At 67.6% G+C, this 56964-nt stretch carries 56 protein-coding genes and 2 pseudogenes; 37 read left to right on the top strand and 21 right to left on the bottom strand.

Annotated elements, in window-relative coordinates; genetic code table 11:
• Positions 1-855, bottom strand: an 855-nt coding sequence (gene mptB, locus QMK34_RS02870) for a polyprenol phosphomannose-dependent alpha 1,6 mannosyltransferase MptB (RefSeq protein WP_326411097.1), incomplete at its 3' end; no start/stop codon positions are given.
• A gap of 166 nt (positions 856-1021) precedes the next feature.
• On the opposite strand from mptB, the gene QMK34_RS02875 reads away from it, so the two are divergent.
• The 3 genes from QMK34_RS02875 to QMK34_RS02885 all read left to right on the top strand — a co-directional run bounded on the left by QMK34_RS02875 (position 1022) and on the right by QMK34_RS02885 (position 4493).
• Entirely contained in the window at positions 1022-2185 is a 1164-nt protein-coding gene (locus QMK34_RS02875; RefSeq protein WP_326411098.1) for a WXG100 family type VII secretion target, read from the top strand.
• 33 nt (positions 2186-2218) lie between these two features.
• The gene (locus QMK34_RS02880) at positions 2219-2710 is read left to right on the top strand and encodes a hypothetical protein (protein ID WP_326411100.1); all 492 of its coding nucleotides are present in this window, start codon (positions 2219-2221) and stop codon (positions 2708-2710) included.
• Positions 2711-2852: 142 nt separating this feature from the next.
• A complete protein-coding gene (locus tag QMK34_RS02885; RefSeq protein ID WP_326411102.1) occupies positions 2853-4493 on the top strand; it encodes a DUF885 domain-containing protein in 1641 nt (546 codons plus the stop codon).
• Positions 4494-4496: 3 nt separating this feature from the next.
• Here QMK34_RS02885 and QMK34_RS02890 read toward each other — a convergent pair whose 3' ends face one another.
• The 6 genes from QMK34_RS02890 to QMK34_RS02915 all read right to left on the bottom strand — a co-directional run bounded on the left by QMK34_RS02890 (position 4497) and on the right by QMK34_RS02915 (position 14619).
• Complete coding sequence (locus QMK34_RS02890) at positions 4497-5801, bottom strand: MDR family MFS transporter (RefSeq protein ID WP_326411104.1); 1305 nt, start codon at positions 5799-5801, stop codon at positions 4497-4499.
• The gene (locus tag QMK34_RS02895; RefSeq protein WP_326411106.1) at positions 5798-7078 is read right to left on the bottom strand and encodes an ATP-grasp domain-containing protein; all 1281 of its coding nucleotides are present in this window, start codon (positions 7076-7078) and stop codon (positions 5798-5800) included. The genes QMK34_RS02890 and QMK34_RS02895 overlap by 4 nt, the downstream gene beginning before the upstream one ends.
• Before the next feature lie 38 nt (positions 7079-7116).
• Positions 7117-8922 carry an amino acid adenylation domain-containing protein gene (locus QMK34_RS02900; RefSeq protein WP_326411108.1) on the bottom strand — a complete coding sequence of 602 codons (1806 nt, stop codon included), beginning with the start codon at positions 8920-8922 and terminating at the stop codon, positions 7117-7119.
• Between the two features lie 45 nt (positions 8923-8967).
• A complete protein-coding gene (locus QMK34_RS02905) occupies positions 8968-12807 on the bottom strand; it encodes an amino acid adenylation domain-containing protein (RefSeq protein ID WP_326411111.1) in 3840 nt (1279 codons plus the stop codon).
• Positions 12808-12877: 70 nt separating this feature from the next.
• Positions 12878-13147: a phosphopantetheine-binding protein gene (locus tag QMK34_RS02910; RefSeq protein ID WP_326411113.1), complete on the bottom strand. Its 270-nt coding sequence runs from the start codon at positions 13145-13147 to the stop codon at positions 12878-12880.
• The gene (locus QMK34_RS02915) at positions 13144-14619 is read right to left on the bottom strand and encodes an NAD(P)/FAD-dependent oxidoreductase (protein ID WP_326411115.1); all 1476 of its coding nucleotides are present in this window, start codon (positions 14617-14619) and stop codon (positions 13144-13146) included. The genes QMK34_RS02910 and QMK34_RS02915 overlap by 4 nt, the downstream gene beginning before the upstream one ends.
• A gap of 620 nt (positions 14620-15239) precedes the next feature.
• On the opposite strand from QMK34_RS02915, the gene QMK34_RS02920 reads away from it, so the two are divergent.
• Positions 15240-15602: a hypothetical protein gene (locus QMK34_RS02920; protein ID WP_326411116.1), complete on the top strand. Its 363-nt coding sequence runs from the start codon at positions 15240-15242 to the stop codon at positions 15600-15602.
• A 210-nt stretch (positions 15603-15812) separates the two neighbouring features.
• Here QMK34_RS02920 and QMK34_RS02925 read toward each other — a convergent pair whose 3' ends face one another.
• Complete coding sequence (locus QMK34_RS02925) at positions 15813-16250, bottom strand: beta/gamma crystallin domain-containing protein (protein WP_326411119.1); 438 nt, start codon at positions 16248-16250, stop codon at positions 15813-15815.
• Positions 16251-16484: 234 nt separating this feature from the next.
• On the opposite strand from QMK34_RS02925, the gene QMK34_RS02930 reads away from it, so the two are divergent.
• Positions 16485-17123 carry a S1 family peptidase gene (locus tag QMK34_RS02930; RefSeq protein WP_326411121.1) on the top strand — a complete coding sequence of 213 codons (639 nt, stop codon included), beginning with the start codon at positions 16485-16487 and terminating at the stop codon, positions 17121-17123.
• An 18-nt stretch (positions 17124-17141) separates the two neighbouring features.
• Here the strand turns inward: QMK34_RS02930 and QMK34_RS02935 are convergent, their stop codons facing one another.
• Positions 17142-17711, bottom strand: a complete 570-nt coding sequence (locus tag QMK34_RS02935; protein ID WP_326411123.1) for a hypothetical protein — start codon at positions 17709-17711, stop codon at positions 17142-17144.
• Between the two features lie 386 nt (positions 17712-18097).
• Between QMK34_RS02935 and QMK34_RS47665 the strand changes: the two genes are divergently transcribed.
• The gene (locus QMK34_RS47665) at positions 18098-18259 is read left to right on the top strand and encodes a hypothetical protein (RefSeq protein ID WP_442785090.1); all 162 of its coding nucleotides are present in this window, start codon (positions 18098-18100) and stop codon (positions 18257-18259) included.
• Between the two features lie 25 nt (positions 18260-18284).
• On the opposite strand, the gene QMK34_RS02945 is transcribed toward QMK34_RS47665, so the two are convergent.
• Positions 18285-18788 carry a nitroreductase/quinone reductase family protein gene (locus tag QMK34_RS02945; protein ID WP_326411410.1) on the bottom strand — a complete coding sequence of 168 codons (504 nt, stop codon included), beginning with the start codon at positions 18786-18788 and terminating at the stop codon, positions 18285-18287.
• A gap of 11 nt (positions 18789-18799) precedes the next feature.
• On the opposite strand from QMK34_RS02945, the gene QMK34_RS02950 reads away from it, so the two are divergent.
• The 5 genes and pseudogenes from QMK34_RS02950 to QMK34_RS02965 all read left to right on the top strand — a co-directional run.
• Positions 18800-19567 carry a hypothetical protein gene (locus QMK34_RS02950; RefSeq protein ID WP_326411125.1) on the top strand — a complete coding sequence of 256 codons (768 nt, stop codon included), beginning with the start codon at positions 18800-18802 and terminating at the stop codon, positions 19565-19567.
• On the top strand, positions 19567-22491 hold the full coding sequence (locus QMK34_RS02955) for a hypothetical protein (protein ID WP_326411127.1): 2925 nt from the start codon (positions 19567-19569) through the stop codon (positions 22489-22491). Before QMK34_RS02950 ends, QMK34_RS02955 begins: the two co-directional genes overlap by 1 nt.
• A gap of 211 nt (positions 22492-22702) precedes the next feature.
• Positions 22703-23293 carry a transposase family protein gene (locus tag QMK34_RS02960; protein WP_326411129.1) on the top strand — a complete coding sequence of 197 codons (591 nt, stop codon included), beginning with the start codon at positions 22703-22705 and terminating at the stop codon, positions 23291-23293.
• Positions 23281-23424 (top strand): annotated as a pseudogene (locus tag QMK34_RS47670) (integrase); the annotation flags it as partial. The gene QMK34_RS02960 and the pseudogene QMK34_RS47670, both read left to right, overlap by 13 nt.
• Before the next feature lie 128 nt (positions 23425-23552).
• Positions 23553-23792, top strand: a pseudogene (locus QMK34_RS02965) (tyrosine-type recombinase/integrase); the annotation flags it as partial.
• A gap of 63 nt (positions 23793-23855) precedes the next feature.
• On the opposite strand, the gene QMK34_RS02970 reads toward QMK34_RS02965, so the two are convergent.
• Positions 23856-24173, bottom strand: coding sequence for a transposase (locus QMK34_RS02970; RefSeq protein ID WP_326411131.1), 318 nt, complete (start codon positions 24171-24173; stop codon positions 23856-23858).
• Entirely contained in the window at positions 24073-24513 is a 441-nt protein-coding gene (locus QMK34_RS47675; RefSeq protein ID WP_442785091.1) for an HD domain-containing protein, read from the bottom strand. The genes QMK34_RS02970 and QMK34_RS47675 overlap by 101 nt, the downstream gene beginning before the upstream one ends.
• On the opposite strand from QMK34_RS47675, the gene QMK34_RS02975 reads away from it, so the two are divergent.
• Positions 24421-25080: a S1 family peptidase gene (locus QMK34_RS02975; RefSeq protein WP_326411413.1), complete on the top strand. Its 660-nt coding sequence runs from the start codon at positions 24421-24423 to the stop codon at positions 25078-25080. The genes QMK34_RS47675 and QMK34_RS02975 overlap by 93 nt on opposite strands.
• A 37-nt stretch (positions 25081-25117) precedes the next feature.
• Here the strand turns inward: QMK34_RS02975 and QMK34_RS02980 are convergent, their stop codons facing one another.
• The 3 genes from QMK34_RS02980 to QMK34_RS02990 all read right to left on the bottom strand — a co-directional run bounded on the left by QMK34_RS02980 (position 25118) and on the right by QMK34_RS02990 (position 27918).
• Positions 25118-25792 carry a response regulator transcription factor gene (locus QMK34_RS02980; protein ID WP_326411134.1) on the bottom strand — a complete coding sequence of 225 codons (675 nt, stop codon included), beginning with the start codon at positions 25790-25792 and terminating at the stop codon, positions 25118-25120.
• Positions 25793-25799: 7 nt separating this feature from the next.
• Positions 25800-26786 (bottom strand): sensor histidine kinase, encoded by a 987-nt coding sequence (locus QMK34_RS02985; protein ID WP_326411137.1) that lies wholly within the window; start codon positions 26784-26786, stop codon positions 25800-25802.
• 226 nt (positions 26787-27012) lie between these two features.
• Positions 27013-27918 (bottom strand): UbiA prenyltransferase family protein, encoded by a 906-nt coding sequence (locus QMK34_RS02990; protein ID WP_326411139.1) that lies wholly within the window; start codon positions 27916-27918, stop codon positions 27013-27015.
• A gap of 435 nt (positions 27919-28353) precedes the next feature.
• Here QMK34_RS02990 and QMK34_RS02995 point away from each other — a divergent pair, with 435 nt between their 5' ends.
• From QMK34_RS02995 to QMK34_RS03100, 22 genes are all read left to right on the top strand, one after another.
• Positions 28354-28638: a cupin domain-containing protein gene (locus tag QMK34_RS02995; RefSeq protein WP_326411141.1), complete on the top strand. Its 285-nt coding sequence runs from the start codon at positions 28354-28356 to the stop codon at positions 28636-28638.
• Entirely contained in the window at positions 28635-29903 is a 1269-nt protein-coding gene (locus QMK34_RS03000; protein ID WP_326411143.1) for a beta-ketoacyl-[acyl-carrier-protein] synthase family protein, read from the top strand. Before QMK34_RS02995 ends, QMK34_RS03000 begins: the two co-directional genes overlap by 4 nt.
• Entirely contained in the window at positions 29900-31138 is a 1239-nt protein-coding gene (locus QMK34_RS03005) for a beta-ketoacyl synthase N-terminal-like domain-containing protein (RefSeq protein WP_326411146.1), read from the top strand. The genes QMK34_RS03000 and QMK34_RS03005 overlap by 4 nt, the downstream gene beginning before the upstream one ends.
• A gap of 13 nt (positions 31139-31151) precedes the next feature.
• On the top strand, positions 31152-31436 hold the full coding sequence (locus tag QMK34_RS03010; protein ID WP_326411148.1) for an acyl carrier protein: 285 nt from the start codon (positions 31152-31154) through the stop codon (positions 31434-31436).
• A 1-nt stretch (position 31437) separates the two neighbouring features.
• The gene (locus QMK34_RS03015; RefSeq protein WP_326411150.1) at positions 31438-31953 is read left to right on the top strand and encodes a hypothetical protein; all 516 of its coding nucleotides are present in this window, start codon (positions 31438-31440) and stop codon (positions 31951-31953) included.
• Positions 31954-31956: 3 nt separating this feature from the next.
• Positions 31957-32913, top strand: coding sequence for an SRPBCC family protein (locus QMK34_RS03020; protein WP_326411152.1), 957 nt, complete (start codon positions 31957-31959; stop codon positions 32911-32913).
• A complete protein-coding gene (locus QMK34_RS03025) occupies positions 32910-33830 on the top strand; it encodes a DNA-3-methyladenine glycosylase family protein (protein ID WP_326411154.1) in 921 nt (306 codons plus the stop codon). The genes QMK34_RS03020 and QMK34_RS03025 overlap by 4 nt, the downstream gene beginning before the upstream one ends.
• On the top strand, positions 33827-34300 hold the full coding sequence (locus tag QMK34_RS03030) for a hypothetical protein (RefSeq protein ID WP_326411156.1): 474 nt from the start codon (positions 33827-33829) through the stop codon (positions 34298-34300). Before QMK34_RS03025 ends, QMK34_RS03030 begins: the two co-directional genes overlap by 4 nt.
• Positions 34297-35022 (top strand): SDR family NAD(P)-dependent oxidoreductase, encoded by a 726-nt coding sequence (locus QMK34_RS03035; RefSeq protein WP_326411158.1) that lies wholly within the window; start codon positions 34297-34299, stop codon positions 35020-35022. Before QMK34_RS03030 ends, QMK34_RS03035 begins: the two co-directional genes overlap by 4 nt.
• A gap of 8 nt (positions 35023-35030) precedes the next feature.
• Positions 35031-35759 carry an SDR family NAD(P)-dependent oxidoreductase gene (locus QMK34_RS03040; RefSeq protein WP_326411161.1) on the top strand — a complete coding sequence of 243 codons (729 nt, stop codon included), beginning with the start codon at positions 35031-35033 and terminating at the stop codon, positions 35757-35759.
• A gap of 1 nt (position 35760) precedes the next feature.
• Positions 35761-36060: an antibiotic biosynthesis monooxygenase family protein gene (locus QMK34_RS03045; protein WP_326411164.1), complete on the top strand. Its 300-nt coding sequence runs from the start codon at positions 35761-35763 to the stop codon at positions 36058-36060.
• The gene (locus QMK34_RS03050; RefSeq protein WP_326411166.1) at positions 36057-36365 is read left to right on the top strand and encodes an antibiotic biosynthesis monooxygenase family protein; all 309 of its coding nucleotides are present in this window, start codon (positions 36057-36059) and stop codon (positions 36363-36365) included. Before QMK34_RS03045 ends, QMK34_RS03050 begins: the two co-directional genes overlap by 4 nt.
• A gap of 2 nt (positions 36366-36367) precedes the next feature.
• On the top strand, positions 36368-37423 hold the full coding sequence (locus tag QMK34_RS03055; protein WP_326411169.1) for a methyltransferase: 1056 nt from the start codon (positions 36368-36370) through the stop codon (positions 37421-37423).
• A gap of 105 nt (positions 37424-37528) precedes the next feature.
• A complete protein-coding gene (locus QMK34_RS03060) occupies positions 37529-37909 on the top strand; it encodes a SchA/CurD-like domain-containing protein (RefSeq protein WP_326411171.1) in 381 nt (126 codons plus the stop codon).
• Positions 37902-38645, top strand: coding sequence for an SDR family NAD(P)-dependent oxidoreductase (locus QMK34_RS03065; RefSeq protein ID WP_326411173.1), 744 nt, complete (start codon positions 37902-37904; stop codon positions 38643-38645). Before QMK34_RS03060 ends, QMK34_RS03065 begins: the two co-directional genes overlap by 8 nt.
• On the top strand, positions 38642-39541 hold the full coding sequence (locus tag QMK34_RS03070; protein ID WP_326411175.1) for an NAD(P)-dependent oxidoreductase: 900 nt from the start codon (positions 38642-38644) through the stop codon (positions 39539-39541). Before QMK34_RS03065 ends, QMK34_RS03070 begins: the two co-directional genes overlap by 4 nt.
• Positions 39538-40494, top strand: a complete 957-nt coding sequence (locus tag QMK34_RS03075; protein ID WP_326411177.1) for an amidohydrolase family protein — start codon at positions 39538-39540, stop codon at positions 40492-40494. Before QMK34_RS03070 ends, QMK34_RS03075 begins: the two co-directional genes overlap by 4 nt.
• Before the next feature lie 28 nt (positions 40495-40522).
• Positions 40523-41680: an acyltransferase family protein gene (locus tag QMK34_RS03080; protein WP_326411179.1), complete on the top strand. Its 1158-nt coding sequence runs from the start codon at positions 40523-40525 to the stop codon at positions 41678-41680.
• A gap of 12 nt (positions 41681-41692) precedes the next feature.
• Entirely contained in the window at positions 41693-42013 is a 321-nt protein-coding gene (locus QMK34_RS03085; RefSeq protein ID WP_326411181.1) for a TcmI family type II polyketide cyclase, read from the top strand.
• Between the two features lie 150 nt (positions 42014-42163).
• The gene (locus QMK34_RS03090; protein WP_326411184.1) at positions 42164-42736 is read left to right on the top strand and encodes a hypothetical protein; all 573 of its coding nucleotides are present in this window, start codon (positions 42164-42166) and stop codon (positions 42734-42736) included.
• A gap of 82 nt (positions 42737-42818) precedes the next feature.
• Complete coding sequence (locus tag QMK34_RS03095; protein ID WP_326411187.1) at positions 42819-44882, top strand: MMPL family transporter; 2064 nt, start codon at positions 42819-42821, stop codon at positions 44880-44882.
• Between the two features lie 6 nt (positions 44883-44888).
• Entirely contained in the window at positions 44889-46367 is a 1479-nt protein-coding gene (locus QMK34_RS03100) for an MFS transporter (protein ID WP_326411190.1), read from the top strand.
• 143 nt (positions 46368-46510) lie between these two features.
• On the opposite strand, the gene QMK34_RS03105 is transcribed toward QMK34_RS03100, so the two are convergent.
• Positions 46511-47080, bottom strand: a complete 570-nt coding sequence (locus QMK34_RS03105) for a hypothetical protein (protein ID WP_326411193.1) — start codon at positions 47078-47080, stop codon at positions 46511-46513.
• Positions 47081-47209: 129 nt separating this feature from the next.
• Positions 47210-48157 carry a DNA-3-methyladenine glycosylase family protein gene (locus QMK34_RS03110; protein ID WP_326411196.1) on the bottom strand — a complete coding sequence of 316 codons (948 nt, stop codon included), beginning with the start codon at positions 48155-48157 and terminating at the stop codon, positions 47210-47212.
• Between the two features lie 85 nt (positions 48158-48242).
• On the opposite strand from QMK34_RS03110, the gene QMK34_RS03115 reads away from it, so the two are divergent.
• The 3 genes from QMK34_RS03115 (at position 48243) to tnpC (ending at position 51166) form a co-directional block, all read left to right on the top strand.
• Positions 48243-49226 carry a helix-turn-helix transcriptional regulator gene (locus tag QMK34_RS03115; protein WP_326411199.1) on the top strand — a complete coding sequence of 328 codons (984 nt, stop codon included), beginning with the start codon at positions 48243-48245 and terminating at the stop codon, positions 49224-49226.
• Positions 49227-49341: 115 nt separating this feature from the next.
• Positions 49342-50106, top strand: a complete 765-nt coding sequence (locus QMK34_RS03120) for a helix-turn-helix transcriptional regulator (protein WP_326411201.1) — start codon at positions 49342-49344, stop codon at positions 50104-50106.
• Positions 50107-50257: 151 nt separating this feature from the next.
• Complete coding sequence (tnpC, locus tag QMK34_RS03125) at positions 50258-51166, top strand: IS66 family transposase (RefSeq protein WP_442785093.1); 909 nt, start codon at positions 50258-50260, stop codon at positions 51164-51166.
• Positions 51167-51619: 453 nt separating this feature from the next.
• Here tnpC and QMK34_RS03130 read toward each other — a convergent pair whose 3' ends face one another.
• From QMK34_RS03130 to QMK34_RS03145, 4 genes are all read right to left on the bottom strand, one after another.
• Positions 51620-52444: a thiopeptide-type bacteriocin biosynthesis protein gene (locus QMK34_RS03130; RefSeq protein ID WP_326411205.1), complete on the bottom strand. Its 825-nt coding sequence runs from the start codon at positions 52442-52444 to the stop codon at positions 51620-51622.
• Between the two features lie 18 nt (positions 52445-52462).
• On the bottom strand, positions 52463-53332 hold the full coding sequence (locus QMK34_RS03135) for a lanthionine synthetase C family protein (RefSeq protein ID WP_326411207.1): 870 nt from the start codon (positions 53330-53332) through the stop codon (positions 52463-52465).
• A 357-nt stretch (positions 53333-53689) separates the two neighbouring features.
• A complete protein-coding gene (locus QMK34_RS03140) occupies positions 53690-56689 on the bottom strand; it encodes a lantibiotic dehydratase (RefSeq protein ID WP_326411209.1) in 3000 nt (999 codons plus the stop codon).
• Positions 56690-56777: 88 nt separating this feature from the next.
• A complete protein-coding gene (locus QMK34_RS03145) occupies positions 56778-56942 on the bottom strand; it encodes an FxLD family lanthipeptide (RefSeq protein WP_326411211.1) in 165 nt (54 codons plus the stop codon).
• Positions 56943-56964 lie beyond the last annotated feature (22 nt).

Raw genomic sequence — 56964 nt, forward strand, 5'->3', positions numbered from 1 at the left:
GGGCAGCCCGACCGCCACCGCGCCCCGCCCGGCCGGGCGCGCGCGGCGGACCCGGGCGACGCCGACGAAGCACCCCGCGGCGACCGCGACGATCTTGACGTTCGCCCCGACGCTCAGCACGACGACACCCGCCGCGACCAGCACCGGCCGCGCCGCCCCGGTCCGCGCCACACCGAGGTACACGAGCTCCAGCCCGGCGACCATCAGGCCCGCCATCAGCCCGTCGTTGTGCACCCCCGCGACCACGTGCCACAGCAACAGCGGGTTGAGCAGCCCCAGCCACAACGCGACGGACGGCGGCACGCCCACGCGCCGGGCCAGCCGCGGCAGCGCCCAGGCCAGCAGTACGACGCCGACGAGCTCCAGCGCCCGGTGCAGCAGCACGGTCGCGAGCAGGTTCTCCCCGGCCACCCGCGCGATCGTGCGGGACACCGCGACGAACGCCGGGCCATAGGGCGCGGGCGTGTCCTGCCAGTAGTGGCTGACCCGTAGCGTCACCGGCGAGTCGGCGCCCAGCGCCGCGGCGGGCCCGAGCAGATAGGCGTCGAGCCCCTTGGCCGCGATCACCCCCTGCGCGAGGTAGCTGTGCACGTCACCGCTGAACAGCGGCCGCGCGGCCAGCAGCGGAAGACACCAGGAGGCAGCGATCCCGTAAAGCCGTCTCACCGGGATCTCGGCGGCGTGGAGCCCGAGGCCCAGCCAGGCCAGCACCAGCGTGCCCATGCCGGTCACGCCCAGCGCCAGCACCGCCACGGCGGGCAGCGGGATCCCCGAGGTGACGAGCACCAGCACGGCGACCCCGGCGAACCCCGCCCACTGCAGCGCGGGGACCCGCGCGGCAGCCTTCACCGGCACTGACGAGACGCTCTGCATACGCCGATCCTGCCCGATCGCCCCCGAGTGCATCGCAGCAGCTCGCGGCGACCGGATTTCTGGCCGGAAGCTGTCACGGCCCTCCTCCGCCCGCCCGCGCGTCGGACGATCACCCGGCTTGCCAGGGTGGACGAGGGGAGAGGGTGGCATGGCCGTAGGAGAACCCCAAAGCCCGCTGTGGGCCGCGGTCAAGGCGATCTCGGACCCGTGGCCGCCGGACAACGAGGACACCGCCGTCGCGCTGGGCGGCGCCTGGACCAGGTCGTCCGCGGTGGTGCGCGGCGCGGGCCAGCAGATGACGGGTGTCGCGGGCACGGTCGGCGGGACGTGGCAGGACGGTGCGGGGCAGACCGCGAAGGGCTCGATCGACACCCAGGCCGCGCGGCTCGGGCAGTTCGATCAGCAGCTCGGCACGATGGCCCAGTCGGTGACCAAGTACGCGGACACCCTGCGGGACACCAAGAACTCGATCGTGGGGAACATTGCCGCCAACGAAGGGATCTACTCCTTCCTCGGCAGCCCGGTGATCCCGGGTGGCCCGCTGCTGCAGGCCGGGTTCGCCGCCGCTGTCGCCGCGAATCTGCGGAGCATGGTCCAGTCGAAAGCGGGCACGCTGCAGCACCTCACCGCGGACGGGCTGAAGACCACCGACCCCAACGTGACCGTCGGCAAGGACGGCAAGCTGTTCCAGGGGAAGGCCTCGGAGGCGCTGGGCGCGTTCAAGGGGACGAGCGACGACGGCCATCTCACGGTGGAGGGCAACGCGCTCAAGGCCGAGGGCACCGCGTGGGGCGCCGCGGGCGAGAAGGGTCCCAAGGCGGAGTCGGGGATCGGCACGGACCCGAAGCTCACCCCGGGCAGCGGCCCGTACGCGCAGCTCCAGGCGCAGGCCAGCGTCGGCTCGAACCTCGCACTCGGCTACAGCAACACGGCGGGCCCGCTGGGCTACGGGGCCAAGGGCGAGGTCAGCGCGATGGCGCGGGCCGAAGCCGGGCTCACGGTGAACTCCGAGGAGGTCGAGGGCAAAGCAGGCGCCTTCGTGGGCGGCCGCGCCGTCGCCCGTGGCAATCTTTCGTTCGCCGGGATCGGCGTCGGCGGGGCCGCCGAGGCGTGGGCTGGCCCCGGCGCCGAGGCGAGTTTCAAGCTCGGGATGGGCGAGGACCACAAATTCCACCTCGGCGCGTCGGCCGGTGCTTCGCCGGTCTTGGGCGCCAAACTGGGCTTCGAGGTCACGGTCGACCCGGCCGAGGTCGGCAAGTCCTTCGACGAGGCCAAGAACTGGGCTTCGGACCAGCTCGGCAAGATCTTCTAGCCCACGCACCCCGCCCAGCCTGAGGAGGCCGCGATGCCCACACAACTGCCCGTACCGGTGGAGTTCGCCCTGCCCGACGGCTGGCTGCCCGTCCCGCCGGACGTCCTCGGCGCCCCCGACGCCGCGTTCGTCGCCGTGCAGTGGGCGACCCACGGCTCCGGTTTCAGCGCCAACATCACCATCGACGGCCAGGTCCGCCCGGCCGCCGACTCGCTCACCGACCTGGCCGACGAGATGCTGGCCGACCTGCTCGCGGTGTCCCCCGACGCGGTGCTCGTCGACCGGGACCAGAACACCAGTCTCGACGTCCCCGCGCTCACCCAGAAGGTCCGGCTGAGCGCGGTGGTCAACGGCGTCGGCTACGAACTCGTCCAGGCACAGGTGTACCTCTCGATGGCGGACAGTGCGGGCGAATCCCTCCGCGCCGTCGTCCGCACGATGCTGACCGCGACCGAGGAACAGTTCCCCGCGCTGATCGGCGATTTCACCGAATTCCTCGGTACCCTCCGTTTGGAGCAGTACTGACGGCCGTTTCACCCAGCGGGAAAACAGTTTCCGATCCGGGCGCCTGCGCTCTGGTCTTTCGGCCGTATTGTGCATAGGCTCGGGCATTGTGGGCGATGCGAATTCTCCGGCAAGTGGCGTGCACGATATCTGCGACTCCTATGTGAATGACTACGCTCGATTACATCCGCTGGCCGCCACCGAATTCGGTATCGGCGGCCACGAAGACCAGCTTCCCGATTTCTCCCCGGAAGGTCACCAGGCCCGCGCCGAGCTCGCGCGTGGCGCGCTCGCCGCGATCACGGCGGCACGACCGGCCGACGAGAGCGAGCGCGTCGCCAAGGCGGTGTTCTCCGAGCGGATCGGCCTCGAGGTCGAGCTGCACGACGCGGGCTTGCCCGCGGCGTCACTGAACGTGATCGCCAGTCCGGTGCAGGACATCCGGCAGACCTTCGACCTGATGCCCACCGCGACAGCCGGGGACTGGGCGGTGATCGCCGCGCGGCTGGCCAAGGTGCCGCTGGCGCTCGCCGGGTACCGTGCCTCGCTTTCGGCGTCGGCGGACAAGGGCGTCGTGTCGGCGTCGCGCCAGGTTCGGCGGGCGATCGAACAGTGCCTGACCTGGTCCGGCTCGGGTGGTGGCAGTTCGTTCTTCGCCACGTTCGCCGAGCCCGCCGCCGCGGTGCCGGGGGTCGAAGGCGCGCTGCGCAACGATCTTGACGCCGGTGTGCGCGCGGCCACCGAGGCCTATGCCGAACTCGCCACGTTCCTCCGCGAGGAGCTCGCGCCGAAGGCCGGGGACGAGGACGCCGTCGGCGAGGACAGTTACAGCCTGTGGTCGCGGAGTTTCATCGGCGCGAAACTGGATCTCCGCGAGGCGTATGCCTGGGGCTGGGAGGAGTTCGTCCGCGTCGAGGCCGGGCTCGCGGAGGTCGCCGGGCGGATCAAGCCGGGCGCCGGTCCCGCCGAGGCGGCCGCCGCGCTGGACGCCGACGCCCGGTACCGCGTCGACGGGCGGCCCGCTTTCCAGGCGTGGATGCAGGAACTGTCCGACCGCGCGCTGGCCGAACTGCGCGGGAAACATTTCGATATTCCGGACGAGCTGATGCGGCTGGAATGCCTGATCGCCCCGCCGGGAGGCGGGGTGGGCGCCTATTACACCAACCCTGCCGACGATTTCAGCAGGCCGGGCCGGATGTGGTGGTCATTGCCGCCGGGCAAGGAGCAGTTCTCGACCTGGCGCGAGGTCAGTACCGTTTACCACGAGGGCGTACCGGGCCATCATCTGCAAATCGGCACGGCGGTCGCGACGACGGGGCTCAACCAATTCCAGCGGCTTCTGTGCTTCGTGCCCGCCCACGGTGAGGGCTGGGCGCTCTACGCCGAAGGCCTGATGCGTGAGTTCGGTTATCTCGACGACGGCGATCTGCTCGGGATGCTCAACAAGAGCCTGTTCCGCGCGGCGCGGGTGATCGTCGACATCGGCATGCACCTGAAGCTGGAGATCCCGGCGGGCAGCGGTTTTCACGAAGGTGAGCGGTGGACGCCGGAACTGGGCCTGGAATTCCTGCACACCAGGACGCTGGCCGAACCGGCCCACGTGGTGGACGAGGTCGACCGCTACCTCGGCTGGCCGGGACAGGCGCCCGCCTACAAGCTCGGCGAGCGCCTGTGGCTTTCCCTGCGAGACGAGGTCAAAGCCAAGCGCGGCAACGCTTTCGATCTCAAGGAGTTCCACATGCGCGCCCTGCGCAGTGGTCCCGCCGGCCTGGACACCATGCGCGACCTGCTCGCCGCGCTCTGAGCTTCAGCCGGACTGGGAGGTGCTGGTGCCGGGTGCCCGGTCCGCTTCGGTTTCGTGCTCCCCGGGCACCGCGACGGGCATGGCCGGAGAACGACGGCGCGGCAGGCAGAGCTGGGCGGAGAGCAGGCCCGCCACCCCGACGATCACCCACAGGGCCCAGGTGCTGCCCGCGTAGACCGCGCCGCCGATGAGCGGGCCGATACCCGTTCCCAGCGTGAAGACGGCGCCGTAGAGGCCCTGGTACCGGCCGACCATCGAGGGCGGGGAAAGGCTGCCCAGGTAGGCGTTGGCCACCGAGCTGTACATCATCTCGCCGAGTGTCCACATCAGAACGGTGGCGGACAGCCAGATCATGGTGGTCGCGAACCCGGTCAGTGCGAGCCCGATCCCGGTCAGCAGGTTGCCGATCGCCAGGACGTACTCCGGTTTTCGCCGCGAGACCGCACTGGTGATGGGCAGCTCGAACAGCAGCACGAGCACCCCGTTGAGGCCGATCAGCAGCCCGAAGTCGGCGGCCGTCAGTCCCACGGAGGTGACGTGCAGGGGCAGGCCGACGGTCGACTGGATGTAGACGAACTCGGCGACCAGCGTCATCAGCAAGAAGCGAAGGAGCCTGCGGTCGGTGAGAGCCTGCCGGTAGCTGGCCTTCGTCTTTGGCTCTGTATAGCCACTTTCCTCGTCCTGGACGGGTTCGGCGCTGGGGGCGTCCCGCAGCAGGACCGCCACGATCACGCCGAAGAGCAGGCAGGCGGCGGCGTTGCCAAGGAACAGTTCCGTGTACGAGTTGGTCGCCAGCAGCCCGCCGACGACCCCGCCCGCCGCGGCCCCGATGTTCATCGCGAACCGGAAGACCGCGAAGGCCGCCAGCCGTTGCTGGTTGGTGGTCACGGAATCCACCAGCAGCGCCGAGGCGGCCGGCCGGTAGAGCTGCGACGCCGTCCCGACCAGGCCGACCACGACGATGATCGTCGGCGGGGTGGTGAGCAGCGGGATGGTGGCCGTCAGCCCCGCGGTGGTCACCGCGGACAGCACGATCGTCCACCGCCTGCCGATCTGGTCGGCGAGATAGCCGCCCACCGCGTTCCCGAGCACGTTGCCGACCCCGGCCGCGCCGAGCACCAGCCCGGCGGCCAGCGGCGAGTAGTTCCGGCTGGTCAAGTACAGCACGATGAACACCGGCAGGAAGTTGCCCGCCCGGTTGACGAGGATGCCGAGGCTGACGATCCACACCCGCGGTGGAAGCCCGCGCAGGGTGTCCCGGAACCGCGGCTCGTCCGCGCCCGCCCTATTCGCTGCCGCCGTGCTCACTTGACGGGCTCGGTGCGGATGTTCAGCAACGCGGCCAGCCGTTCGCCGTGGGCGATCGCCTCGTCGGCGGTCTCGCCACGGGCGATGACGTGACCGACCCTGTCCTCGCTCCAGGTGAGCGGGGGAACCTCGTCCCCCGGCCCGACCGAGATCTCCAGATCGACGAACGCGGGGTCGGCCCGGACGGTCTCGACGCCGGTCACCTCGAGCACCCGCCCCGGCGGCGGGGTGAGGAACCTGATCGCCGCCCCGGCCACCGCCTCGGGCGACCGTGTGAGCGGCTCGAGCAGCCCGAGCCGCGAACCGAGCGCGTAGCGGTCCATGTCGACGCCGCAGGCGATCTCGGTCAGCTCGTTGATCCGGTCGCCACCGATGCGGTTGTGCGACTCGATGATCCGGGGACCGCGCGCGGTCAGTTTGAGTTCGGTGTGCCCGGGGCCGTGCTTGAGCCCGACAGCGTCGAGGAAGACCGTGACCAGTTCCTCGACCTCGCGCACCAGGGGAGCCGGGTGCCTGCTCGGCGTGGAGTGGCCGATCTCGACGAAACCGGGGCCGCCGCACACCTTGTCCGTCACCCCGATGAGCACGTGCCGTCCGTCGAAACTCAGCGTTTCCACGCTGATTTCCGGGCCGTCGAGGTATTCCTCCATCAGGAACCGCTCGAAGTCCCCTGCCAGGTCTTTCTTGGCGAACTGACCGCCGAGCGAGCGGAATCGTGCCGTGACCGATTCCAGTTCCGCCTCGTCGCGGATCGCGAAAACGCCGATGCTGCCCGCTTCGCAGATCGGTTTCACCACCACTGGCAGCCCGTGGGCCCGGACGAACTCCCGCAGATCCTCGCCGGTTTCGCCGACGGCCGCGGCGACGGGACTGATGCCCAGTGCGTTGAGATGCTGCCGCATCCGCCATTTGTCCAGCAGCAGTTCCACGGTCGCCACGGAATTGCCGCCGAGCCCGAGCAGGTGGTCGATTTCCGCAGCGGGCAGGAGCCCGAGTTCGTAAAGCGACACGACCGAGTGAAAGGGGTAGGCCTCGTGCAGCGACCGCACCAGCGGCAGCAGCCGCGCGATGTCGGCGTAGTCGACCAGCAGGGCCTGATCGACGTAGGGCCAATGGGTGCTGTCGTACTCGTCCGGGTGCTGGATGTAAACCACGTCCAGGCCGAGTTCGCGGGCCTTCCGGAGGTATTTGACCTTACCCCCGATCACCGCGATCCTCGGCCGGGCGGTGGCCTGGCCTTCGGTGCGGGGTTCGGCGCGCGTGGCATCACGGGACAACTTGGTGCCTCCTCAGGCGGGGTCATCAGGTGGGGTCATCAGACGGGGTAATAGCGGCTGGTTCGATCGGCGACCGGGGCACTGACGACCGGGGCACTGACGACCGGGGCAGTGACGACCGGGATAGCGGCGAGCGCGACGCGGTCGACCTTTCCGGGGCGGTTGAGCGGCAGTTCGTCCAGCCAGACGTAGAAACGGGGAACCATCTGCGCAGGCAGGCGAGCGCGAAGCCATTCCCTGACCACCTCGTCGGGCGATCGCTCGCCGACCAGGAACGCGACCATCGCGGCACCCCCCGGCACATCCTCGCGTAAAAGCACAGCCGCGTCGACCACTCCAGGACATCCGCGGAGACAATGTTCCACCTCGCCGCTCTCGACGCGGAACCCGTTTATCTTGATCTGGTCGTCGACGCGGCCGAGATAACCGAACTCCCCGTCCTCCCGCAGCATGACCCGATCACCGGTGGCGTACATGCGCTCGCCGGGATCCGGTGCGAACGGGTCGGGGAGGAAGACGACGGCGGTGCGTCCCGGCAGCCCGAGATACCCCCTGGCCAGGCCCTCTCCGGCGAGGTACAGCTGCCCTGGCTCGCCCGGCGGGACGGGATTCAGCTCCTCGTCGAGGAGGTAGGTCCTGACCCCGCGGATCGGCCGCCCGATCGGCACCCGCCGGGGCGTCGACGCGACACAGCGGTACCAGGTGGCGGCGACCGACGCCTCTGTCGGGCCGTAGCCGTTCTGCACGACCAGCGAGCCGGCGTCCGCGAGGCCGGGACCGTCGAGCTGGGAGCCGCCGGTGATGACCAGCCGCACACCGGCCGCCGCCAGCCGGGGCAGCAGCGACCGCCCGTACGGCCCGAGCACCGCGGCCGGAACCTCCAGCGCGGTGACGCCCAGCGCGCGGACGGCGGTCAGTATCCGGCCTGCCGGGAGCTCGCCGCTCTCGGCGATCGCGACGCTGCCGCCGTGGCACAACGGCATGAGGACGTCGTGCATCGTGCTGTCCACCGTCAGCGCGGTCGTCCACAGCATGACGTCGCCCGCCCTGATCAGGTCCAGGTCCGTCAGCGAGGCCACCATCAGGTTGAAGATCCCCTGGTGTGGCACGCCCACGACCTTGGGCCGTCCGGTCGATCCCGAGGTCGTGATCGCGTACGCCAGGTCGAGCGGATGCGGCGCTGGCAGCGCCGCGGGCTCGCCGGGGGCGTCGTGTTCGCCGGGATCGTTGATGACCTGCGCGTCCGGGAGCCAGTCCGCCGGGCTCGCGACGAGAACCTGGCTCGCGCCCGCGTCGGCGAGGATCTCCCGGTTGCGGCGGGGCGGATCCTCGGGGGAGAGGGGCAGGCAGGCCGCGCCGGACCGCAGCGTGGCGACGATGCCGGTCAAGGCCGCGACGCCCTTGGGCGCGAGCAGCCCGACGACGGTGCCGGGGCGGGCTCCCCGGCGTCGCAGCCGATGGGCCAGCCGGGCGGTCATGACGTCGAACTCGGCGTAGGTCCAGGATCGGTCCGAGGTCCGGACGGCCGTGGCTGCCGGGCGAAGGCGCACCTGACGCTCGAACAGTTCGCACACCGTCAGCGCCACCGTCAGCGCCACCGTCAGCGCCACCGTCAGCGCCACCATCAGCGCCACTGCCGGGTCCTGCCGCGGGCCCGCCTCGCGCAGGCTCAACGGCCGCAGGTCGGTCCAGACCCGGTCGATGTGGGCGAGGCAGTCCGCCTTCGTGCCCGTGGTTCCCTCGACGCGCCATCCCGGCGGTACGTCGCGGCCGGTGGGCCAGATCGAGTGCTGGTCCTCCTGGTTGATCACGACGTGGAACTCTCGGTGCTCATCGTCGAACATGCCGGGCCGATCCTCCTCGGTTGGTTTCCCGCGCGGGCAGGGGTTTCAGGGGCACCGGGCGTCCAGTACCCACGAAATGGCCCGCGGCAGCGCGGCCTCCCACGCGGCGTACGTGTGGCCGCCTTCTTCCTGCTCGCACCGCACGGTGCAGCCGTGGCCGTCCAGCTCCTTCGCTGTTCGCGTGTTCGCGTCCAGTAGGCTGACGCCGTCGTCGAGGACGATGTCCGCCTCCTCGACGCCCGCGGACAGGAAGAGCCTGGCAGGCGTTTCGGCGGCCACCGCCGGGGTGAGCACGTGGTCGGTCAGGGGGCCCGAAAGGCCGACAGCGCCGTCGAAACAGTCCGGGCGGCGCAGCGCGGCGCGGACCGCGGTGATCGCTCCCAGACTCGCCCCGACCGCGGTCGCGCGGCCGGGCCGCCACCGCTCGCCCAGCCAGTCGCGCAGCGCGGGGAGCAGTTCGTCGGCGAGCACGTCGACGAACCTGTCGTCGAGCAACTCCCGCCTGCGCGCGGGCAGATCGACCGGGCTCACGAACACGGCCGCGGTCACCGGGATGCGCCCGGCCGCGGTGAGCCGGTCCAGGATGGCCGGGAGCCGGAGGATGTCGGCGAACTCGGCGCCGTCGAGGACGACCAGTGTCCGCTCCGGCGGACCGGAACTCCCCGTGGACAGGAAGAAGTCCACCCGCCGATCGCCGGTGACCAGCTTGCTCTGCCACCGCTGCCGGTCAAGGCGGTCGTCACCGGCGTGCTCGCTGAGGCTTTCCCGCAGCACCGCGGCCGCGTAGGAGACAGGCGTCCGGTTCTCCATCATGAGCCGCAGGGGCACTTCCCGGCCGAGCAGCGCCCGCACGGCCGCGGTCGCCCGCGGGACCAGCAGGGAATGGCCGCCGTGCTCGAAGAAGTCTTCCGTGGCAGGCATTGTCTGGCCGAGCACTGCGGACCAGGCCTCGGCGACGCGTGCCGCCAGGCCCGTCGCCGGGGGCGTGCCGTGGTCCTGGCGTGGTGCTGCGGCGGTGACCGGCGGCAGCGCGGTCCTGTCCACCTTGTTGTTCCCCGTCAGGGTGAAACGCGGAACCTGGATGATGCGGCTGGGAACCAGGTACGCGGGCAGCGTCTCGCCGAGCTCACGCCGCAGCGCCGCGGGGTCGACGTGAGTCGTCGCCACGACGTAGGCGACCAGCCCGGGACCGGTGTCCAGCTCGGCCCGCACGACGACCGCCGAGGTGATGCCGGGCAGACGGAGCAGCACGTGCTCGATCTCGCTCGTCTCGATCCGGTAGCCGCGGATCTTCACCTGGTGATCCGCCCGCCCGAGGAAGTCGATCGCCCCGGTGGGCAGGTACCGGCCCACGTCCCCGGTGCGGTACATGCGGGTGCCGGGCGGTCCGTGCGGATCGGGGACGAACGACCCGGCGGTCAGTCCGGGGCGGCCGTGGTAGCCCCGGGCGAGACCGTCACCAGCCAGGTAGATCTCGCCCCGCATGCCGACGGCGGCCGGTCGCAGATCCCGGTCGAGGACATACACGCTGGTGTGGGGAACGGGGTGGCCGATGGGCACCCGTCCCGTCCACGAGCGGTCGTCGAACACGGTGGCCAGCACGGTGCTCTCGGTCGGCCCGTAGGAGGCCATGACCCGGCAGCCGGGCAGGCCGTCGACGGCCGCCGTGAAGCTCTTCGGGTTGACGACGTCACCGCCGACGACGAGCTGGCGCAGCCCGGAGAGAGCCTGGATTCCTTGCTCCACCAGGAGATCGAGCTGCGGGGAGACGAGCTTGAGCGTGGTCACGCCATGGTCGCGGACCACGGCGGCCATGCCGTCGAGCAGGGTCCCGGTGTCCGTGACGACCACGCAGCCGCCGTGCGCGAGTGGCGTCCACTCCAGCACGGCCACGTCGAAGGTCAACGGTCCGGCCTGCAGGAAGACGGAGCCGGGGCCGACGTCGAGATAGCGCGGGGCGCCCTCGACGAGCCTGCTCAGCGCCCGGTGGGAAACGGCGACCGCCTTGGGGGTCCCGGTCGAACCCGAGGTGGAGATCAGGTAGGCGAGGTTGCCCGCCCGCGCACGCGGCGGCAGGTTCCCGGTCCCGTGACCGGTCAGCTCGGGGGTGTCGCGGCTGAACTCCAACGTCGGCGCGGTGCCCGCGGGAAGCCTGTTCCGCAGCCCGGGGCTGACGATCGTGAGGCTCGCGCCGGTGTCGGACAACAACATCCGGAGCCGATCGGCCGGGAAGCCGGGGTCCAGCGGAAAATAGGCGGCCCCGCACTTCGCGATGGCCAGCAGCACCACGCATCGCTCGATCGTGTGGTCCAAGCAGACCGCGACCACTCGTTCGGGTCCCAGGCCGTAGCTCAGCAGATGCCGGGCCAGCTGGTTCGCGCGGCTGTTGAGTTCCTCGTAGGTGACCACGCCCTCCGCGCCTGCCACCGCCGGAGCCTGCGGGCGAGCCGCCGCTTGGGCCTCAACCCGTTGTGCCACCGTGATTTCCGGCGCGGACGTCGTGTCGTTGCGCCCGTGCAACCGGCGGCGTTCGGTCTCCTCAAGCAGGTCGAACTCGCGCACCGGCCGGTCGGGGGCTGTCAATCCCTGCTCCAGCAGCCGGAGATACCGCGACGCGAGCGCGGCGATCGGTGCCTCGTCGAACAACGCGGGCCGGTACAGGAACGTCGCGCGGAGCCGTCCGTCGACGACCTGGCTGGTCAGCGAGAGATCGAACCGGGCGGTCACCGGCAGCTCCGGACGCCACCACGTCGGCGCCCCGGCGGCCTCCGACAGGCCGGTCCGATCACCCGCGTGGTTGATGGCGATGTCGAAGACCGGGTGCCGCCATGCGTCCGAACCGGCCTTGAGCGTGCCCACGATCTGCTCGAAGGGTGCGTCCTGGTGTGCGTCCGCGGCCATCCAGGCGTCACGCGTACGGGTGATGATCTCCCGGAACGTCCGCTCCGGCGAGGACAGCTCCACCCGCAGGATCACCGTGTTCACGAAGAAGCCGATCAGGTCCTGCAGTTCCGGGCTGGGGCGATCGGAGATGATCGCGCCGATGACGACGTCGGACTGGCCGCTGAACGCGCTCAGCACCTCGACCAGTGCCGCCGTCACCACCATGACCGGACTCGCCCGCGCCCGCCAGGCGACGGCCGTCATCGCCGTGGTGGCCTCTTTCGACAGCTCGACGACGACGGTCTTCCCCGCCGCGCCGACCGCGGCGGGCCGGGGCCGGTCCAGGGGCAGTTCCAGCCGTTCGCCGGCGGACAGCGCCTTTTCCCAGTAGCCGAGATGCGGCCGGAGCACCTCGGCGGTCAGGAATCGGCGCTGCCACCGGGCGTAGTCGCCGTACTGGACCGCCAGCACGGGAAGCCGGGGAGCCCGGTTCTCGAGCGCGGCTTCGTACAGCTCGAACAGGTCTCTCGGGAGCACGTCCATCGACCAGCGGTCCGTGACGATGTGGTGCATCGCCACGAACAAGCCGTGTCCGCCGTCCAGCTCCACCAAGACCGCCCGCAGCAGCGGTGGCCTGGTGAGGTCGAACAGGGTGGACACGGCCTGGTCGACGGCTTCCTGCCAGCCGGTCCCCGCCAAGGAGATCGGGACCTCGACCTCGTCGAGGACCTCCTGGGCGGTGGTCCCGTCCGGCTGCAGGACGAACCTCGTCCGCAGGATCTCGTGGCGGGCCAGCAGCCCGGCGAACGCCGCGGACAGCGCCGCCGGGTCCAGGTCCGCGTCGAAGCGCCAGCCGCCACTGATGTGGTACCGGTCGTCCGCCGCGTCGAGTTGACGCAACCACCACAACCGCTCCTGCCCCGTTGACAAGGGAAAAACGCGTTCCGGCTGGGCGCGGGTCAGTGGAAAAGGGTTGGACGGACGCGGATCAGGTCTCGGCATGGCTACCTACGCAGAGTTCTGGCGCTTGGTGATTCGCCTCGAGTTGGCCGGCACTTCGTCAGCCGGTGGGTCAGTTCCGCGCCGAAACGCGAGCGCTTTCCACCGCGGCCACGATCGAGCTGAGGCTGCGGAAGGTGGACTCCTTGAGCAACGACTCCGGCAGCTCGACGTCGAGGGTGTCCTCGAGGTTCAGCATGAGCCCCAAGCAGGTCACCGACGTCATGCCCATGTCCCAGAGGCAGTCTTCCGGGCCGAGGTCGTGGCCGTGGACGGCGAGGTTGAGTTGCTGCTCGATGACCTTCCGGACGGCGTCTTCGATGGCGGTCTGGGAGGTGGTCATCGCCGGCCACCTTCGATTCCGGCGCTCACCGGCTGGGCCTGCGGGGCGGAAAGTCCCCGATGGCGGCGCAGATAGCGCGCGATGCGCCGCGCGCCGAGCAGGCTTCCCTGTACGTACCAGAGAATGTCCGGGCCGAGTGCGTAGTCGATGCCCAGTTTGTCGTAGGTCTGCACGGCCATGTTCCGGTAGTAGTCGGAGATCTGCGCCGTGGTCATCTGCGGAGCGGCCTGCGCCCCCGTTTCGAACCAGGCGGCGAGGTTGTGCTTGACGTACTCGTCGATGGACCACTCGATCGACCTGGTCACGATCGGCTTGCGCATCGGGGCGAACATCGGGTCGATGATCCCGGGCTTTCCCTGCAGCTCGTCCGCGACGTGCTCGGCGAGCAGCGGCGCGCAGTGGAACCCGTCGCGATAGGTGCCGGTCATCAGGTACAGGCCGGACACCGGCAGCCACCCGATCAGCGGGAAGCCGTCGAGGGTCACCGGACGGTTTCCGGCGAGCCACTGCTCGACCTCGTGACCGGCGACCCGCTCGTCGAGCTGCTGCATCGAGTACTGGGCGAGGAAACGGACATCGGCCATCCACGTGACGCCGGAGATCTGGTCCACCAGGCGGTTGGTGGCGCCGTAGTACTCGCGTCCGTCACCGGCGGGCACGACGTGCAGCCCGCAGGCGAAACCGCGGTTCGGGGTCCGGACCACGCTGGTGAACGGTTCACCCCCGGTGCGCTTGGCGACCATCGCGAACCCCAGGCCCGGGATGGTCGGCATCATGTCGAACTCGTTTTCGGCGTTGTCGTCGAACGCCGTCCGCGCCAGCGACTCGCTCCAGGCACCCGCGGCGACGACCACCTTGCCCGCCTCGATGAGGTGACCGTCGTCCAGCTCGACCCCGCTCACGACGTCGCCGCTGCTCACGATCCTGCGCACGGTCTGGTCGACCATGGTCATCCCGGCCGCGCGCACTCGCACGTCCAGTGCGGCCAGCACGCCCCTGGCGTCCACGGCCCCTTCGGTCGGCAGATGGACGGCCCGCAGCGCCCGGGATTCGAGCCTGGGCTTGTAGCCGGGGATGTCGTTCGGGTCGATCTCCGACCACGGCTTCTCGTACTCCTTGAGCGCGTCGATCATCGCGGCGAAGTTCACGTCGTCCAGATCCGCGCCGATGGAGTTGAGGATCACGTGCGACTCGGTGGCGACCTGCAGCGGACGGCCGGTGGGCGAGTCCTTTTCGAGCCGCTCCAGCACACCCGCCCAGCGGTCGTGCGCGGCGATCCCGAGCTCGAACCTGATGCGCGAGGCGTCGGTGCGGAGGGACTCCGTGGTCACCTCGCCGAAGCAGCCGAGCATCGCGCCGGCGGCCTGGCTGGCACCCGCTTCACGGGCACGGGGGCCGACCACGACCACGGTGCCCACCTGGCGCTCGATCAGCTCTTCTGCCAGGAACATGCCGAGCGCGCCATTGCCCACGATTACTATGTCGGCCTTGGTCGGTCTTTCGGTTCGAGAACTACTTTGTTCCGCCACAAGAATCCCCTAATAGAATAGAGTGTCAATGCGCGCCGGCGACTGCCAGGTAATGATCGGACGACGAAGTGCGCGAGCAGCTGCGCGCTGTCGTGACCCGTCCGGATCTTTGGTGCAATAAAGGTGAAGCTGCAAAAGGAATAGGGTTCACCGAGGGCGCGAACAGTTCCGGCACTGGTCTCGTTGAGCAGCCCATGCTCATCCCCAGTGTGGTCTTATGCAGGCCCTCCCCATTGCCGCACTCCACGCGCTATCGACGCTAGCTCACCTCGCGGGCATCTGCAAGCATCTCAACGGGGGTTAGCGCACTTGGTCTAGTGCTGATTATCAGGTGCCGCAACGATGTTCGAGTGGTCTGGGTGGATACGGCGCAGGTCCGGTCGCGGCACCTAAAAGATATGACGATTCAATGTCTTGGCAAGCCGCTTGTCGCTATTGTGGATCTTGTCCCAGGAGTACTTTATCGAAAAAGGCCAGGTAGGTCGCCGTGGCAAACTTTCTTGCTTGTTGTCAAGTAAAAAAGGAGGGTAGCTTGGTAGCAAGAGTGAAAGCTTGGAGGCGCGGTGTTGCAGATTCAGCTCGGACACGAACGTCCGGTGGATCCGGCGAACGACTGGCTCGAGCGCTCCCGTGTCGGGAGCTGGCCGGGAATGTCGGAGGAGCAGGCGTGGATCACCGGCCGCGGGGTCTGGGTGTTCAACACCGACCGGGCGCTGCGGCAGGACGAGGTCCAGATCGTCGATCCGTCGGGGACCGTACTGGCGGTCGCGCGGATCGACGGCATCACCAAATGCGGCGACCGGCACTACGCACTGGAGGGCAGCTTGCTCCTCGGCGACCCGCGCGTCGGCAACCCCACTCCGACACCCCATCCGTCACGCAATGCGGTGGCGTACTTCGACGACTCACCCCGGCTCCGGCGATAGCCTGCCGGAAGCCGGGTTCCCAGCTGGTGGAGAGCGGACACCAGGATGTGGACACCGGAGCCGAAGACTGAAGCCGCTGACGGGGTGCTCTCGGCAGGGTCGTCGTGCCTGTGCCCCGTCGCCGCCACCCGCGGCCAAGCGGGTGGCGACGCACCGGCATCTGCCCGCTACGTCCCGGTACTCACGGCCGGGGCCGGAGGTGAGCCAGGATCACCAGATCCGTACTTCGCACACCCGGACATCGGGCAGACTCCTGCCCCAGTTCCTGTCCAGCGTTTCCGTGTAGTACCGGCCGCCGTCCTCCCAATTGACCATCACTTTGTTGTTGCCCGACGAGAAACGGTAAACGCCACCGATATTCACCGCCGTCACACCGGCACTGGCGAAGCACTTGCTGTAGCCCAGCCCGCCGCCGACCGAGACGTCCAGCTTGAGGAAGTCGGTCCGGTTACCACAGGCGGGTGAGGTAATGGCGAAGGCCGAGGTCGCCGGAGACAGGACGACCAAGGCGAGCGCGGCCGTGGTGCCGAGGGTAAGTCTCTTGAGAAGCGTTCGCATGAGTGGGAATTCCCATCTTGGGTAGTGGCGGGGTGCGCGGGCCGCGACCTCCGCCGACGGGAATTTTCGCGCGTCGCGCTTCTCGTGCACTACCTCGAGGGCGTCAACCTGCCCATCGGGGTAACCGGAGTTGTCCTTTTGTCCCAAAGCAACCTCCGCGTACCGATGGACGTCACTTCCTAGGACAGCTCGAATCTGCTTTGGTCACGAAAGGGTGCGGAAGTCATGCCGAATCGCCTTCGGAGCTTCACGGTGTTGCTATCTCTGCTGACCGCAGGGGCTCTTGCCCCCGCGGTTCCGGCCTCGGCGGTCATCGGTGGTTCCGTGAGTACGTACGGGCCGTGGGCGGTGCGTATTCTGCTGGACGGGAACGCGGAGTGCACGGGAACCGCTGTCGATCGTGAATGGATCCTCAGCGCGTCCCACTGTTTCTTCGAACAGGGCGAACCCGTCGCCGATTCCCGCCTCGAATTCCGCGTCGGCAGCCTGGATCAACGCACTGGAACACCGGTGCGTCCGGTGAAAGGCGGCAGGCGGGGCAGCGCTGACGCCGACATGATGCTGGTCAAGGTGCCGCCGATGACCGTGACTCCGGCGAAGCTCCCGGCTTCGAACGCCGTTCGGCCAGGGCAGGCAGTGCGGCAATACGGCTGGGGCGCGACCTGCGAAGGAGATGAGAACGCTTGCCAGTCCGACGTGCTTCGGCAGTCCGATCTCCGTGTGCTGAACGCCGCAGACAAGCGGTGCGCGGGTTTCGCCGCCCCTGGCGGAACCGACTTCTGCGCGGTAAGCGTCTCCGGTGTCCCCGCGGGGGGTGACTCCGGCGGCCCCGTCATGGCAACGGGTCCGGGACGGGGTGACACCCTTGTGGGGGTGCTGTCCGGCTCGGATCGCAGCAAAATCGCCGGGATGGGCGATGTCTCACGCCAGCTGGGCTGGATCCGGGACACGATTCGCCACTGACCGGCCGAACCCGAGGTGTCAGGGGCCCAGGTTTCGCAGAGCCTGGGTGAAGGCGTATCGAGAATGCCAGAACAAACCGTTCGAGCTGGTGACCTTGAGTTCGCGGGGCACGGCGTGGGGCGCCAGCCAGAGCTGGAGTAGCCCCTTCTCCGTGACTTTTCGCCCGGTTTCATCAGTCTCCAGCGCTGGCTTGCTCCGGTGATATCTGACGCGGTAGCTCGTCTCGGCCTCGAGCGAGATCGGAAGGTCACCGATGATCGTGTCGGGCCAAGTGAATACCCGAAGCTCGCCACCGGACGAGTCATAGCTGACCTCGACGACGTCGACGTAGTCGGCCGCGGCGAGAACGGGGGCTTCCTCGAACGTCTCGACGCGTAAAACGACCCGGTCGGTCGTCGTGCCGGTCCGGCACCTGAGCTGTCCCTGAACGCGGTTCAGGATTCCTTCACGGGTCTTCGCCGACTCGTCAGGATGCACGCGATCCGGTCCGCGGAGAGAGAAATGCTGGAACCGGACGTCGAACGTGACCTTGAGGCACGAGAGCGGCGCTGTCTTCGAGTCTTCGAGCAGGGGGTGGGCTTCGGGCACGATCACGACGGTAGGACGACGTGAAGGTGCTTTGCCGTCCCTTGGGCGAGGTTCGAGTCGTACGGTCAGAATTCCCTGGCCGAATTGCCTTGGGGCGACTGTCCTGAGACAGAAAAAGATTACGAGTCACCCGCTTCGAGTGACTCCTAATCCTGATGTGCCCTCGGCGGGGCTACCAAAGGATGGGAACGGGGCCGACCAGGGACCTTTCAGTGGCACGTTGGTCGTCGAGGCGAGCTTCGAACTTCCGGGCTCAGGTGGGGGCCCGGCATGAGCGCCAGTTCGCGGACGGTTGCTCGGTTTGTCACGGTCACGATGGGGATGGTCATCGGGCTCACATTCCTGTTCGGGTTTGGAACGTCCTCAACCTGGCGTTGAAGCTTCAAGTGCCGGCGTTCGTGGCGCCGCTGGTGGCGCCCGCTGTTGACCTGACGGTGCTGGGGTTGCTCGTCGGCACGCGGCACCTGGCGCTGTCCGGGGCCAGCGAGGAGGTGCTGCGGCCGGCACGACGTCTGCTGTTGGCGGCGTGCATGGTGACCCTTTGTTGAACGTCGCCGATCCGGTGTTCGCTGGTCAGTGGGGTAAGGCCGCGTTCGACACGGTCGGACCGCTCCTGCTTGTCGGGGTGCGTGAAGCGGGTCCAGGCCTCCTTCGAGCGCTGAGCGCGACGAACCCCAACCGCGGATCAGAACCGCTGTCCAAACCCTCGTCAGCAGCCCCGACGAAGGCCCGCGCGGAACAGGTGGCGGGTCCGCGCCGCTGCAGTGTGACTGGCATGTGGAGGCGCCATCCCGCCGCTTGGTCGGGGATCTTGACGAGGAGCTCGTGCAGCGGGCTCATCTGGCTACGGAGGGGCTCGCTCTCGGCCGAGGACGCGACACCGGCGAGGACGGCGAACGGGTGTGTGCCGACATGAACCCCAACGCTCGGCTCCGACCGGAGGTTCTTCAACCACGCCGGGTCCTCGTCGGTGCCACCCTTGGAGGCGAGAACGACGAAGTCATCCCCGAGGCTCCCTAGAACCGACAGGGTCCTGACCGGCTTGTCGTTGACGGGGAAGACGGCCGAACATGCCATCCTATTGAGCTATGTCTCCGGTGCAGCGGCTTGACGGCGCGGGATGGACCGACCAGCGCCGGAAGCTTCATGCGCTGCTAGCCGAGCGCATACAGCTCCTGGCTGACTACTACGAGTCGGCCGTCTATTTCTTGCGTACACCGAGTGCGCCCGCTCGGATGTCTCACTTGGGTCACGCCATCCGAGAACTGTGCAACCACATGCCAGACGCTGTGAACGTGGTCCGGTTGGACCGCAGCAACACGGAGAACAAGGTTCCGGCCCTGGCGAACGCGTGGGAAAAGGCCGGCTTGCCCGATGACGTGGACGATCTTCCCGCATGTCCTGCACCCGGAGGTGCATCTGACGGGTGTCATGTCCCGCGTTCCGTAGCAGCTGCCGCGGCGGATCTCGTGGTATCCACGCGGATACGCGGAAACAACCGTCGCCGTGCTGCCTTGATGATCGTGGACCCGCACGCTCCCGAGGGGCAGACCGCGGCAGAAAATGACCCCACGGTGATCCGCTGGGCTAAAATTGTTAATCGGCAGTTTGCCTGGGTGCACGAATTCGATAAGAAACCTCCACATGTCACGGAAGATCAGCTAATTGAGGACTTCGTCTTCCTGGAAGAGGTGATGAGAGGGGTGCTCGCACCGTTGGACGTCGTGGCAGACCTGGATGACTTGCTTGCGCAAACCCGACCAGCACCCGCGGCGCCCGAGCGCCCGGATGGCGGCGGTGTAGAAACGGCCACCGGTGACGACGACGGTGCAGCCAACCCGGATGGCGGGCAATGATGGCTGAGCAGCAAGAGGCTGTTTGGCCCGCGCCGACCCAGGAACAGCTGGATCGAGCGGAGAGCCTGGTATTGCACCCGCGCCGGCTGCTGTATTTCCTTGAGAGGCTCGATAATCCGCTCTGGCTGGCTCCGCTAGCAGCTCGCGGGTGGTTCGACGCGGAGCGCATACCCGAGCCTGCCGTCGACGACGCTGGAATCGCTCAGATCAGCGATTGGCCTCCGGCCGCATACCTGGCTCGGGTGGCCGGGAGCGTGCCGGAGACAGCCGAGGGCATCATCGAGACGATCGGGGGTACCACCAACCCGCTCGTTCAGCGGCACCTCGTGACGGCTCTGCTGGCCTTGCCGCCGCAGAGAGCCGCCACGTTTGTCGGCGCCGTGGTGTCGTGGATACGCGGTCCGTACGCTGCTTGGCTTGACGAACGCGCCCTGACGAGCTTGACCACGGCATTCCTGCAGCTTGCCGACACGGACGCGGGCGAAGTGCTCGCGTTGGCCTTGCTGAACGCCGTACACGACGAGTATGTCCTTGGCGAGCTAGCTCAGGCGCTCAGCGAGCCACTGGCAGAGTCCGGCCCAACCAGCGTCGGAATCTTCGCCGACGCGCTCAACCAGCGCGCCGATGCCAACCATCACCTGGACTTGGTCAACTTCGGCCGGGTGTCGATTGGAGCACACCGAGGAAACCAGCACCTCGATGGTGACACGGACCCTCTGATCGATGGGCTGCGTGACGCTGCCCTGAATTGCACGCGCAGAACCGGCCAGCCAGACGTCATGAATGAGTTGCTGAGCCGGCCAGACGCGATCTACCGGCGGATCGCCTACCATGTCGCCACAGTCGTGATCAACGAGTTTGGCGGAGACGCTCCGCAAGCAGATCAGGGCCCGGCCGATTCCTTCGTGGCGCTACGTGCTCGTGGGAGAGACTGCGTGATGAGCGCTGCCGCACTGGCCGACTCGTCCACCCTGCTGGAGTACGGCCAGCTGGTCCACGCGATGCTCCCCTACCTCTCGGCTGCCGACCTGGAGACACTGGCCGAGTGGGTGCGTGCGGGTCCGGAGCTGAGCGACGACGAAGTGCAACGGTTGAGTGCATTCGAGGGCGGCTCGAGTGACGACGTGGTTGGCGCGTTCGCCGACCGGTGGCGCGCGGAGCGGCTTACCCTGTTCGGCCCCGACAACCTTCCGCCACCGCTCCGGCAGATCGCGGACGAGCTCACAGCGCGAGGCATTGAAAGGCCGCAGCATCCTGGGCTAAGTCATGTGACGTCCTCCTGGCCCAGGTCGCAGTCTCCGCTGTCAGCCGACGAGGTGGCGAGCATGCCGGTTGCGCACCTCGTTACCTGGCTGGCCGACCATCCACCGTCGCAGCGGTCATGGTTCGACAGCCCCGAATCGTCCCTCGCCGACCAACTCGCGGAGGACGTTCGATCTCGACCCGCCGAGTACACCGCCTACGCCTCACCGTTCGCGACCTTGGCGCCACTCTATGTATCCAAGCTGCTTGCTGGACTCGAATCCGCCATTCATACCTCCGGCGCGAACCGTCCGGACGACGAGCCACCGTCGTTGGGCCTTGTGTGGTCCAACCTGCTGGACGCCAGCGCCATCATCGCGGATCTCCCGGACACCGGCGAACCTGATGCGCGGCACGCGCCCGACTCGCCACGATGGCTACACCGGAGCCTGGCCCGCCTGATCGACACAAGCCTCACCGTAACCGCCTCCGGGCTCACACTCGATCACGCCGACGGTATCCTCGCGATCCTCACGCAGCTGCTCGACAGCCCCGATCCCACGCGCGCCGATGAGGCCGACGACGCCGCTACCTCCGATCCCACGTTCCGATCAATCAACTCGGTGCGAGGGGTGGCTATGAACGCGATCATGGCGTTCATCGGGTGGTGGCACCGGCAAGGTGGCACGGAAACGTCCCTCCCGGCGCAGGTCACCACGCTGCTGGATCGTAACCTGGACGTCAGCCTCGATCCCTCGCCGGCGATCCGTTCGGTATACGGGCAACACATCCTGCAGTTGCACCACCAGATGCCGACGTGGACACGCGCGCACATCAACGAGATCTTCGGCCCCACAGAAGCTGCGGCTACGTTGCCGACCGACCATCAGCAACCGACGCAAGACGCTGCACTCACGCTCGACCGGCGGCTTGGCCAGGTCGCGTTCGACACCTACCTCTTGTCCGACGACCCGTACTCCAGTACATGGGACTTGTTGCAGCCGCACTACGAGTCCGCGCTCCACGCACTATCGAAGCCGCCGCGAGGGCGCCGAGGGAGTGCACGGGACACCCGGCAGAGGCTGCTGGACCACATCCTGTTGTTCGTCGTGTGGGACGTCCTGAACGTCGAGGACCCGCGCCTGAAACCGGTCTTTCGCTCTCAGTGGGCGGGCGACGCATTCATGCAACTCGGCTTTGCCCTGCAACACTCGACGTCTGTCGACGAGGGCACCGCCGATGGTCTGCGCAGGATCTGGACATGGTGGCGGAAACGAGCCGAGCGACGAACCGGAGACTCGGCTGGAGCTGCGCGCATGGTCGCCGGCTTCCATCGATGGTGGCACGCGAGCAAACTCGGGGCAGACTGGGAGTTCGACGAACTACTCGCCGTTTTGAAACTATCACCGCGCATTGAAACACCGGCAACGATCATTCAGGACATGGTTAAGAAATTTGGAGGACGTGAAAAGGAAGCACTGGAGGCAATCGAGACAATTCTGGGCCATGCGGGCAGCGACCAGCAACGGTACTACGCCGCAGGGAAGGCTGAGCAGATCCTGCGGGCCTTGAGCCGCAATGAAGGCGCGGAGATCAGGAGGCTCACCCAACGATTCTTGCAAACGCTGGCCGCCTGGGGCATGATCGAACTCGCCCAAAAAATTGTCGCAGAGTCTGAATAGACCAAAGTGCGCATTCATGTCGATACGGGGCTTCGGGTTCGGCCTTCGGTGAGGTGGCGGGGTTCATTGAGGTGATCTCACCAAGATCGGGCGGGTTTGGGCCGGGTGGTGCTGGATCCGTGTGGTGGCAAGGGGAGTCGGTGTGAAGACGGGCGTGGAGTCCCTGGTAGAAGAACGCTCGCCACAGTGATCTCCGCCCGAAGGACTCCACGTGATCGCCTATCGTGCCATGCTCGACGTGCCACGCACACTTGCCCAGTACCTCAGTCAACTCCTCAACGCCGAGCGTCGCGCGCGGGGTACCCGACGCCGCAGCCGCGCGTTGACCTGCTTTCAGCAAGCGGTCTTCGGGTTGCGCTGGTTTCGGGAGGACCGCGATGTGGCCGCGCTGGCGCGGGACTGCGGCATCTCCCGGGCGACCGGCTACCGCTATCTGGACGAGGTCATCGACGTGCTCGCCGCTCAAGCCCCGGATCTGCACGAAGTGTTGCGACGCGCCAAAGACGACGGTCTGACCCACCTGATCCTGGACGGCACACTGTTCCCCTGTGATCGGCTCGGCGAGCAGACCACCAGCGTCAAAGGCGAGCAGATCGACGCCTGGTACTCCGGCAAGCACCGCGAACAGGGAGAAAACATCCAGGCACTGAGGGAACCCAACGGGTTCCCACTCTGGTGTTCCGAGGTCGAACCGGGTTCGACCCACGACATCACCGCGGCCCGAGAGCACGCTGGCTCGGCCGCCGCGATCACGCATTGCTGCTGGTGGCATGCCAGACCGGGCTTCGAGTGTCCGAGCTGATCGGGCTGGCTCGAGACGACGTGCACCTTGGAGCGGGTGCCCATGTCCGCTGCACAGGGAAGGGACGCAAGGACCGACTCACCCCGATATCGCGGCAAACCGTTGCGGCACTGCGTGTCTGGATGAAGGAATCCGGCGGAGAGCCCGCAGATCCTCTCTTCGCCACCAGACCAGGTCACCCGCTCTCGCGTGACGCCGTCGAGAAGCTCGTGGCCAAACACGCCGCCCTCGCCGCGAGCAACACCTCGACCCTCGCTGGCAAACGCGTCACCCCCACACTCTTCGCCACACGGCTGCCATGGCATTGCTGCACGCCGGTGTCGACACCTCTGTCATCGCGCTCTGGCTCGGACACGAAAGCCCGAGCACCACACAGATTTATCTCCACGCCGACATGACCATCAAGGAACAGGCACTCGCCCGTGTCAGACCACCCAACACCGCACCAGGTCGATACCGTCAGCCCGACGGCGTGCTGAAATTCCTCGAAGAGCTCTGACCACAGCAGACCCGGGGTTATGCCGACCGAGTCCGCCCGATCACCCGCCGCCGCCAGCAAGTTTCAGGCCGAGGTCGGTATAACCCCGCAGGCGGCATAAGCCGAGGCTTTTTTCAGGAACGCGATATCCTTGTCCTGATCGGCAACTCGTCGCCGCAACGCCTGCAGTTCGGCCCGCTCCGACGCTGATAGCGGCTCGTCTCCGAGTGCTTCTGCCGCCCCGGCCCGGCGGCGTTCGTCTTTGACCCAGACGCTCAACATTCCCGGGTCGATTCCCAACTCACGGGCAACCTCGGCGATCGTGCGGGCGGTGTCGATCACGCGATGCGCCGCCTCGACCTTGTACTCGGCCGTGTACGACCGACGCTTCCGGGAAGACATAACGGACATCCTGCCAGCGGGGCTGAGCCCTGCTAAATCGGTGTCCACTCTCCGGGGGGAACCTCAAAGTGCCGTGGTGGTTACCGACCACGCCGGCCCACTGCGTTGCCTGCCTCGTGGTGAAGTTCAGTTCTTTGGTCAACCATGCCGCCACTACGTGATGTCCGAGCAGGGCGTGCGGCACCCCATGACGGTCCGGATCATTCATGAGGAGTCGCGAGGCCACTAGCCCGTTGGCGCGCATAGCATCCGCCAACGGTGGAACACGGACACTGAACGACGGACTACATTTCGCACCGGCACGTTGATCTCCCCGCAGTGGGTGCTCACCGCGGGACATTGCGCGGTCGGCGTCAACGGCACGACGGAGGTGCCGGACAAGATCCGGATCGGCAGCCTGAGCATGTCCGGGGGCGGGACGCTCGCTCATGCCGCGGCCGTGTACCCGCATCCGACCGCGAAGCTCGAACCCTGTGGGGGCGGCAGCGCGAGCTACTGCTTTTCCGGGGTGGACCTGGCCTTGATCAAGCTGACCGCGCCGGTGAAACAACGGCCCCTGGTGCCGGCGAGCCACATTCCAGCGCTCGGCACCGACGTGCGGCTGCTGGGCTGGGGCGTGATCCCCGGACCGAACGGGGAGCACCCGGCGGTCCCGGATCGGCTGCACGAGGTCACTTTGCCGACCAGTCCTGCCGACAAGCCTGACCGCCTGACCTTCGTGGACAAGGTGGGTCGTGGGAACTCGCCGGGCGACTCCGGTGGGCCCAACGTCGTCGTTACCCCGGCCGGGCGGCGGCTCGCCGGGGTGACCTCCGGCGGGATCGTGTACCCCGACGGTTCGCACCTGAGCATGAGCACCGACGTGAGCCGGTATCTGCCGTGGCTTTATCAGACCCAGTTGGGATAACTAGGCTGTGTTCGCCCTCGCCCCGTCGAGCTGGGGATCAGCCTCCTGGCGGGTACGGAGTCTGTTCGGATGCCGAACGCGAGGAAGACGACCGTCGTTCACGCGGATCGGTGTTGTAGTACTTGTTGACGGCGTCGATGCGGGACACCGCACCGAGCTTGCCGAACACGTTGTAAAGGTGCCGCTTCACCGTCGCTTCGGAAATGCTCAGCCGGGTGGCGATCTGGGAGTTGCTCATGGCCCGCGCGGTCAGCTCCAGCACTTCCCGTTCCCGGGTGGAGAGGACGTCAGGCTCCGGCTTGTCGTTGTGCAACAAGGACTCGCGGGAGACCGACAGGATGACCTGGTCGGGATTCCGGGTGGCGTTGCGGACCGCGCTTAGCAGCTCCAGCCGGGTGACACTCTTGAGCAGGTAGCCGCCGACGCCGAGGCCGATCAGCCTGCTCACCAGCGCCGAGTCGTCGTGCATGCTCAGGATGATGATCTTCGTCGCGGGGGAGATCGCGCGGATGCGAGCCGCGGTCTCGAGTACGTGCGCGCCGGGCATCTCGACGTCCAGCAGTACGACGTCCGGGCGCTCCCGCTGGATCACCTCTACCCCGGAATCGCCGTCAGCGGCCTCGCCGACGATGTCGAAGTCCGCCTCGAACTGGAGGATCTGCCGGACTCCGTCCCGGAACAGCGCGTGGTCGTCGACGAGCACGACTCTCATCGGGGTCTCAGGCACAATCGTCGGTTCCGGGTCGGAGCGGGATGAGCAGTTCGACCCGCGTGCCCCTGCCGAGCTGACTCATGATCACGACGTCTCCCTCCAGCAGTGACGCGCGTTCGCGCATCGATGACAGCCCGGCGTGGGAGCTGCTGCACGGTCTTCCGGCCAGGTCGGCTCCGACGCCGTCGTCCTCGATGAACGCGTACAGCTCGTTCGGCGTGATGTTCACCTGTGTCAGCAGTCTCGTCGCGCGGGAGTGCAGTACCGCGTTGCGGATCGCCTCCCTGATGATCAGGAACGCCTCGCCCCGGACTTCCGGGGACAGATTGAGCTCGTCGCCATTGACCCGCAGGTGGTAATCCATCCGGGCAGGTTTGTTGCCTTCGAGGTAGCTCTGGAGTGAGCGCTCCAGGCCATCTTCCGGCTCCCAATTCCGCAGATCCGATACCAGGGTGCGGACATCGTTCAGCGCGTACCGGAGAACCACCTCCGCCCGGTCGACGCACTCGTCGGCCCGCATCGCCTCGGTTGCCCGGATGGCCGTGGAGAGTTCGACCTGACGATGCGCCGCGGCGACGTTACCGCCGATCCGGTCGTGTACTTCGCGACTGATTCGCTTGCGTTCCCGCAAGTGGGACTGCTCGATGCTGTTCAGCAGGAAACCCATGTAAGAACTCGAGGCCATCCGGATGCGCAAGGTCACCAGTTTGTTCGTGGCGAGCGAAAGGGCCAAAAGCGCTTCGGCGGGTTGATCTTCGGACGTGAGCTGGCCCGCGGCGATGGTGGTGATCACCTCGAACAGCACCATCGCGGCCCGCAGCGATTCACTCGGATGGATGTGGTTCGACGCACGGGAGGTGCCGATGTCCTTGGACAGAGCCAGTTCGACCAGTGGCTGCCCGCGCAACGACCGGGCGACGTCCCCGATGATCACCTCTGCCTGGCGGAAGCATTCACCCTGGGTTTCCGGATCCTTGAGCAGGCGGCTGCCCATCAGATGAAGTTTCTCTCGGTACCGGACCAGGATGGATGCGCAGGATTTGTCCAGAATGTCCGCTGCGATAGTGGACGGCGAAACTCCCATATCGGACTCATCCCCCAAGTATTGTCCGCGGGCGCGCCTTCTCAGCCCCCTTGAGGTCAGCGTCGCTGCGTTACCTTAACATGGGCGCGTCCTGGCCATTCGAATGCTGATAACGATTGTATGACGATCGGGTCAACTAGACAGGCAGAACGGACAGGGTGGCTGCGTATTGCGTGGCCATGAACGCGCGGTAGGGGTTTCGCGGATGTGCGCCTCGCATGTGGACCAGCGCGAGAAACGTGACACAAAAGGAGCCCGCGAGCATCACGGTGGCGGAAACGCGCATGGCTGGTACCCAGTTCCACGCGACAATGGCGAACGAAGTGGCGACACACAGTGCGCAGGCGGCCACTACAACGCTTGCCGCTCGTTTTCCGAAAATAACCACCAACGTCCGGCGGCCCGCCAGTTTGTCACCGTGGACGTCGGAGAAGTCCTTGGCGACCGAGCCCACGCAGCCCATCCACGCGGACATCGCCGCAGTCAGCAGAAGCAAGCTGGGATTGGGAAGTTCTCCGCCGCCGAGCAGGAAGCCGGCCAGGAACGTCAGCGCTCCACCGAGGGTGGCGACGGCAGCCGCGCCGAGATAGTGCCGTTTGAAACCGAATCCGGGTGCCGAGTAGAGGTAGCCCAGTGCCAGCATGGCCACTACCAAGAGGGTGAACAGCGGTCCGGTCCACAGTCCGCTGAGCACTGCTGTTGTGGCGAAGCCCCGGCACCACTTCAAGGCGACGGTCTGCGGCAGGTGACCCTGCGCGATCGGGCGGTTCTTCTCCGACGCCTGGTCTTCGACGATGTCGGCCGAGCCGTTGAATAGGTACACAAAGACCACGGCGCAGCCCCAGGACAGTATTCCTGGGAGTAGCGTCTCCGGCGCGACGCCATGCAGCCAGGGGGCGGCGAGTGCGGCACCCGCGATCAGCCGGACGAAGAAGATCAGTTGAACGACCGGGCGTGCCTCGAGCAAACAGTCGCGCAGCGTGTCCGCGAATGCGCTGGGGGCGACTGCGGTCCAGGTGCGGCCGGTCGGTTTGGTTGACATTCGGCTCTCCTTTTGTCGTCGGTGGCTGATCTGCGACGTCCGCAACTTCCGTGGTGCGGTTATCGGTGCGGTACAGATCTATCCCGTGATGGCGGAGTCAAGAAGAGTCTTGCGACGTAGCATCGCTACAACCTTCGGCCCATTCCTGGCGGTCGACCGATTTATTGTGCGACTCGTGTTGATCAGTTAATCGGAAATGCATTGGCACTTTGATGTCAGCGTGGATCTCTTTTATTTCGGTGCGGACAATTGCAGGCTCTGCGGTACACAAATCGTCGAGAAGAAGTTCTGCGTAACCGTAGGGAGATGCTCGTGGCCACATCGGGTCTTAGGCCGGTTTCCATGCTCGACGTTCCCGCCGACACGCGGCGAGGCGGCGAGATCCGAACGCTTTTGTCGCCCCGCACCATCGGATCGACGTCAGGGTTCATGGGGGTGGCGACCATCGCACCCGGCGACTACATCAGCTCGCACCTGCACCCCTATTCCGAGGAATTCGTCTTCCTGGTCCGCGGCGAACTGCGGTGCGACCTCGGCGACGAGGCCGTGGAACTGACCGCAGGCCAGGGACTGCTGGTGCCGAAGGAAACGCCGCACCGGCTGGTCAACACCGGCACCGTCGAGGCGTTCCTCGTTTTCCACCTCGGCCCGCTCGCACCCCGGCCCGAGCTCGGTCACGTCGACCTGGAGGAGCACATGGATCAGCGAGTGCGGTCATGACCGGCCGGAGAGTGGCCGTCACCGGCGTCGGGGTGGTGGCGCCCGGCGGCATCGGTGCCAAGGAGTTCTGGTCGCTGCTGGCCGACGGGCGGACGGCCACCCGGCGCCTCACCCGCTTCGAGCCCTCTTCGTTCCGTTCCCAGATCGCCGCCGAATGCGACTTCGACGCGGTGGAGCACGGCCTGACCGCCCGCGAGCTCCGGCGGATGGATCTGTACGTGCAGTACGCGCTGGTCGCCGCGCGTGAGGCGGTGGATAACTCCGGACTCGACTGGGCCGCCATCGACCTCAACCGGGTCGGCACGTCCATGGGCACCGCGGTCGGCGGCACCGTGCTGCTGGAGGACGAGTATTTACCGGCTTCGGACAACGCCACCCGGTGGTCGGCCGATCAGAGGTTCCTGCGCCCGTTCATGTACGACGCGCTGGTCCCGAGCAGCTTGGCCGCGGAGATCGCCGCCGCTTTCCGAGCGGGCGGGCCGGCCGCGGTCGTATCCACCGGCTGTACGTCGGGGCTGGACGCGATCGGTCATGCCTGCGCGGTGATCGCCGACGGCGAAGCCGACGTGATGCTCGCGGGAGCGGCCGAATCGCCGATCTCGCCGATCTCGGTCGCCTGTTTCGACGCCATCAAGGCGACCTCGCCGAACAACGCCGAACCCGCCACCGCTTCGCGGCCGTTCGACCGCAGGCGCGACGGTTTCGTGCTCGGCGAGGGTGCGGCGACCCTGGTGCTCGAGGAGTACGAGTCCGCCCGGCGGCGAGGCGCGCATATCTACTGTGAGGTGTCGGGTTTCGCCAGCACCGGCAACGCCCACCACATGACCGGCCTGACCGCCGAGGGCATCGAGATGTCCGAGGCGATCGACCGCGCGATGCGCCAGGCCCGGCTCAACCCGGACGACATCGACTACATCAACGCGCACGGTTCCGGCACCAAGCAGAACGACCGGCACGAGACGGCGGCGTTCAAGCGCAGCCTCGGCGAGTCGGCCTACCGGACACCGGTGAGCTCCATCAAGTCGATGGTCGGCCACTCGCTGGGCGCGATCGGCTCGATCGAGGCGGCGGCCTGTGTGCTGGCCTTCGCCAACGACGCGGTGCCACCCACGGCCAACCTGCATGAACCGGACCCCTTGTGCGACCTGGACTACGTGCCGCTGGAGGCCCGCACCGCGCACCTGGACCACGTGCTGACAGTGGGCAGCGGGTTCGGTGGCTTCCAGTCGGCGCTGGTGCTAAGCAGGGAGCTGGTGAACCGATGAGCTTCCGGATGGTGATTTCGGGGATCGGTGCGGTCACTCCGATCGGCGCCAGCACGGCGACGTACTGGGATGCAGTGCGCAAGGGCGTATCGGGGCTGGGCTGGATCAGCCGGTTCGACCTCACCGACTACCCGTGCCGGGTCGGCGGTGAAGTGCACGACATCGACCTCGCCGAGTACGTCCTGCCGCGGATCGCCGCGCAGACCGACCGATGGACGCAGCTGGGCCTGGTCGCCGCGGGTCAGGCGCTGGAGGACTCGGGGCACGAAAGCCCGGGGGAGTCCGCGTACGACACCGCGGTGATCACGGCCAGCAGCTCCGGCGGCAACGAGTTCGGCCAGCGCGAGATCCACAAGCTCTGGTCGGACGGCCCGCACGCGGTGGGCGCCTACCAGTCCATCGCGTGGTTCTACGCGGCGACGACCGGTCAGGTGGCGATCAAGCACGGCGCCAAGGGGCCCTGCGGGGTGCTGGCAACGGAGTCCGCCGGCGGGCTGGACGCTATCGGGCAGAGCAGGCGGGTGCTGCGTCGTGGTGAGGCGAAAGCCGTCATCACCGGCGCGACAGAAGCGCCGATCAGCCCGTACGCACTGGCGTGCCAGCTGCGCGGTGGCCGGTTGTCCCTCAGCGACGATCCGATGACCGCGTATCAGCCGTTCTCCACCGCCGCGGCCGGTCACGTCGTCGGCGAGGGGGGCGCGATGCTGCTCGTAGAACAGTTGTCGCGCGCTCTCGACCGTGGTGCGGAACGGGTCTACGCCGAGATCGTCGGTTACGCGGCCACGCATGACGGCAGGCACACGACGGCCACACCGACAGGTGACGGCCTGGCCAGGGCTGCCCGGCTGGCGATCGCCGATGCCGGGATCGACCCCGCTGAGGTTGACGCCGTGTTCGCGGACGGTGCCGCCACGCCGGAATTGGACCAGGCGGAGGTAGCTACGCTGCGCATGGTGTTCGGTGCCAGGCAGCTCCCGATCTGTCTGCCCAAGACGCTGGTCGGCCGGATGTACGCGGGTTCGCCCGCACTGGACGTCGCGACCGCGGCTTTGGCTCTGTACCACGGAGAACTGCCACCGTCACCGGTCGTCGAGAAGGCGCCTTGGGCGGCCGACCTGGATCTGGTGCACGAGCTGCGCACCGCAGATCTCCGGCATGTCGTCGTGCTGGCTCGCGGTTACGGCGGCTTCAACGCCGCTGTCGTCCTGCGCAAGATCGAGATCAACGGAAACTGACAGGAGACGCATCATGAGTATCACCGTCAACCAACCGGACCTGACTGTCGGCGAGCACCTCGGGCTGTTGGCCGAACTGATGACCGACGGCGGTTTTCCCATCACCGCCAGGGAACTCGGTGAAAGCCTGGACGCCCTGTATGAGAAGTGGGGCATGGATTCGCTGGGCCATCTGGAATTGATGGTCACCCTGAGCCGGAAGTTCGGGGTCACCATCAGCGACGCCGACGCCGAGGACCTCAGGACGCCCGCGGCCACGGTGCGCTTCATGAACGCCTTGCGGCGCGGGGACGGCTGAGGTGCCCACCACGTCGGCGCTGGCCGGTCACGTCGTTCCCGGGGTCGATGGGACCACTGTGGACTTCGACGCCCGCCGTGGTGCCCCGCTGATCGTGATCCTCGGCAACAGGTACACCCAGAAGTCCGGTCATCAGATCATCGAGTCGCTGCGTTCCCATCCGGCCACCATGTCGGTGCCTGTCGTGCAGGTGGCCTGCTTGCGCGACGTGCCCAAACCGCTACAGGCGATGGCGGTCCGGCACATCACGGCAGGCTACCGCGGCCAGCTGGCGGATCTCGCCGCCCGCCGTGCCGCGGTGGGCGCACCCGACGTCGACGAGTCGACCTTGCTGACCATCGCGCTGGACTGGACCGGTGAGGTCACCGGGAGCTTCGGTTTCTCCGCCACCGACCGCACCACGGTCGTACTGGTCCTCGACCACGACCAGCGTCTGGTCGCCCGCATCACCGAACCCGCCGCGTTCGCGGCGATAAGAGCCGCGCTGGCCGCGGCCTCCGTCGAAAGGACTGTCTAGGACATGGCTGCCCGCACCGAGAATTCCGTTCACGTCAAGGCCCCGTTCGAGCTCGTCTGGGACATCACCAACGATGTCCCCGGCTGGCCGCGGTTGTTCAGTGAGTACGCCGGCGCCGAGGTCCTCGAGACGCGGCCGGGTTACCTCCGCTTCCGGCTGACCATGCACCCCGACGAGCAGGGCAGGGTGTGGAGCTGGGTGTCGGAGCGCGAGCTCGACCGTTCGTCGCGCACCGTGCTCGCGCGCCGGGTGGAGACCGGTCCCTTCGAGTACATGAACATCCGCTGGACCTACGAGCCCGCCGACGACGGAGGCACCGTCATGCGCTGGGTCCAGGAATTCCAGATGAAGCGCGGCGCGCCGGTCGACGACGCCGGTATGCGTGACCGGATCAACAGCAACAGCGCGATCCAGCTGGATCTGATCAAGAACACCATCGAAGGCGTCGCGGCGGCCAAGAACCTGCGCGACTACGTCTTGCCCGGCGTCGGTGGTATCGAGGTGGACCTGTCCGCGAAGGCCGGGAAACCGCTCATCGTCGTGCTGGGCAACCGGGTCACCCAGAAGGCGGGACACGACCTGGTGGACGCGCTGCGGACCGACCCGATCACCGCCGAGGTGCCGATCGTGCAGGTGGCGCATCTGCAAGGGGTACCGCGCAGTCTGCACAAGATCGCCGAGCGGGACATCGCCGGCGGCCGCCGCAAGCAGGTGGAACGAGCCGAAAAGCTTCGTGCCGCCGAGGGATTGGCCACTGGCGGCGAGGACGAGGCGATCGGTCTCGCCTTGGACTGGCAAGGGGTTCTCGGCCGGGACCACGGGTTCGGTGCACGGGACAAGGCGCCGCTGACCCTCGTCACCGACACGTATCTGAGCGTGCTCACCGTCATCCGCACCGCCGACGCCCTGCCGGGCATCCGTGCGGCGCTCGACTCGATCACTGTGAAGGAGGAGGCATGACCGCGACCATGGCGCCGACGAAGGTCGTGGGCGTGCTGCCGGCGGCTCAGCCGTTCGACCTGCGCACGTCCATCCGGTTCCTGCAGGGCTTCGGCGCTTGCAAGGGTGACCAGGTGATGACCGAGGACATTCTCACGAAGGCTATCGCGGTCGACGGCCAGGCCGTGGTGTTCGAGGTTTCGCCCAGCGCAGGCGGGGTGGACTACGTGCTGCACTCCGCCGAACCGATCTCACGGGCGACCCACGACCAGGTCTGCGACAAGATCGACGGCTATCTGAGCTTGTCCGACGATCTCGGCGACTTCTACGCCCTGTCAGCGGGCGATCACCCGGATTTCGCCCGCCTGGTGAAGAACCTGTGGGGCCTGCATCAGGTCCGCTTCCTCACGGTGGCGGAGATCGGGGTGTGGGCGGTGCTCTCGCAGCGCACGCCGAAGAACGTCTCGACGGCGTTGAAACGCCGCATTACCCAGACTTTCGGCCGCACGCTCGTGGTGGACGGCGTCGAGTACCAGGCGTTCCCCGAGCTGACCGACCTGCAGCATCTGACCGCGGCCGACTGGATCGGCATCGTCAAGAACGGCCGCAAGGCGGAGTACCTGGCGTGTGTGGTGGAGGGGCTGCTGGACCTGCACGAGGACTACCTCGCCGAGGCGCCGTACGACGAAGCCACCAAGGCTTTGCGCCGGATCAAGGGGATCGGAGAGTTCTCGGCGGCCGCGATCCTGTTGCGCGGGCTGGGCCGGATGGACTTCGTTCCGCTGAAGATGCCGAACTTCGCCGAGGCGACGGCCAAGATTTACGGCCAAGGCTTCGACAACCAGAAACTGCGCGACCGGTACGGCACGCATCTGGGCTACTGGGCGTACTACCTGCACACCGGCCTCGGTGCGTTGCGGGCGGAGGCGCTGTCATGAGCCGGCTCCCGGTGAGCCTGACCCAGGACTTCGAACTGATGCCGGACGAGGCAAGGGCGCAGGTGTTGTTCATCAGCAAGACCAGATTGACGCTCAAGGGGTTCCTCACCGGCGGGCCGCTGGTGTGGAAGATGATGCGCCGGCTCAAGCGGACCCCCGGGTTCGTGTTCCACAAGGGACTGTTCAAGTTCCCGTTGACCACCGGTGCGATCGCGTTCTTCGAGAGCTTCGACGCGCTGCAGGACTTCGCCCGCTCGCCCGAGCACATGGCGCTGGTCAAATGGGGCAAGGTGCCGGGGCGGGTGCGCAGCGGATTCATTCGCATCATGCGCACCGCGCCGACGGGCAGTGGCTTCGGCGACTGGATCAAGCCCGAGGAGCAGGAGTCGCTGGACCGCAGGAGGTTGATCCCGATCGTGTCGCGTGAGACCGAATGGGACAGCGAGCTCCCTGTGGGGAGGACAGCATGACCCGCACAGCTCTGGTGACCGGCGCGAGCCGCGGTATCGGCAGGGCGGTGGTCGATCGGCTGCTCGCCGACGGGGTCCGGGTGTGCGGGCTGTACCGCACTGAAGGCGACGCGGCGAGGCTGCTCGCCAAGGAACTGGACTCGGCCTCCCCCAAGGGATTGACGCTCAGGTGTGACGTCTCCTCCGAGGAACAGGTCGGCCAGGCCGTGGCCCGGTGTGCCGAGGAGTTCGGCGGCATCGACATCCTCATCAACAACGCCGGGGTGGCCACCTTCGCCATGCTGGACAACCTGGACCTCGCGCAGTGGGAGTCCACGTTCGCCACCAACGTCACCGGGCCCTACCTGGTGACCAGGGCCGCGTTGCCGCATCTGCGTCCCGGCAGCAGCGTCGTCACCGTCACCTCGGGCCTCGGGATCACCGGCGCCCCAGGCAAGACGCACTACGCCGCGAGCAAGGCCGCCCTCATCGGCTTCACCAAGGCGTTGAGCCGTGAGGTCGGCCGACGGGGTGTCCGGGTCAACGCCGTTGCCCCCGGAATCATCGAAACCGAGATGTCCGCGGCCGGACTCAACCCCGAGCTGCGGGCCCGCTATGAGGGGCAGTGCGCACTGGGCCGGATCGGGCAGCCGCCCGAGCTGGCCGAGGTCGTCGCCTTCCTCGCAGACCCCCGTTCCTCCTACGTCAACGGCCAGACCCTCATGGTCGACGGCGGAATGTGAGACAAGTCGTGACTGGATTGGATCTGACCGGTAAAACCGCCCTCGTCACCGGCGGTACCAGGGGAATCGGACGGGCCACCGCGCTGACCCTCGCCCGCCACGGAGCCACCGTGACCGCGGTCGGCGCCGGCCCGAGCGCCGCCGCCGAAAAACTGGCGGACGAGCTCAAGGCGTTGTCGGACAAGCACACCGTCGCGTTCGCCGACGTGTCCGACCCGACCGAGGTCGCCGCGCTGGCGGAGCAGGCCGGCGCACTGGACGTCGTGGTGAACAACGCGGGGGTGATCAGCAGCGCGTCCGTGCTGGACCTGGAACTGGACGAGTGGCATCGGGTGCTGGACACCAACCTCACCAGCATGTTCCTCGTCGTCCGCTCGGTGCTGCCCCGGCTACGGGACAACGCCTCCATCATCAATATCACCTCGGCGGTGGCCTGGGTCGGGATGCCCGACCGGGCGCACTACACCGCAGCCAAGGCCGGGGTGCACGGCCTGACCCGCTCCCTGTGCAAGGAGCTCGGGCCGCGCCACATCCGGGTGAACAGCGTCGCGCCCGGGATCGTGGAGACGGACCAGGTGGCAGGCCTCACTCCCGAGCAGCGCGTCCGCTACGCCGGCCTGGCCGCGCTCGGGCGGCTCGGGAAGCCGGACGACATCGCCGACGCGGTGCTGTTCCTGGCCGGTGACCTGGCCGGGTTCGTTAACGGCGCACTGCTGTACGTGGACGGGGGCATCTGAAATGCCGCTCCGGATGACGCTGACCATGCAGGTCGGCCGGGAGGACGCCGACGAGTTCATCACCCGGTTCCAGTCGGCCGCCGACTACGCCGCGGGTGTTCCCGGTTGTCTCGGCCAGGCGATCACCGCGAACAACCTGGACACCGAGACGACCGAGTTCGTGATCACCAGCGAATGGACGGACCGGGAGTCCTTCCACCGTTTCGAAACCAGCGAGGACCAAGACCGTGTCACCGCCCCGCTGGCCGCGCTGCGCCGCAGCGCGCGCATGGAACTAGCCGAGATCGGAGTACAGCTGTGACCGCACGAGTAATGGTGCTCGCCCGCATCCGCGAGGGTGACGAGGGCAAGTTCGAGACCGCCTACGCGGAGGTGACGGCCAAGGTGGCCGGCACCCCCGGCCACATCCGCGACGAGCTGCTGCGGCCTGCTGACAACGACGACCGCTACATCCTGCTGTCCGAGTGGGAGACCACGGCCGCTTTCCTGGCCTGGGAAGACGCCCCGATCCACAAGCAGACCACGACTCCGCTGCGGCCCTACTGGGCGGGTGCGGTCGAGCGGAACATCCACGAAGTGGCCACTGCCGACTCGAAGGAGAACTGACCATGACCGCGATCAACGAGATCGACGGCCTCGTCGCCGACCCGCCGGACACCGCGATGCTGCCCGAGTCCGCGCAGATCCTGCTGATGGCCACCAGCAAGTGGGTGGCGCAGTCGCTGTACGTCGCCGCCAAGCTCGGTATCGCCGATCTGCTGGCGGACGGACCGCAGACGCCGGCCGAGCTCGCCACCGCGACCGGTACGCATTCCCGTTCACTGCACCGGATCCTGCGCGCAGTCGCCAGTGTCGGCGTGTTCGCTGAGGACACCGAAGGCCGCTATGGCCAGACTCCGTTGTCGGAATACCTGAGGGACGGAATTCCCGGATCCCTGCGCCAGGCGGTCATCTTCTTCGGCGAGGACTTCACCTGGCGTCCGTACGGCCAGATCCTGGAGACGGTTCGTACCGGCGTGCCGGTGTTCAACCAGATCAACGCGGTGCCGGACATGTTCGCGTACATGGGGGAGCACCCGGAGAGCCAGGAGATCTTCGACGGCGCAATGCTCGCGCTGTCCGGCGACTCGATTAGCGACATCACCGAACGTCACAACTTCGCCGAGGCGGGCAAGGTCGTCGACATCGGTGGTGGGCAGGGCTTCTTGATCTCGGAGATCCTCAGTGCCAATCCGGCGGTCAGCGCGATCCTGTTCGATCAGGCATCCGTTTTGGACGGTGCGGTCACCGCGGAGTTCGGCGACCGCGTCGAGCTGGTCGCGGGCAGCTTCTTCGAGACGGTGCCCGGCGGCGGTGACACCTACATCCTCAAGAGCGTCCTGCACGACTGGAACGACGACCAGTGCACGGACATCCTGGGCCGGGTCCGCGAGGCCATCGGCGACCGGCCTGACGCACGGGTGCTGGTCATCGAGGCCGTTGTCCCCCAACTGAACGGCTGGGGCTTCGCGAAGTTCATGGACGTGGAGATGATGGTCAACGTCGGCGGCGTGGAGCGTACCGAGGTCGAATGGCGGGAGCTGTTCACCCGAGCCGGCTTCGTGCTTGACGAGATCGTTGAAATCAACCCGCCGAACTCGATTCTGGTGGGTCGCCCCGCATGACAGGCCTGGCCCGGGTCCTGACCGGCCTCGCCACCTATGGCGCGGCCTTGCTCGGGCTCCCGCACCCACGCTACTGGCCGGACGATTACGAGGAGGAAGTCAACGATGTCTCAGCAGTGGGCTCTGACCTGGAATGTCAAGCCTGGGACCGAAGAAGAGGTGATCCGTCTGTTCGAGCGCAGTGGTCGGCCTGACCACACCGTGCGCGACGGCGGCGGGAACGTCGTCGGCCTCCTGAAACGGACCTCGGTCTTCATGCGGCAGAACACGGTAGTCCGCGTGATCGAGTTCGACGGCGAGTTCATCGATGTCGCCAAGCACATGGGGCAGCAGCGTGAGGTCCGTGACCTCGAGCGCGAACTGGACGCGTACTTGGAAGTCGAGCGCGATCTGTCGAGCCCGGAGAAGACAGCGGCGTTCTTCGCTTCCGCCAGTATGCGCTGCGTGCTCAGCCGCAGTCACGACGACGGGGAAGTCGATGACTGACCGGATCGCACTCGTCGTCGGCGGGTACGGCGGGATCGGACGAGCGGTCTGTGCCCAACTGGGTGCCGAGGGTGCCGTGCTCGCGATCGCAGGCCGATCCCGCAGCAGCGCCGAGCTCGCCTGTAAGGAACTGGGAGAACAGGGAATCCGGGCGTTCCCGTACGTCGTCGACCTGGCCGAGAAGTCCACAGTGGACAAGCTGGTCGACGACGTCGGCGCGGACCTTGGGCGAATCGACGTGCTGGTCAACCTGGCGGCGATCGACGCACACGGCCCGGCGCTGGAGGTCGGTACCGAGCAATGGGACAAGGTCATCGGCATCAACCTGTCCGGAGCTTTCTGGCTGGCACAGGCGGTCGGCCGCCGGATGGTCGGTGGCGGGGCGGGGCGGATCGTGCTCCTGTCCTCCACCCGCGCCGAGTATGGCGGCAGGCGCGGGTTTTCCGCATACGGAGCGGCGAAAGCAGGCGTCAACCTGCTCGTGAAGCAGCTCAGCACGGAGTGGGCCGGGCAAGGGGTGACGGTGAATGCCGTCGCGCCAGGGTTCGTGCCGACCGGGCTCACCGCCGGCGTGGACGAGGGGTTCACCGCGATGATGATCCGCCGCATTCCCGCCGGCAGGTTCGCGACCCCGGACGAGGTCGCCGCAGCTGTGACGTTCTTCGCCTCGCCACAGGCCGGTTTCGTGACCGGGCAAGTGCTGTACGTCGACGGCGGCGTGACCGCCAGTTCGTGAAGGGAAGGGACATCATGACATCGATCATCGCTGTACTGGGTACCGGCGCGATGGGCGCCGGAATGGCGCGTCGGCTGCTGGACGAGGGTTACGAGCTGAGGGTGTGGAACCGCACCCCGGAGAAACTGCTGCCACTGCTGGAAAAGGGTGCGTTCGCGGCGGGGACCCCGGCGGAGGCGGCCCGCGGCGCTGACGTGGTGCTGGTCAGCCTGGCTCATGCCGACGCCGTCGAGCAGGCCGTGTTCGGGCCGGACGGAGCCGCGGCCGGTCTCCGTGAAGGAGCGTTGCTGGTCGATACCAGTACCACCTCGGCCGAAGCCGCGCGGGCAGTCGGGGACCGCGCGCAGCAGGACGGCTTCCGGTTCGTCGAGGCACGTGTGCTGGGCAACCCGCACCACGCCGAGACCGGTCAGCTGCGGACACTCGTCGGCGGCCCGCCGGCGTACGTCGAAGCGGCGCGTCCCTTGCTGGAAGTTCTCAGCAAGGACGTGAATGTGCTGGGGGAGTGGGGATCCGGCGCTCAGATGAAGATCGCGCTGAACCTCTTCCTCGGGGTGCAGCTGGCCGGGCTCGCCGAAGCGGTGGACATCGGCGAGGCCGCCGGGCTGGACAGGGCGACCGTCCTCGGGGTCCTCGGCGGCAGTGGGTACAGCTCGCCGGTGGTGGCTTTCCGCTGCATGCTCGTCAACGCCGGACGGCTCGAACCGGCGGCGTTCCGGCTCGACCTGATGGCCAAGGACCTGCGGCTGGCGACCGATCTGGCCAAGGCCGGTGGGGTCGACGCCCCGGTGACCGCGGCCTCGGGCGAGTTGTTCCGGGAGGGCGTCGAACGCGGTCTCGGCCACCTCGACGCGGTGGCCGTCGTGCAGCCGGCGCGGCTGGCGGTGCCGTCGTGATCATCGATGTCCACGGCCACGTCACCGCACCGGAGTTGCTGGCCAAGTATCCGATGCCGCCCAGTCTCGGTGACATCGACGGCATGATCGAACGCAAGCTCGAGGCGGGCGTAGGCCTGACTGTCGTCGGCAGCCCGGTCGGTTTCGGCACCATGACCCGTATCCCGGGGCTGGACAACTACGCCCAGCCCGCGGACAAGCTGGCCGCCTTCCACGACTGGATGGGGGAGACGGTTCGCGCGCACGCCGGGCATTTGCTCGCGTACGCCTACGTGAACCCGTTCGGTACCGACGCGGAGCTGGCCACGGCCGCGGAGCTGGTACACCGGCCGGAGTTCGTCGGGTTCATCGTCAACACTTCGGTGCGCGGACGGTTCTTGGACGATCCCGGTGCGGACCGATTTTTCGAGCTTGCCCGCGAAGCCCTTGTCCCGATCATGCTGCACCCGCCCGCCGAGCCGGTCGGTGCAGGCGCACTGACCAACTTCGGGCTCGTCGAGCAGCTCGGCCGGTTCACCGACGTGCACCTGAGCCTGGCGACGATGATCATGGGCGGACGCCTGGAGCGTGACCCCGGCCTGCGCCTCATCGCCGCCACCGGCGGTGGCGCGCTGGCTCTGCTGGCCGACCGCCTGGACCTGGCGCATTCGCCACGACACTGGAAGGGCACCGGAAAGCCCGCATTACCCCGTACCCCCAGCAGCTACTTCTCGCAGATCTGGGTGGACACGGCGTCGAACAGCTCGCACGCGTTGCGCGCCAACATCTCCGTGTTCGGCGCGGACCACGTCCTGTTCGGCACCGACACCCCGCCACTGCCGCACGAGGTCGCCGACCTCGTCGCCGCGGTGACCGAGCTGAACCTGTCCACACAGGACACCCACGACATCCTGACCGGCAACGCCGTCCGGCTGCTCAACCTGTCCGAGGAGCAGACGCGCGCCGTCGCTTGAGCGACAACCTAGGAAACGAGCCTGTGCCATGACCTCCACGATCCCCGAAACCGGTTCCGTGTCGGCTTCGCCGACACCGAAACCCACCCGAATGCGGCTCATGACGTTGCCCGGTCTTCGGGTGTTCGCGTCACTGACCGTGTTCATGGACCATTCCCTGCTGCCCCTTCCCGGTATCAACCCGTTCGCGGACGAGGAATTCGGCAACGGTCTCGAGGCCGTGTTCCGGGTCGCGGCTTTCGGCTGTGTCTCGTTCTTCTTCGTTCTCAGCGGTTTCCTGCTCACCTGGCTCGCGAAACCCACGGACACGTACCGGGGTTTCCTGCGTCGCAGGCTGGTCCGTATCTACCCCGGCCACCTCGTCACCCTGCTGATCTGCCTGCTGGGCATGGGTGCCACGCTCTGGCAGGTCCTGCCGAACATCTTCCTCGTCCAGTCCTGGGTGCCGCGGTACAACATCTGGGCGGCGCTGAACGGCTCCACCTGGTCCTTGGCCTGCGAGATCCCGTTCTACGTCGCTTTCCCGTGGATCCTCAAGCAGGTCAACAAGATCGCGCCGAGCCGATTGTGGTGGTGGGTCGGTGGCATCGTCGTGACCGTGCTGGCGATCACCAGTATCTCCCATTTCCTGGTGCCGAACACACCGCAGTTCCCGTTCGCCTCGCCGATCGGCATGAACCAGTTCTGGATGGTCTACACCGCTCCGCCCGCTCGCATGCTGGACTTCCTGCTGGGCATGATCATGTGCCGGATCATCAAGACGAACCGCTGGATCAATCTGGGGCTGCTGCCCGCAGTCGGCATCTACGTCGCCGCCGGTGGACTCGGCCTGCTGCTGCCGTTCACCTACGAACTGGCTTTCGTCGAGATCTTGCCCGCAGCCCTGCTGGTGGCCGCCGCCGCCGCCACGGACGTGCACCACAGACGTTCGCTGCTGCGTGGCCGGGTCTGGGCGAAGCTCGGCGACATGTCGTACGCGTTCTACCTGGTGCACGGGCTTGTGGTGTTCGGAGGTGGAACGTTGCTACGTAACGGAAAACTGTTCTCCATTCCCGCGGCTTTCGGCATCATCGCGGTCGATCTGCTGGTCAGTCTCGGCCTCGCCTGGCTGCTCTACACCTTCGTGGAGAAGCCGATCCGTGCCCGCTGGGCGGTCGCCCGGCCCAAGAAACCCGTCACCAGCTGATTGGACGCAACCATGACGACTACCCTGATCGTAGCCAGGATGACCCCGGACGCGGCAGAACGCGTCGCCGGCATCTTCGACGAGTCGGACCGGACGGCGCTGCCAGGACTGGTCGGGGTTACCCGGCGTCGGCTGTTTCGCTACCAGGGCCTCTACTTCCACCTGTTCGAGACCGACGAACACGGCCCGCAGCGCGTCGAGCAGATCCGTGAGCACGAGTTGTTCGTCGACGTCAACGAGAAGCTGGCGGCGCACATCAAACCGTTCGACGAGCGGACCTGGAAATCACCGCGTGACGCGATGGCCGAGGAGTTCTACCACTGGTCGGTGTGATCGTTCGCGCTGGCAGGAAACTGCCAGGCAAGGAGATGTCACCGCGCGAGCCTTCCGGTGAGGCGGGAAACCGGGAACAATCCAAGCACGCCGGAACAGTGGAAGGAAACAACGACAGTGTCCCGATTTCGCAAAGCCGGCGTCCTGGCGGTGGCCACGGCGATCGTCGCACTCGGCGCGGCTACCGTGCTCTTGAGCGAATCCGGTGAATTGCCCGCTCAGGCCGTGGGGAACACCATTGTCGGCGAGCCAGCTCCACTGACAGGCAAACTCATCGTCGACGCGGATGCCCCGGTAACAGGAGCCGTGGCGGTCCGTTATACCGGCTCTTCGGCGGAATGTGAGTTCCTGCATGAGAAATATCCCGACGGAGTGCCGAAGGTCGGCTGCGTCAATGTAGCGACCTTCACGTCGAACAAGACTTCTCGGAACGTGCAGCTGTGCTCCGAGTACAGCTGCGACGCTTGGCATGCGAGCGTCGACTTTGCCCTGCGCTACGGCAATTCGACGATTTCGGCCGCGGATGGTGTTTGCCACTATGGTGGATTGGCCTACGACGCTCTGAAGGACTGGGTGTCCTACACCGGCAACGGGACGGGGTCCGTATCTGTCGCCGCCGACTTCTACGTCGTCATTTCGGGTATTCCGATCACCGTGGAGTGGCATCTTCGCATCACCAACAAGGCAGACGGCTCCTGGCACGTCACGGTCAATCACACCTGAGGAGGGCTGACCGATGTTACGAAGAATTGTGGCCCTGCCCGGTGGACGCCGGGCGAAGTGGGTCGTTGTCGCTGCTTGGGTCATGCTTCTGGTGCCGGCGTTCTCGCTGGCCGGGATGCTCGGCTCGGTGCAGAAGAACGACATTTCGGCGTGGCTGCCCAACTCGTCGGAGTCGGCGAAGTTCTTCGCCGCGGCGGACAAGTTCCAGGCTGGCGGCACGATGCCGACCATCGTCGTGTATGCCCGGCCGAGCGGGTTGACGGCCGCCGACGTGGCGAAGGTCAACGCGGACGCCGTCGTTTTCCAGCGGCTCGGCGACGTCACCGGGCAGGTGCAACTGCCGCTGGTCGCCGATGACCTCAAGGCGGTGGCGACCGTGGTGCCGGTGCGGGTCGGCGAGTCCGGCTGGACCGGCATCGCGAAGGTGGTCGACAGCCTGAACGACATCGCGGCCCAGGATGCCGGCGGCCTGGTCAGTCATGTGACCGGTCCTGGCGGCTTCGCGTCGGACTCCGGCAAAGCGTTCGGAGACGCCGACCTGCTCATGATCATCGCGGTGCTGGTGGTCGTCGGGATCCTGCTGTGCACCTACCGGAGCCCGGTGCTCTGGCTGCTGCCGGTGATCGCCGCGGTGGCCGCGGTGTTCACCTCGGAAGCGGTCATCGCCACGCTGGCCAAGTACGCCGGTGTGGTCGTGAACTCGCAGAGCAGTTTCATACTGAGCGTGCTGGTGTTCGGCGCCGCGACCGACTACGCGTTGCTGTTGATCGCCCGGTACCGCGAGGAGCTCCGGGTGCACGCCGACCGCCACGAAGCGATGGGCAATGCGTTGCGCCGATCGGGACCTGCGATAGTGGCCAGCGCGGCCACTGTCGCGGTGAGCCTGCTCGTGCTCATGCTCGCCACGGTGAACTCCACCAGCGGTCTCGGTCCGGTGTGTGCGGTCGGCATCGTGGTCGCCCTGCTGGCCATGATGACCTTGCTGCCCGCGCTGCTGGTCATCTGCGGGCGATGGATCTTCTGGCCGGTCAAGCCAACCTTCGGCGCACCGCGGCCGACCCGTGACGGCCTGTGGACGCGGATCGGCGGTTTCGTCGCCAGGAAACCGCGGCTGATCTGGATCGGCACGGCGGGGGTGCTCGGCTCGCTCACACTGGGCATGCTGGGCCTGCACGCCGAGGGCATCCCGCAGGACCAGCAGTTCACGAAGGTCACCGATGCCGTCATCGGCGGGCAGCTCCAGTCACTGCATTTCCCGGCGGGCGCGGGTAACCCGATCTGTGCTGTCGTCGATTCGTCCACTTCGGACCAGGTGCGGCTCTCGCTTTCCCTGCTGCCTGCCATCGCCACCGTCGTGCGGCTGGACGCCAAGGACGGCCGGACCTTGATACTGGCCACGCCCCGTGCCGCGGCCGGAAGTCCCGAGGCGTTGGCCACCGCACGTCAGGTGCGCGACGTAGTGCACCAGGCCGGTGGTGCCGACGCTTCGGTAGGCGCCGGTTCGGCGGTCACGGTGGACATGCAGGACGGGGCCGCCCGTGACTCGCTGCTGGTGATTCCGGCGATCCTGTTGCTGGTGTTCAGCATTCTGGTGTTGCTGTTGCGGGCGTTGGTTGCCCCACTCGTGCTGGTCGCCACCGTGGTGCTCTCCTTCGGCGCAGCCATGGGCATCAGTGTCGTGGTGTTCGACCACGTCTTCCACTTCGGGGGAATGGATGCGGCCTTCCCGCTGCAGGCTTTCACTTTCTTGGTGGCGCTCGGCGTGGACTACAACATCTTCCTGGTCACTCGGGTCCGCGAGGAGTCCCTGGTGCTGGGCACCCGGCAAGGGGCGCTGGCCGGATTGACCGCGACCGGCGGCGTCATCAGCTCCGCCGGGCTGGTGCTGGCCGGCACGTTCGCCGCGATGGCGTCACTGCCGATGGTGTTCGCCGCCGAACTGGGCTTCACCGTCGCCGTCGGCGTGCTGATCGACACCTTCCTGGTCCGCTCGGTGCTGGTCACCGCGCTGACTCTCGATCTCGGCGAGGCCATGTGGTGGCCGCGCCGGCCGGATCCCCGAAAACCCGTTCCGGAAGTAGGACGAGAACTGACCTACATCGGAACTAGCGTCCACGCTGTCCCACTCGAAATGCACGAAAGGTAGAGACGGATGACCATCGCCCCCACCGCTGTGGCTCCCACAGCGTCCGCCCCGGCGAACAGCCGCCGTTGGCTCGCACTCGCGGTGGTGATGACCGCCGCCTTCATGGATCTGGTCGACGTCACCATCGTCAACATCGCCGTACCCAGCATCCAGCGCGACACCGGAGCGTCCTTCAGCGCCGTTCAGTGGATCACCGGCGGTTACGCGCTGGCGTTCGCGCTGGGCCTGATCACCGGCGGGAGGCTCGGCGACATCTTCGGTCGCAAGCGCCTGTTCCTGCTCGGCATCGCGGGCTTCACGGTCGCATCCGCGCTCTGCGGTCTGTCCGCGGGCCCGGACATGCTAGTGGCCTCCCGCGTCCTGCAGGGCGTGGCCGGCGCGATGATGGTGCCGCAGGTGCTCTCGATCATCCATGTCACGTTCCCGGCGGAGGAACGCGGCAAGGTGTTCGGCATGTACGGCGCGATGGTCGGCCTCGGCGCTGTCGCGGGTCCGCTGCTGGGCGCGCTCCTGACCCAGTGGAACATCTTCGGTCTCGAATGGCGGCCGATCTTCCTGGTCAACCTGCCGATCGGCATCGTGGGACTGGTGCTGGGCAGCCGGTTCATCACCGAGTCCAAGAGCCCCAATGCCCTGCGCGTCGACGTCGTCGGTACCGTGCTGGCCACCTTGGGCCTGCTGCTGGTTCTTTTCCCGCTGACCCAAGGCGAGCAGCTCGGCTGGCCACTGTGGACGTTCCTCTCGATGATCGCGGGTGTGGTCGTGTTCGGCCTGTTCGTCGCCTTCGAGCGGAACAAGACTCGCAAGCACGGGTCACCCTTGGTCGAACTTTCGCTGTTCCGGATCAAGAGCTTCGCCGCGGGTATCGGGGTCCAGCTGGTCTTCGGTGCGGCCACCGGCATCTTCTTCCTGATCTGGACGCTTTACATGCAGACCGGCCTCGGCTGGGAGACCTTGCAGGCCGGGCTCACCGCGGTGCCGTTCTCGCTCGCTGTCGGTGCCGCCGCCGGGATGTCGGTCGCGCTTCTGGTACCGAAGTTCGGCCGCAAGGTCCTGCAGGCCGGTGCGTTGGTGATGACCGCCGGGGTGCTGCTCTACATGCTGCTGGCCGCGGAGCACGGCCCCGGGATCACCACCTGGGAGATGATCCCGGCGCTGCTGGTGATGGGCTTCGGTATGGGCCTGATCATCTCGCCGATCACCGACGCCATCCTGTCCGAGGTGCCCGCCGAGCACTCCGGTTCGGCGTCCGGCCTGATCAGCACCGTGCAGCAGCTCGGCTGGGCCTTCGGCCTCGGCCTGGTTTCCGTCGCGTTCTTCGGCACGGTCGGCAAGGTTTCGCCGGACGACCCGCAGCGGGCGTCGATCTACAGCGCCGCCTTCGGCCAGGGCCTGTGGTGGGTTGCCGGCGGCCTCATGCTCGCTTTCGTCCTGATGTTCGCCCTGCCCAAGAAGGTCAAGCCAGCGGCGCAGCCCGCCCTCTGAACCACCTGAATGACACAGGTCCTCCGGCCGGCTTCCCCCAAGCCGGCCGGAGGACCTGTGTTGGTTTCCCCTGGGAATCCACGAAGGCCCGTCACCGACGAGGTGACGGGCCTTCGTGGACTTGTCGATACGAGGAGAGCCCCTCAGTCAAAGCAGCGCCGGATGTGGAGACCGGCGCGAGAGAAGAACGTGGCCGTCTCGAGGTCAGCCGGTTCGCCGGCACACCAGAGAGTGATCAGCTGCGAACCGAGCCGGGCGTGGAGGTCCGGCAACAAGGCACGGCGTGCTCGCGACGAGTGCGCGGCGCTGTGCTGCAGGCCTTCGAACACGGCCAGCGTGGAGAGCGGGCCGGCGGCCAGTTCGGCCTCCCAGGTGCGGCGGATCAGCCGCAGCAGTCCGGCTCGGACCACGAGGTCTGTCGCCCGGATGGCACGGACTTCGGCCAGGACGGCCTCGGCGCGGCAGACCGGTACGCAGTGCACCCGGCCCCCGGCTTGGACGACCGCGAACGCGCCCGGGGCCAGTTCGTCGACGTCTTCCCTTGGCAGGGCCGCCACCAGCACAGTCTCGGGGGCGAACGGATACACCCGCGGTGGGGTGGTTCCGTCGTTGGACTGGGCCCAAGCCAGTATCAGCTGATGGGGTGTCACCGTGTCAGCCGCGACAGCCTCGGCTAACTCGGCACGGGTGAACTCGACTTCCGGTGAGCTCAACACAGTAGGAGCAGCCAGAGCCGAAATCGGCACGGAGTTCGACATCGAGCTGCTCCTCCCGGGTTTGGTTACGTCAATAGTCGAGGCGGTCACCCACTGTGTCCACCTCATCGCGATGACAGGAAAAGGTCATCGTCCGGCGGTGCAGGCAACCGGGCCGAGCGCCTCGGCGCGGAGGGCACCGAGGCCGGTGTGCAGGTAGTACGCCCAGTAGCCGAGGTTGTCCCCGTAGCGGCTCCGCAGGCGCTGGTTGTCATATCCGGGTCCGTAGACCTTGGCCGTGGCGTCGGCGAACGCGGGCATGTCGAGGGGGACGAAGTCCATCCGGCCGAGGCCGCGCAACAGGATCGCGGCGGCCGAGAACTCGCCGACGCCCCTGATACCGCGAAGTGCCTTCGTCGCTTGCGTGTACGAAGCCGTGCTCAGGTAGTCCTCGCCGATGTCCAGCAATCCTTCGACGAGGCTCGTCAGGTATTCGGCCTTGCGCGTGTTCTTGACGATCTCCACCCAGTCGGCCACCTCAAGCTGGCGCAGGTCGGTGAGTTCAGGGAATGCCTGGTACTCGAGGCCGTCGTGGCTGATCGTGCGGCCGAACTTCTGGGTGATCCGGCGCTTCAACGCGGTGGAGACGTTCTTCGGCGTGCGCTGGGAAAGCACGGCCCAGACACCGATCTCCGCGACGGTAAGGAACCGCACCTGGTGCAGCCCCCACAGCGCCTTGACCAGCCGCGCGTAGTCGGGGTGGTCACCGGCCGCCTGGGTGTAGAACTCGGTGAGGTCGTCGGAAAGGCTCAGGTAGCCGTCGATCTTGCGGAGCACCTCGTCGCGCACGGAGGCGGTGATCGGCCGGTCGGAGCGCAGGACGTAGTCGACACCCGCACCGGCCGGACTGACCCGGAACACTACGGCCTGGCCGCCGACCGCGATCGCCTTGGTCAGCGTGTCCTCGGTCATGATCTGGTCGCCCTTGCAGGCGCCGAAGCCCTGCAGGAACCGGATCGACGTGCGCAGGTCGAACGGCTGGGCCGCCGGCAGCACGCCGGAAATGGTGGTCGGGCTGATCAGGCTGGTGGTCATGGTGAGCTCCCTCGTCGTGGTCCGTCGGCGACGGTAGCGGCCATGTAGGTCAGATTCTGTCCCACATCGGTGCGATACTGAGCGCATGACCGACACTCCGGCCCGGCTGCTGGGCCTGCTGTCACTGCTCCAGACCCCACGCGAGTGGCCGGGCAGCGAGCTGGCCGAGCGGCTCGGCGTCAGCGCCCGAACGATCCGTCGCGACATCGACCGGTTGCGTGAGCTGGGCTACCCAGTGGAGGCGTCGATGGGTGCCATCGGCGGGTATCGCCTGGTCGCGGGCCAGGCGATGCCCCCGTTGCTGCTGGACGACGAGGAGGCGGTAGCCATCGCAGTCGGTCTGCGCACGGCCGCTGGGCATGCCGTGGACGGCATCGAGGAGGCCTCGGTCCGGGCATTGGCGAAGCTGCTGCAGGTGCTGCCTTCGCGGCTGCGGCACCGAGTCAGTGCCCTGAATTCCGCCACCGAGCCACTGCTGGCCGGGGACGGCCCGAACGTCGACCCCGAGGAATTGGCCCTGATGGCGGTCGCCGTGGCCCAGCACGAGCGGTTGCGTTTCCACTATCGGGCGGCGGACGGGAGCGAGACGAGGCGGCTGGTCGAGCCGCACCGGCTCGTGTCGACGAAACGCCGGTGGTACCTGGTGGCCTGGGACAACGACCGCTCGGACTGGCGGATCTTCCGGGCGGACCGGATCCGGGAGCCGGTGCTCACCGGCGCGCGGACGACACCGCGCGAACTGCCTGCCAAGGACGCGGCCGCGTACGTCGCGAGCAAGTTGTTCGAACGTTCTCCGAAGTACCGCGCAGTCGTGATGCTGCAGGCCCCGATCGGTGAGGTGCGAAAGAAGATGGGCGGCGCGCACGCCGACCTGGAACCGGTCGGCGAGCACAATTGCCGGCTGCGCACAAGGAACGACTCGCTGGAGTGGATCGCGTTCCGGCTGGCCATGCTGGGCTGCGACTTCGAGGTGCACGAGCCGCCAGAATTGGCCGTGTACCTGCGGGACATGGGTGAACGGGTGATCAGGGCTGCCGGCGGGCCCGGTGAGCTGCAACTTAAGTCGTAGCGGGTTGAGGCTTTGCACCCAACTTGGCCGCGGATCCTGGCCCGCGTCGCGTCTCCGCTCCTACAGTTGGCCGCGAGACGTTCGTGACAGCTGACGAAGGACCGGTGACCCCGCGATGCGACCGGCACAAGTAATCGACCATGCCCAGCAACGGTTCGTCGACGAGAGCCGGAAGATGTTGCGAGACTGGGGAACCGTCTACGACCAGGCCCGCGGTATCGGTACCCGTGACGAGGGGTTCACCTTCCTGCCACCGGGTGCGCCGACGCGGATCGCCGCCAATCAGGCGCGAAACGACTGTTGTTCGGAACTCGCCACCATTCAGCTCAGTGGCGCCACCGTCGGCGAAGTGTTGCCGGGCGAGCTGGACCTGCTGCGGCGCGGCGTCGGCGTGCGAACCTTGGTGCAGCACAGCGTGTTGCCCAAGCTGACCGTTCGCTCGTATGTGCACAAGCTGACGACGGCGGGGGGAGAGGTGCGCGCCCTGCCGCACCTGTGGTTCGGGCTCGCGATGTTTGATCGGCGAGTGGTGCTGGCATCCGCGTCCCTCAAGGACGAGCCGTCGGCGGGCACGGTGCTCATCCGGAACCCGGTGGTCGTCGCCCGGGTCTCGGAGATGTTCGAGCACTTCTGGGCCACCGCGACGTCCGATGTGGACGAAAGCGGTGGACGCGGTGAGCTCGTGTCCACCCAGCTGCGGGTGGCGATCGCGCGGATGCTGGCCAGCGGCTGCACCGACGAGGTGTCCGCGCGCCGGTTGGGCATGTCGTTGCGGACCTACCGCAGGCACGTGGCTCACCTGATGACCGACCTGGGCGCCCGCACGCGTTTCCAGGCCGGGCTGCTGGTGCGGGACGCCGGCCTCATCGGCGTCGACTGAGGCGTCGACCTGCCACCGATCACAGTCTGGGTGAGCGAGCATCAGCTGATAGCTCGGCGCTGCGGGTGCGGGCAGGTGAGCCGCGGTGTGACACCGGACGGGGTGACAGCGCCGGTGCAGTACGGATCGCGTATCGCCGCGATCGTCGTCTATCTCTACATGGGGCAGTTCTTGTCCAAGAAACGCACTGCGCAGGCTCTGTCGGAGTTTGTTCGGCGCCCCGGTCTCCGAAGGCACTGTCGCTGCCGCCGCCGGGCGCGCGTCTACTGGTCTGAAGGGGTTCTTGGAACTGGTGCGCGGCAGGATCGTCGCAGCGCCAGTGGTGAATTTCGACGAGACCGGGTTCCGGGTCGCCGGGAAGCTGCACTGGGTGCATTCGGCGTCGACGGGGAAGTACTCGCTGATCACCGTGCACGCCAAGCGCGGCACCAAGGGGATGGACCACGCTGGTGTCCTGTCCGAGTTCACCGGTATCGCGGTGCACGACGCCTGGTCCTCCTACGACACCTACAGCCGAGTGACACACGCGTTGTGCAACAGCCACCTGCTCAGGGAACTGCAGGCGGTGGCCGACCTCGCGTCTGCCGGTGCGACGTGGTGCTGGGCCACCCAGGTCACCGACGCGCTACTGGAACTCAAGAAGCTTGTCGCGACGGCGATCGACTCAGGCATTCAGCACATCGATGCTGTTCTGGCCGCCAGGCAGACCCGGCTGCTGCGTACGGCAGCGCGTCTCGGTGCCCGCCAGAACCACGCCCGGTCCACGAAGATCATGGCCAAACACCACGCCCTGGCCCGCCGCATCCTCGACCGCCACGACGACTACCTGTGGTTCACCACCGACTTCCGGGTACCGTTCGACAACAACGCCGCAGAGCGGGAAATCCGGATGGTCAAACTCCGCCAGAAAGTATCCGGATGCGCCAGAACCCTCACAGGCGCACGACAATTCACTGCCACCCGATCCTACCTCGCCACCGCAGCCAAACACGGAATCACCTTCTTCGACGCCCTCGTCCAACTCGCCGAAGGCCAACCATGGCTGCCCGCTACCCAATGACCTGACCAGTTACGCTGAGGTTTCGGTTGTCATTGCGGTCGGTCCGAGCGGTGTACGTTGTTGCCTCGCGCTCGATAGTAAGGGAAATTGCCCGAATTAAATACTGACAGCCTCGCCTATGCGGCCAGCGCGCGGAGACTGCGTCTGGCCTTCATTTTGGACGAAAGCGTTTATGCCTGGGCGAAGGCCGACGTCGGTTTGACGGAACGGCGAAGAGACTGGAACGGCGATCAGTGGTGCGCCGCCCAGGCCTCCTCGCGGGTTCAGTCCTCGCTCTGCAAGGGCGGGCACCACGACTGTTCTGGCTTTCTATCAGGTGACGGTGATGGCGTAGTGGTGGCGGTTGACGAAAAAACGGCCACGCGTGGGAATTGGCCGATGAGTTGCTTACGCAGCGACCGAGAAGGCGGCGGCGGGCTAGAGCTTGGAGGCGGCTTAACCTGCTGTGGTCTGTCAGTCTCCGAGGACGGCCTCCTTGGCCGTGTGCGCGAGGAGGCTTTGGGTGCTGTAGGGCAGCCCGATCCGGTTCCAGTGGAAGATCACGTGGTGGGTGAGTACGGCACGAAGGCCGCGGTGGAGCGTTCCGGTGCGCGCGAGCTGGCCGAGCCGTTCGCCGGCTGTATGGAATGCGGCGGTCCAGGTCGCGACGTCGGAGAGCTGGCCGCCTGGCCCCATCAGCGGGCTGGCTGGGTCGGTGTCGACCGTCAGCAGTCGTTGAAGTCCGGCTTGGAGGTTGTGGACCTGGTCGGGCGTGGTTTCGGCCGGGAGTGGCCGGTTCTCGGCGACGCGAGCCCAGATGTCGCCTTGTTCGTACCAGTCCTGTCCGGCGCTCCGCAGGAGCGTGCTGCACAGCAGGATGGTCAGTTCGCGCCGCCGCTCACGAGCGCGGATGCCGTCAAGGATGTGCTGGCTGTCGCTGTGGAACAGCTCGTGGGCGATGGTCATGGCGTTGCGGCCGCCGAAGGCGTGGACTTCGGGCTCGTAGATAGTCTCGACCCATCCGGCGACCCGCCCGTTCTCGCGCAGGCTGTCCAGCGCCTGGTGCACGGCCTGCCGGGCAGCGTCGGCGTGCTCTGGAGCTGAGAGGTAGCGCAGGCGCCAGGTTGGGGCTTTGCGGATGAACGACCAGGACACGACCAGGCCGGCGGTCTCGGGGTTGTCCAGCACGGGCCGGAGGTGGGTGGTGGCGGTGTCCTCGGCCGTGGCGTAGTCGGTGAACTCGATGGCGACCTGGAGCCATCCGTGGTTCTCGTGCTGCGGGCTGGTGTCGGTGTCCACGTGGTCCTTCGGGACGGGTCAGGCCAGCAGCAGGCAGGTGTCCCAGCCCGATCCTGGCGGGATGTCGCCGACGGCGGTGAGCAGGGCAAGTGCGGCGCCGGTGCTGCCTTCGAGCAGCCCGGCATCAGGGGATGCAGTGCGCAGCTGGTCGACGAGCAGATCGGTCAGGTGTGGCAGGTGGGCCGCGAGGTCACCGGTCGCGGCGTCGGCTGCTGCGCGCCAGGTGGTGTGCAGCAGCCCGGCCGCGCCGTGGCAGAGACTCGGGTCGATGATCCGGGCGAGCTGGGCTGGGTCGCTCACGCAGCCGAGCAGCGCCGTCTCGGCCGTGCGCTGGCGGGCGGCATCGCCGGTGGCGAGGGCGGCGAGTTGCTGGGCTCGGGCAATGCCGGGAGTGCCGTAGCACCAGGACGGCTGGAGCGGCTCGCGTTGCCCGGCGCGCCCGGCGCGGGCCTCCTCGAGAGTGATGGTCCGCGGCCACCAGGCCGCGCCGCCGTGGTCGTCCTGCCATGAATCGAGCCACGCGCAGATGCGGGCGATGGCGTCGGTGTGTCCGTCGACGGTGACGTCGTGCCGCATCGTGGTACCGAGGAAGGCCAGTACACCGCAGATCCCGTGGGCCAGGCCGAAGTTTCCGTGCCCGCCGGGGTACTCGGCGGGCGGCTGGCCGGTGGGACCGTGCTCGGTCCACCACCCCGGGAGTCCGTCGTGGTCGGGCAGGGGTTCGGTGAGCCGGACGAGGTAGGCCAGCACGGCGGCGGTGATCTCGTGGTGCGGGTTGCGGCGCAGGTGGTAGGTGCCGAGGCCGGTGAGTCCGCGGATCAGGTCGAACTCGGCCAGTGCGGGGAGTTCGCCGCGGTCGATGCGGGTGTGCGGCGTCGAGGCGGGCACGGGTCAGCGTGACGGTGGCGGTGTCGAGCTGCGCCAGTCCCCGATGGTAGCGGCCGGAGCCTTCGGCGGCGGCGTGGGTGACGAACGCCAGCGCGGGGATGTCGAAGAATAGGCTCGCGGTGTGCCCGCCGTGTAGGTCGACATTAGCGGCGGCGGACAGCCAGGTGTGGACAGTGGCCCAGGAGCCGGGGTGGCTGTGGGCGCGTTCGATGTGCAGCAGGGCGACCCCAGCGGCGCCGTTGGCCATCGACTGCGGCCAGGGCCGGTGCAGGCCAGAACTCGTTGCGAGCAGCGCGGGATCGGCCAGGTCCTCGGCGATGCCGGTGGCCAGGTCCAGCAGCGCCGGGTTCGGGCCGGTCACTGGCGCATCCTTGTCCTGGTGCGGTGGCTTAGGGCGGCGGCACGGGCCAGGCGATGACAGGTCCGCTCGGACTCCGGGGCGATCCCGGATGTGCGGATGCAGTGCAGGTGCAGCAGCGACGCCAGCACAGCGTCAGTCGCGACGTCACCGTTGATGAGCGTGTCGCGATATGTGGACAGCGCCGTTCGGCGCCGCTCCCAGGCCACCACGATTTCCTCGCCGCCCGCCAGATCTCGCACGGCCGCCCAGCCGACGGAAGGGTCGGCCAGCCGCATCGCCTGCTCGTAGACCATGCGGTCCGGGGCGGGGATCGGGTCGGTGGAGATGTTCTCGATCAACCAGGTCGCGCCTTGAGCAATGCGGCCGGTGAACGCAGCGGCCAGGTTGAGCAGGCTCGCCGCGGTCAGGGCGCGAACGTCGACCGACCCGGGGCCGGCCACATGCGCGCGTTGCGCGACAGCGGCGGCGGAGTCGGCGGCGAACACCGTCTCGGCTGCGGACATCGCGCTGCTGTGGCCGAACCGGCCGGTCTCCGGGTGGTAGGTGTCCAGCGTCATCGTCGCGATCAGCCCGGACCGCCGCAGCTCCGCTGCCCACGCGCCTACACGGTGTACAACGCGGCCATAGTCGTCGCCGACCCGCATACGCAGCCTGAGGTGGTTGTCGGGGTCGCGGTAGGGCACGAACCACCACGGCACCGGGCAGTCCAGGGTCCACAGGAGCTCGGGCAGGTGAGTGGTGAGCAGCGCCGTGTGCCGATCGGGATGGCCGTAGAGCTTGCAGAACAGCCAGTGCCCAGCCCCGGGCAGCTGCCCGTCCGCCGCCGTGCTCGCCGTGATCGGTGCGGTCCGAGCGGGGAGCGGTGGCCAGGTGCGGGGGCCGATGGCGACGAGCGGGAGGACGATCTCGTGGGCGTGTCCGCCGAGCCAGTCGTACGCGTCGGCGTCAGGGGCCTCGTGGACGGTGGCGTGCCCGTGGCGGTCCAGCTGTGCGCGCAGCAGATGCAGGTGGGCCGGTTCGTTCAGGTCCAGGCGGATGCGCTGGTCGTTGCCGCCGAGGTAGACCGCGCCGGGCACCATCGTCCGCTCCCGCCACACAGCGAGACTCGCAGTCCACTCCGGCCACGATGCGGCCGCGCCAGGCAAATCGGTGCTGGTCAGCGCCCAGCGGGCGGGCGAGAGAACGATGCGGCGGTGGGTCAGACGAGGCAGGAAGGGCAGCTGACCGGCGGTGCCCCAGGAGAACGGCCCGCACACCGCCGCCCGCGCGGTGGACAGCTCGCAGACGAACCGCAGCAGCGGGTGCGCGAAGTTGGTGAACTCCACCGCGCTGAACACCTCCGGCTCCACCGGCCGCCCGAGCGAGCGTGACCACAGCCAGAAGCGGTACGCGTCGCCGACAACCAGTAGATCCTCCGGAGCCAGCACTCCTCTGTCGGTGGGGCGGTGTTCGCTGATCGAGAGCAGGTCGGGTAGTACTTGGCGGGTGCGAGCGACGTTCTCGGTCTCGGTGTAAAGCGGCGGGCAGGACACCTGCACTCGCCGCGCACCGGCGTTGACCGCGGGCAGGGCGGCGTAGGTGCGGGCCATCCGGTCCTGGTCAGAGTGGTCGAGCAGATCAAGGAACCGACCGGTGGTGGTGCCTGCGGCGCGGAACGCGCCGCTGACCACCAGCGTGAACCCGCCCTGGTCGAGCGCGGCCCGGCTGGAGGCGTGGAGCCGGACGGCCAGCTCGGTGTGCGGTGGCCACTGCGCCCGCGCGAGGTTGTCAGCCTCCAGCTCGGTGATCGCCGCGTCGTCCAAGACGACCTCGATGTCGCGGTTGAGCGCGGCGGTCTGGGCCACGCGCAGCAGGGCAGCGTCGCGCTCGGACACCCGCGGCGCGGGGCGTTCCAACAGTGAATCCCTGTAGCCGGCCGGGAAACCGAGACCGCGGTCGGGGCTGACCAGTTCCAGCAGCGGGACGGCCGCGCCGATGCCGTAGCGCTCCAGGAAACGGGCGTGATAGTCCAGCCAGATCGGCTTCCCGAACGGATACGGCGTCAGCCGCGCCAGCACGCCCGCGGCCCGTTCCACCTCGCGCGTCACCGCCCGGGGCAGAACGAGATCCGTGTCGGCGCGCAGATCAACCGCCACCTGCCGCCGATCGCCGATGCCGGGTTGGTCGCGCAGCTGGGCGAGCAACCCCCCTACGGCAGGGATGTCATCGGCTCCGGTCTCGTCCAGGACATTAAGGACGTAGGCGAGGGGGTCGGTGGCGGTCATCGGTGGGCGCAACGCGCTGATGAGGACACGCTGCCCGACCAGCTGGTGCAGCATCCGCGCGATCACCAGCGGTGTGGTCATGGGGAACGCGGTCGCGAGCGTCTCGGCGAGCTCGCCCAGGCGAACCGGAGTCCGGGCGGCATGGACGACCAGCTCGATCGCGGTGGTGTGGCGGATCGACACTTCGGCCGGGTCGGTGCGGGCCGCGGCCGGGGCGGGGTTCTGGCGAAGGCCGACGACCAGCCTGCCGTCGCGCACCGTCGCCGCGTTGTTAACCACGACCGGCAGCCGCGCGGCCAGCTCGGCGCAGCCCTCCAGCTCAGCCACCACCCCAGCCAGCCATACCGCGCCGACCCGGCCGGTGGCCTGGTGGTTCTCGCCGATCCGGACTGTGGTGGCCGTGCCGACTGCGGCGGGCGCGACGCCGGCGAACAGGCCAAATGGGGTCGCCCGGTTCGATGCCCGCAGCCGGTAGCGCAGCAGCGACGCGACCGCGCCACGCACTTGACGTACCCGCCGCTCGCGCCCGGCGCAGATCGCGGTGACCCGGTGGGCCAGGTCGGGGCTGGCTGCCTCGACGGCGCGGGCAAACGCGGTGTCCGCCCAGGTTGTGGCAAGCCAGTCCCGCCAGTGTGGGACCTGCTCGCCGGTCAGGTCGGGCCAGTCGCCGTTGTCCACAGTGGACGGGATGGTGGCGATCCGGAGCATGGCCGCGTCGGTCACGGTGAACATCTCAAACCCCCTGGTAGACAAGGACGGCCTGGGGCGAGGTATGTCGTGCACCCCGCCGCCAGGCCGTTACCGGTCAGCGCTGCGCGTGTCAGCAGGTGCTGTTGGAGCAGGCACTCTGGCAGGTAGCACCGCAGTTGTCGTCGGTGTTGCGCATCAGGTCGGCGACCACTGGGCCGGAGGCCACGATGGACAGGTCGAGTTCGAACTCCATGTCCGGCGCGGCGGTCGGGACCTGAGTGTGCTGAAGCGTCATGCCGAAACTCCTCTACAGGGTT

Source organism: Amycolatopsis sp. H20-H5, assembly GCF_035828755.1.
GTDB lineage: Bacteria > Actinomycetota > Actinomycetes > Mycobacteriales > Pseudonocardiaceae > Amycolatopsis.

Coding starts and splice junctions, on each gene's coding strand:
- QMK34_RS02875 (WP_326411098.1), top strand. CDS start 1,022: ATGGCCGTAGGAGAACCCCAAAGCCCGCTGTGGGCCGCGGTCAAGGCG.
- QMK34_RS02880 (WP_326411100.1), top strand. CDS start 2,219: ATGCCCACACAACTGCCCGTACCGGTGGAGTTCGCCCTGCCCGACGGC.
- QMK34_RS02900 (WP_326411108.1), bottom strand. CDS start 8,922: ATGTTCGACGATGAGCACCGAGAGTTCCACGTCGTGATCAACCAGGAG.
- QMK34_RS02905 (WP_326411111.1), bottom strand. CDS start 12,807: ATGCCGAGACCTGATCCGCGTCCGTCCAACCCTTTTCCACTGACCCGC.
- QMK34_RS02910 (WP_326411113.1), bottom strand. CDS start 13,147: ATGACCACCTCCCAGACCGCCATCGAAGACGCCGTCCGGAAGGTCATC.
- QMK34_RS02945 (WP_326411410.1), bottom strand. CDS start 18,788: ATGGCATGTTCGGCCGTCTTCCCCGTCAACGACAAGCCGGTCAGGACC.
- QMK34_RS02950 (WP_326411125.1), top strand. CDS start 18,800: ATGTCTCCGGTGCAGCGGCTTGACGGCGCGGGATGGACCGACCAGCGC.
- QMK34_RS02955 (WP_326411127.1), top strand. CDS start 19,567: ATGGCTGAGCAGCAAGAGGCTGTTTGGCCCGCGCCGACCCAGGAACAG.
- QMK34_RS02970 (WP_326411131.1), bottom strand. CDS start 24,173: ATGTCTTCCCGGAAGCGTCGGTCGTACACGGCCGAGTACAAGGTCGAG.
- QMK34_RS47675 (WP_442785091.1), bottom strand. CDS start 24,513: ATGTCCCGCGGTGAGCACCCACTGCGGGGAGATCAACGTGCCGGTGCG.
- QMK34_RS02980 (WP_326411134.1), bottom strand. CDS start 25,792: ATGAGAGTCGTGCTCGTCGACGACCACGCGCTGTTCCGGGACGGAGTC.
- QMK34_RS02985 (WP_326411137.1), bottom strand. CDS start 26,786: ATGGGCAGCCGCCTGCTCAAGGATCCGGAAACCCAGGGTGAATGCTTC.
- QMK34_RS02990 (WP_326411139.1), bottom strand. CDS start 27,918: ATGTCAACCAAACCGACCGGCCGCACCTGGACCGCAGTCGCCCCCAGC.
- QMK34_RS03000 (WP_326411143.1), top strand. CDS start 28,635: ATGACCGGCCGGAGAGTGGCCGTCACCGGCGTCGGGGTGGTGGCGCCC.
- QMK34_RS03005 (WP_326411146.1), top strand. CDS start 29,900: ATGAGCTTCCGGATGGTGATTTCGGGGATCGGTGCGGTCACTCCGATC.
- QMK34_RS03010 (WP_326411148.1), top strand. CDS start 31,152: ATGAGTATCACCGTCAACCAACCGGACCTGACTGTCGGCGAGCACCTC.
- QMK34_RS03020 (WP_326411152.1), top strand. CDS start 31,957: ATGGCTGCCCGCACCGAGAATTCCGTTCACGTCAAGGCCCCGTTCGAG.
- QMK34_RS03025 (WP_326411154.1), top strand. CDS start 32,910: ATGACCGCGACCATGGCGCCGACGAAGGTCGTGGGCGTGCTGCCGGCG.
- QMK34_RS03030 (WP_326411156.1), top strand. CDS start 33,827: ATGAGCCGGCTCCCGGTGAGCCTGACCCAGGACTTCGAACTGATGCCG.
- QMK34_RS03035 (WP_326411158.1), top strand. CDS start 34,297: ATGACCCGCACAGCTCTGGTGACCGGCGCGAGCCGCGGTATCGGCAGG.
- QMK34_RS03045 (WP_326411164.1), top strand. CDS start 35,761: ATGCCGCTCCGGATGACGCTGACCATGCAGGTCGGCCGGGAGGACGCC.
- QMK34_RS03055 (WP_326411169.1), top strand. CDS start 36,368: ATGACCGCGATCAACGAGATCGACGGCCTCGTCGCCGACCCGCCGGAC.
- QMK34_RS03060 (WP_326411171.1), top strand. CDS start 37,529: ATGTCTCAGCAGTGGGCTCTGACCTGGAATGTCAAGCCTGGGACCGAA.
- QMK34_RS03065 (WP_326411173.1), top strand. CDS start 37,902: ATGACTGACCGGATCGCACTCGTCGTCGGCGGGTACGGCGGGATCGGA.
- QMK34_RS03080 (WP_326411179.1), top strand. CDS start 40,523: ATGACCTCCACGATCCCCGAAACCGGTTCCGTGTCGGCTTCGCCGACA.
- QMK34_RS03085 (WP_326411181.1), top strand. CDS start 41,693: ATGACGACTACCCTGATCGTAGCCAGGATGACCCCGGACGCGGCAGAA.
- QMK34_RS03095 (WP_326411187.1), top strand. CDS start 42,819: ATGCTTCTGGTGCCGGCGTTCTCGCTGGCCGGGATGCTCGGCTCGGTG.
- QMK34_RS03100 (WP_326411190.1), top strand. CDS start 44,889: ATGACCATCGCCCCCACCGCTGTGGCTCCCACAGCGTCCGCCCCGGCG.
- QMK34_RS03110 (WP_326411196.1), bottom strand. CDS start 48,157: ATGACCACCAGCCTGATCAGCCCGACCACCATTTCCGGCGTGCTGCCG.
- QMK34_RS03115 (WP_326411199.1), top strand. CDS start 48,243: ATGACCGACACTCCGGCCCGGCTGCTGGGCCTGCTGTCACTGCTCCAG.
- QMK34_RS03120 (WP_326411201.1), top strand. CDS start 49,342: ATGCGACCGGCACAAGTAATCGACCATGCCCAGCAACGGTTCGTCGAC.
- QMK34_RS03140 (WP_326411209.1), bottom strand. CDS start 56,689: ATGTTCACCGTGACCGACGCGGCCATGCTCCGGATCGCCACCATCCCG.
- QMK34_RS03145 (WP_326411211.1), bottom strand. CDS start 56,942: ATGACGCTTCAGCACACTCAGGTCCCGACCGCCGCGCCGGACATGGAG.